This window comes from Rhodococcus sp. NBC_00294, assembly GCF_036163995.1.
Classification (GTDB): domain Bacteria; phylum Actinomycetota; class Actinomycetes; order Mycobacteriales; family Mycobacteriaceae; genus Rhodococcoides.
Window position 1 is genome coordinate 3,997,497 of record NZ_CP108043.1, and the last position, 57,269, is coordinate 4,054,765.

53 protein-coding genes, 1 tRNA gene and 1 riboswitch (1 of these 55 only partly in view) are annotated in these 57,269 nt (G+C 68.6%); of the genes, 23 read left to right on the forward strand and 31 right to left on the reverse strand.

The genetic code is table 11. From position 1 onward, the window contains the following. The 8 genes from OHB23_RS18645 to OHB23_RS18680 form a co-directional block, all read right to left on the reverse strand. Positions 1-100, reverse strand: partial view of a 4Fe-4S binding protein gene (locus OHB23_RS18645; RefSeq protein WP_328810129.1) — the 5' end (the start) only. Its footprint begins 1,385 nt before the window's first position; only the first 100 of its 1,485 coding nucleotides appear in the window; it begins with the start codon at positions 98-100; its stop codon lies beyond the left edge, outside the window. A gap of 7 nt (positions 101-107) precedes the next feature. Beyond that, positions 108-1,016, reverse strand: coding sequence for an AurF N-oxygenase family protein (locus OHB23_RS18650; protein ID WP_027503990.1), 909 nt, complete (start codon positions 1,014-1,016; stop codon positions 108-110). 109 nt (positions 1,017-1,125) lie between these two features. Beyond that, complete coding sequence (locus tag OHB23_RS18655; protein WP_056447278.1) at positions 1,126-1,758, reverse strand: TetR/AcrR family transcriptional regulator; 633 nt, start codon at positions 1,756-1,758, stop codon at positions 1,126-1,128. Between the two features lie 68 nt (positions 1,759-1,826). After that, positions 1,827-2,480 (reverse strand): TetR/AcrR family transcriptional regulator, encoded by a 654-nt coding sequence (locus OHB23_RS18660; RefSeq protein WP_328810130.1) that lies wholly within the window; start codon positions 2,478-2,480, stop codon positions 1,827-1,829. Then, a complete protein-coding gene (locus tag OHB23_RS18665) occupies positions 2,477-3,952 on the reverse strand; it encodes an MFS transporter (RefSeq protein ID WP_051612940.1) in 1,476 nt (491 codons plus the stop codon). Before OHB23_RS18665 ends, OHB23_RS18660 begins: the two co-directional genes overlap by 4 nt. Before the next feature lie 104 nt (positions 3,953-4,056). Further along, positions 4,057-5,784, reverse strand: coding sequence for a cholesterol oxidase substrate-binding domain-containing protein (locus OHB23_RS18670; RefSeq protein WP_328810131.1), 1,728 nt, complete (start codon positions 5,782-5,784; stop codon positions 4,057-4,059). Between the two features lie 152 nt (positions 5,785-5,936). Continuing rightward, positions 5,937-6,506 carry a TetR/AcrR family transcriptional regulator gene (locus OHB23_RS18675; RefSeq protein WP_056447269.1) on the reverse strand — a complete coding sequence of 190 codons (570 nt, stop codon included), beginning with the start codon at positions 6,504-6,506 and terminating at the stop codon, positions 5,937-5,939. Next, positions 6,485-7,861, reverse strand: a complete 1,377-nt coding sequence (locus tag OHB23_RS18680; protein WP_027503994.1) for an ABC1 kinase family protein — start codon at positions 7,859-7,861, stop codon at positions 6,485-6,487. Before OHB23_RS18680 ends, OHB23_RS18675 begins: the two co-directional genes overlap by 22 nt. A gap of 200 nt (positions 7,862-8,061) precedes the next feature. On the opposite strand from OHB23_RS18680, the gene car reads away from it, so the two are divergent. Further along, positions 8,062-11,613, forward strand: coding sequence for a carboxylic acid reductase (gene car / locus OHB23_RS18685; protein ID WP_328810132.1), 3,552 nt, complete (start codon positions 8,062-8,064; stop codon positions 11,611-11,613). A gap of 7 nt (positions 11,614-11,620) precedes the next feature. Here the strand turns inward: car and OHB23_RS18690 are convergent, their stop codons facing one another. Next, positions 11,621-12,976, reverse strand: coding sequence for an NADH:flavin oxidoreductase/NADH oxidase family protein (locus tag OHB23_RS18690; RefSeq protein WP_222638243.1), 1,356 nt, complete (start codon positions 12,974-12,976; stop codon positions 11,621-11,623). A 126-nt stretch (positions 12,977-13,102) separates the two neighbouring features. On the opposite strand from OHB23_RS18690, the gene OHB23_RS18695 reads away from it, so the two are divergent. The 5 genes from OHB23_RS18695 to OHB23_RS18715 all read left to right on the forward strand — a co-directional run bounded on the left by OHB23_RS18695 (position 13,103) and on the right by OHB23_RS18715 (position 17,629). Next, positions 13,103-14,587: a flavin-containing monooxygenase gene (locus OHB23_RS18695; protein WP_328810133.1), complete on the forward strand. Its 1,485-nt coding sequence runs from the start codon at positions 13,103-13,105 to the stop codon at positions 14,585-14,587. After that, the gene (locus OHB23_RS18700; protein ID WP_261782119.1) at positions 14,584-15,462 is read left to right on the forward strand and encodes an SDR family NAD(P)-dependent oxidoreductase; all 879 of its coding nucleotides are present in this window, start codon (positions 14,584-14,586) and stop codon (positions 15,460-15,462) included. Before OHB23_RS18695 ends, OHB23_RS18700 begins: the two co-directional genes overlap by 4 nt. Positions 15,463-15,543: 81 nt before the next feature. Beyond that, positions 15,544-16,695 (forward strand): GGDEF domain-containing protein, encoded by a 1,152-nt coding sequence (locus OHB23_RS18705; protein ID WP_222638245.1) that lies wholly within the window; start codon positions 15,544-15,546, stop codon positions 16,693-16,695. Between the two features lie 8 nt (positions 16,696-16,703). Beyond that, positions 16,704-17,342 carry a TetR/AcrR family transcriptional regulator gene (locus tag OHB23_RS18710; RefSeq protein ID WP_051612942.1) on the forward strand — a complete coding sequence of 213 codons (639 nt, stop codon included), beginning with the start codon at positions 16,704-16,706 and terminating at the stop codon, positions 17,340-17,342. A 68-nt stretch (positions 17,343-17,410) separates the two neighbouring features. Then, positions 17,411-17,629, forward strand: coding sequence for a hypothetical protein (locus tag OHB23_RS18715; RefSeq protein WP_027503999.1), 219 nt, complete (start codon positions 17,411-17,413; stop codon positions 17,627-17,629). A gap of 1 nt (position 17,630) precedes the next feature. Here OHB23_RS18715 and OHB23_RS18720 read toward each other — a convergent pair whose 3' ends face one another. Continuing rightward, positions 17,631-18,242 carry a TetR/AcrR family transcriptional regulator gene (locus OHB23_RS18720; protein WP_328810134.1) on the reverse strand — a complete coding sequence of 204 codons (612 nt, stop codon included), beginning with the start codon at positions 18,240-18,242 and terminating at the stop codon, positions 17,631-17,633. Positions 18,243-18,481: 239 nt separating this feature from the next. Here OHB23_RS18720 and OHB23_RS18725 point away from each other — a divergent pair, with 239 nt between their 5' ends. The 6 genes from OHB23_RS18725 (at position 18,482) to OHB23_RS18750 (ending at position 24,431) form a co-directional block, all read left to right on the forward strand. Continuing rightward, complete coding sequence (locus OHB23_RS18725) at positions 18,482-19,153, forward strand: HAD-IA family hydrolase (protein WP_027504000.1); 672 nt, start codon at positions 18,482-18,484, stop codon at positions 19,151-19,153. Positions 19,154-19,256: 103 nt separating this feature from the next. Then, a complete protein-coding gene (locus tag OHB23_RS18730; RefSeq protein ID WP_027504001.1) occupies positions 19,257-20,498 on the forward strand; it encodes a sedoheptulose 7-phosphate cyclase in 1,242 nt (413 codons plus the stop codon). After that, positions 20,491-21,285, forward strand: coding sequence for an O-methyltransferase (locus OHB23_RS18735; protein ID WP_328810135.1), 795 nt, complete (start codon positions 20,491-20,493; stop codon positions 21,283-21,285). Before OHB23_RS18730 ends, OHB23_RS18735 begins: the two co-directional genes overlap by 8 nt. Next, a complete protein-coding gene (locus OHB23_RS18740; RefSeq protein ID WP_328810136.1) occupies positions 21,282-22,574 on the forward strand; it encodes an ATP-grasp enzyme in 1,293 nt (430 codons plus the stop codon). Before OHB23_RS18735 ends, OHB23_RS18740 begins: the two co-directional genes overlap by 4 nt. Further along, complete coding sequence (locus tag OHB23_RS18745) at positions 22,567-23,652, forward strand: ATP-binding protein (protein WP_328810137.1); 1,086 nt, start codon at positions 22,567-22,569, stop codon at positions 23,650-23,652. The genes OHB23_RS18740 and OHB23_RS18745 overlap by 8 nt, the downstream gene beginning before the upstream one ends. Further along, positions 23,649-24,431, forward strand: a complete 783-nt coding sequence (locus OHB23_RS18750; RefSeq protein WP_261769685.1) for a TauD/TfdA dioxygenase family protein — start codon at positions 23,649-23,651, stop codon at positions 24,429-24,431. Before OHB23_RS18745 ends, OHB23_RS18750 begins: the two co-directional genes overlap by 4 nt. 9 nt (positions 24,432-24,440) lie before the next feature. On the opposite strand, the gene OHB23_RS18755 is transcribed toward OHB23_RS18750, so the two are convergent. Continuing rightward, on the reverse strand, positions 24,441-25,349 hold the full coding sequence (locus tag OHB23_RS18755; protein ID WP_222646114.1) for a LysR family transcriptional regulator: 909 nt from the start codon (positions 25,347-25,349) through the stop codon (positions 24,441-24,443). A gap of 85 nt (positions 25,350-25,434) precedes the next feature. Between OHB23_RS18755 and OHB23_RS18760 the strand changes: the two genes are divergently transcribed. After that, complete coding sequence (locus OHB23_RS18760; RefSeq protein WP_222638250.1) at positions 25,435-26,661, forward strand: MFS transporter; 1,227 nt, start codon at positions 25,435-25,437, stop codon at positions 26,659-26,661. Here the strand turns inward: OHB23_RS18760 and OHB23_RS18765 are convergent. Next, a complete protein-coding gene (locus OHB23_RS18765) occupies positions 26,649-27,269 on the reverse strand; it encodes an SDR family NAD(P)-dependent oxidoreductase (RefSeq protein WP_328810138.1) in 621 nt (206 codons plus the stop codon). The genes OHB23_RS18760 and OHB23_RS18765 overlap by 13 nt on opposite strands. Before the next feature lie 270 nt (positions 27,270-27,539). Here OHB23_RS18765 and OHB23_RS18770 point away from each other — a divergent pair, with 270 nt between their 5' ends. After that, positions 27,540-28,268, forward strand: coding sequence for a pirin family protein (locus OHB23_RS18770; protein WP_027504008.1), 729 nt, complete (start codon positions 27,540-27,542; stop codon positions 28,266-28,268). Between the two features lie 220 nt (positions 28,269-28,488). Then, positions 28,489-29,289 (forward strand): HugZ family pyridoxamine 5'-phosphate oxidase, encoded by an 801-nt coding sequence (locus OHB23_RS18775; protein ID WP_328810139.1) that lies wholly within the window; start codon positions 28,489-28,491, stop codon positions 29,287-29,289. Between the two features lie 30 nt (positions 29,290-29,319). Here the strand turns inward: OHB23_RS18775 and msrA are convergent, their stop codons facing one another. The 3 genes from msrA to OHB23_RS18790 form a co-directional block, all read right to left on the reverse strand. After that, a complete protein-coding gene (gene msrA, locus OHB23_RS18780) occupies positions 29,320-29,856 on the reverse strand; it encodes a peptide-methionine (S)-S-oxide reductase MsrA (RefSeq protein ID WP_328810140.1) in 537 nt (178 codons plus the stop codon). An 85-nt stretch (positions 29,857-29,941) separates the two neighbouring features. Further along, a complete protein-coding gene (locus OHB23_RS18785) occupies positions 29,942-30,742 on the reverse strand; it encodes a GAF and ANTAR domain-containing protein (RefSeq protein ID WP_261782120.1) in 801 nt (266 codons plus the stop codon). 109 nt (positions 30,743-30,851) lie between these two features. Next, positions 30,852-31,367, reverse strand: a complete 516-nt coding sequence (locus OHB23_RS18790) for a winged helix-turn-helix transcriptional regulator (RefSeq protein ID WP_056447228.1) — start codon at positions 31,365-31,367, stop codon at positions 30,852-30,854. Between the two features lie 80 nt (positions 31,368-31,447). Between OHB23_RS18790 and OHB23_RS18795 the strand changes: the two genes are divergently transcribed. After that, complete coding sequence (locus OHB23_RS18795) at positions 31,448-32,821, forward strand: MFS transporter (protein ID WP_328810141.1); 1,374 nt, start codon at positions 31,448-31,450, stop codon at positions 32,819-32,821. Positions 32,822-33,006: 185 nt separating this feature from the next. On the opposite strand, the gene OHB23_RS18800 is transcribed toward OHB23_RS18795, so the two are convergent. From OHB23_RS18800 to OHB23_RS18835, 8 genes are read right to left on the reverse strand one after another with little or no spacing between them, the layout of a single operon-like run. After that, positions 33,007-34,635 (reverse strand): ABC transporter ATP-binding protein, encoded by a 1,629-nt coding sequence (locus tag OHB23_RS18800; RefSeq protein WP_328810142.1) that lies wholly within the window; start codon positions 34,633-34,635, stop codon positions 33,007-33,009. Continuing rightward, positions 34,632-35,516, reverse strand: a complete 885-nt coding sequence (locus tag OHB23_RS18805; protein ID WP_027504014.1) for an ABC transporter permease — start codon at positions 35,514-35,516, stop codon at positions 34,632-34,634. The genes OHB23_RS18800 and OHB23_RS18805 overlap by 4 nt, the downstream gene beginning before the upstream one ends. Beyond that, complete coding sequence (locus OHB23_RS18810; RefSeq protein ID WP_222638255.1) at positions 35,509-36,480, reverse strand: ABC transporter permease; 972 nt, start codon at positions 36,478-36,480, stop codon at positions 35,509-35,511. The genes OHB23_RS18805 and OHB23_RS18810 overlap by 8 nt, the downstream gene beginning before the upstream one ends. Position 36,481: 1 nt before the next feature. Next, entirely contained in the window at positions 36,482-38,110 is a 1,629-nt protein-coding gene (locus tag OHB23_RS18815) for an ABC transporter substrate-binding protein (protein ID WP_328810143.1), read from the reverse strand. Between the two features lie 45 nt (positions 38,111-38,155). Beyond that, the gene (locus tag OHB23_RS18820; protein ID WP_328810144.1) at positions 38,156-38,659 is read right to left on the reverse strand and encodes a GNAT family N-acetyltransferase; all 504 of its coding nucleotides are present in this window, start codon (positions 38,657-38,659) and stop codon (positions 38,156-38,158) included. 23 nt (positions 38,660-38,682) lie between these two features. After that, on the reverse strand, positions 38,683-39,651 hold the full coding sequence (locus OHB23_RS18825) for an ABC transporter substrate-binding protein (RefSeq protein ID WP_027504017.1): 969 nt from the start codon (positions 39,649-39,651) through the stop codon (positions 38,683-38,685). 36 nt (positions 39,652-39,687) lie between these two features. Continuing rightward, positions 39,688-40,470: an amino acid ABC transporter ATP-binding protein gene (locus OHB23_RS18830; RefSeq protein WP_328810145.1), complete on the reverse strand. Its 783-nt coding sequence runs from the start codon at positions 40,468-40,470 to the stop codon at positions 39,688-39,690. Further along, complete coding sequence (locus OHB23_RS18835; protein ID WP_231476123.1) at positions 40,467-41,423, reverse strand: amino acid ABC transporter permease; 957 nt, start codon at positions 41,421-41,423, stop codon at positions 40,467-40,469. Before OHB23_RS18835 ends, OHB23_RS18830 begins: the two co-directional genes overlap by 4 nt. A 169-nt stretch (positions 41,424-41,592) precedes the next feature. Next, positions 41,593-41,689, reverse strand: a riboswitch (SAM riboswitch). Between the two features lie 254 nt (positions 41,690-41,943). Here OHB23_RS18835 and OHB23_RS18840 point away from each other — a divergent pair. Continuing rightward, entirely contained in the window at positions 41,944-43,497 is a 1,554-nt protein-coding gene (locus tag OHB23_RS18840) for a GGDEF domain-containing protein (RefSeq protein WP_328810146.1), read from the forward strand. 48 nt (positions 43,498-43,545) lie between these two features. Beyond that, positions 43,546-43,619 (forward strand) — tRNA-Cys (locus OHB23_RS18845). 8 nt (positions 43,620-43,627) lie between these two features. On the opposite strand, the gene OHB23_RS18850 is transcribed toward OHB23_RS18845, so the two are convergent. Then, positions 43,628-45,250 (reverse strand): GMC oxidoreductase, encoded by a 1,623-nt coding sequence (locus OHB23_RS18850; protein ID WP_328810147.1) that lies wholly within the window; start codon positions 45,248-45,250, stop codon positions 43,628-43,630. A gap of 350 nt (positions 45,251-45,600) precedes the next feature. On the opposite strand from OHB23_RS18850, the gene OHB23_RS18855 reads away from it, so the two are divergent. Continuing rightward, the gene (locus OHB23_RS18855; protein WP_328810148.1) at positions 45,601-46,680 is read left to right on the forward strand and encodes an SDR family oxidoreductase; all 1,080 of its coding nucleotides are present in this window, start codon (positions 45,601-45,603) and stop codon (positions 46,678-46,680) included. Between the two features lie 310 nt (positions 46,681-46,990). Here the strand turns inward: OHB23_RS18855 and OHB23_RS18860 are convergent, their stop codons facing one another. Further along, complete coding sequence (locus tag OHB23_RS18860) at positions 46,991-48,073, reverse strand: tartrate dehydrogenase (RefSeq protein WP_056447200.1); 1,083 nt, start codon at positions 48,071-48,073, stop codon at positions 46,991-46,993. Between the two features lie 142 nt (positions 48,074-48,215). Here OHB23_RS18860 and OHB23_RS18865 point away from each other — a divergent pair, with 142 nt between their 5' ends. After that, the gene (locus OHB23_RS18865) at positions 48,216-49,814 is read left to right on the forward strand and encodes a GMC oxidoreductase (protein WP_328810149.1); all 1,599 of its coding nucleotides are present in this window, start codon (positions 48,216-48,218) and stop codon (positions 49,812-49,814) included. A 7-nt stretch (positions 49,815-49,821) separates the two neighbouring features. On the opposite strand, the gene OHB23_RS18870 is transcribed toward OHB23_RS18865, so the two are convergent. Together OHB23_RS18870 and OHB23_RS18875 are read right to left on the reverse strand one after the other, a co-directional pair. Further along, positions 49,822-50,463: an ANTAR domain-containing protein gene (locus OHB23_RS18870; protein WP_328810150.1), complete on the reverse strand. Its 642-nt coding sequence runs from the start codon at positions 50,461-50,463 to the stop codon at positions 49,822-49,824. Between the two features lie 45 nt (positions 50,464-50,508). Next, positions 50,509-51,486, reverse strand: a complete 978-nt coding sequence (locus OHB23_RS18875) for a Gfo/Idh/MocA family oxidoreductase (protein WP_222638263.1) — start codon at positions 51,484-51,486, stop codon at positions 50,509-50,511. A 62-nt stretch (positions 51,487-51,548) separates the two neighbouring features. Here OHB23_RS18875 and OHB23_RS18880 point away from each other — a divergent pair, with 62 nt between their 5' ends. Next, positions 51,549-52,559, forward strand: a complete 1,011-nt coding sequence (locus OHB23_RS18880; RefSeq protein WP_328810151.1) for a Gfo/Idh/MocA family protein — start codon at positions 51,549-51,551, stop codon at positions 52,557-52,559. Here the strand turns inward: OHB23_RS18880 and OHB23_RS18885 are convergent. The 4 genes from OHB23_RS18885 to OHB23_RS18900 form a co-directional block, all read right to left on the reverse strand. Next, positions 52,552-53,181, reverse strand: coding sequence for a class F sortase (locus OHB23_RS18885; protein ID WP_222627558.1), 630 nt, complete (start codon positions 53,179-53,181; stop codon positions 52,552-52,554). The two genes, OHB23_RS18880 and OHB23_RS18885, sit on opposite strands and share 8 nt — an antisense overlap. Position 53,182: 1 nt before the next feature. After that, the gene (locus tag OHB23_RS18890) at positions 53,183-54,181 is read right to left on the reverse strand and encodes an ice-binding family protein (protein ID WP_328810152.1); all 999 of its coding nucleotides are present in this window, start codon (positions 54,179-54,181) and stop codon (positions 53,183-53,185) included. After that, on the reverse strand, positions 54,178-54,447 hold the full coding sequence (locus OHB23_RS18895; protein WP_328810153.1) for a hypothetical protein: 270 nt from the start codon (positions 54,445-54,447) through the stop codon (positions 54,178-54,180). Before OHB23_RS18895 ends, OHB23_RS18890 begins: the two co-directional genes overlap by 4 nt. Before the next feature lie 445 nt (positions 54,448-54,892). Continuing rightward, positions 54,893-55,645 (reverse strand): IclR family transcriptional regulator, encoded by a 753-nt coding sequence (locus OHB23_RS18900; protein WP_222650193.1) that lies wholly within the window; start codon positions 55,643-55,645, stop codon positions 54,893-54,895. A 193-nt stretch (positions 55,646-55,838) separates the two neighbouring features. On the opposite strand from OHB23_RS18900, the gene OHB23_RS18905 reads away from it, so the two are divergent. Next, a complete protein-coding gene (locus OHB23_RS18905; RefSeq protein WP_056447180.1) occupies positions 55,839-56,603 on the forward strand; it encodes a CoA transferase subunit A in 765 nt (254 codons plus the stop codon). After that, positions 56,600-57,265 (forward strand): 3-oxoacid CoA-transferase subunit B, encoded by a 666-nt coding sequence (locus tag OHB23_RS18910; protein ID WP_222646130.1) that lies wholly within the window; start codon positions 56,600-56,602, stop codon positions 57,263-57,265. The genes OHB23_RS18905 and OHB23_RS18910 overlap by 4 nt, the downstream gene beginning before the upstream one ends. Positions 57,266-57,269 lie beyond the last annotated feature (4 nt).

Sequence of the window (57,269 nt, forward strand, 5' to 3'; positions counted from 1 at the left end):
CGAAGTCCGGCTCGTCCGGCGTCGGGTGGATGCAGTTGACCGGACAGACCGACAGACACGATGCGTCGTTGCAACAGTTCTGGGTGATCGCGAAGGCCATGGGAGCGTCAGACCATGTGGATGGTGCGGTAGACGGCCGCAGCGGGCTTGGTCAGCAGTCCACAGTCGCTGAGGAACGCCATCAGGTGCTGGCTGCTCGTGCGCATCATGACGTGGTGGTGCGTGTTGTTCTTCGCCTCGCGCACGGCACGGTCCCGGTCGAGACCGGCCGCGGCGTAGACGTCCTTGTTCACCATGTTGGACACGATGACTCGGGCGGCGATGGCGATGAGCAGGGCCGCGGACTTACGGCGGGCGGCGGAGATTCCCGCCATGTTCTCGCGCATCTGCTGACGCGCGAACGTCATGTGCCGCGACTCCTCGACGACGTGGATCTTGCTGGTGGTGCGCACCAACGGGAGCACGTTCTCGCCGCGCATCCAGTCGCGCTGCATGACGTCGAGCACTTCCTCGGCGACGAGGATGCCGCCGTAGGCGGCCTCCGACACGGCGAGGGTCTTGAAGCCACGACCGAGCTCGATGCTGAGCCGGCGCGGGACATACGCCTTGATGCCCATGGTGCGGCACGCCTTGGCGAACATCAGGGAGTGGCGGCACTCGTCGGCGATCTCGGTGAGCGCGAACTGGAAGTCCGAGGACGACGAGTCGCTGCAGTACTGATCACGCAGGACCATCTGCTGCAGGATCATCTCGAACCAGATGCCGGTGCTCATGATCGAGCAGACCTCGTGGCGGGTGAGGGTGACGCGCTGTTCGGGCGTCATCTCCTTCCACAGATCAGTGCCGTAGAGGGTGCTCCACTCAGGATTGAGGCCGAACTGCTCCGGGTCGAGAGGAGCCTCCCAGTCGACCTCCTGCATGGGGTCGTACGAGAGCGCTGCGACGGAATCGAGCAGCCGAGCAGACACGTCCTCGGCGTCCGAGACGGTGAGTTCCGGGTCGAGTGTGCTGGTCATGGCGTCGTCCTTCCGTGGGCGGGTACATCTCCGTGACTAACTGTGACAGAGGTTATCAGGTACTCGCCGTCACGGGAAGACGTCGCAGGGTCGGGACGGTCCCGAATCGTCAGGAGATCTGTGGCATCTCCAGGTCCGTGTGCGCCACTGCCCGAGCGGTGTCGGGGTCCGTTCCTAGCATCACCAGCAGCCGCTCCGCTGCGTCGTCGATCCGGCGATCGTCGACGGAGCCCGGGTCCTCGAGCCACCGGTGCACCAGGGCGAACAGCACACCCGCCGTCATCGCCGTCGCGAGAGACAGGTCCTCGATCTCGAGTCGTCCGGCGTCCACCGCCGCCGCGAGATCCCGGCGGGCCCGCGGCCCGAGACCACCGGGCGCGTCGAGCAACGCGAACCCCGACCGGTCGACGATCTCCGCGGCCTGACGATGCGATACGGCGGCACGACCGGTCCGCCTGACGGCGTCGCAGAAGATCTGCACCGGATCGTCCGAGCGCGGCGAGACTCCGTCGAGCGTCTCCCCCATCTGCTCGAGAACCTGCTCCACGGCAGCGGCGAAGAGTGCGGGCTTGTCCTCGAAGTGATTGTAGAAGCTCCCGAACCCGACGTCGGCGGCGGCCGTGATGTCGGCGATGCTCGCGGTGGAGGAACGCCCGTCGGCGATCATCTCGCGCGCGGCGTCCACGAGAGCCTGGCGCGTGCGCGCCTTCCGTCGCTCGAGCCTGTTCCCGGCAGTCTGCATCCGGAAAGTCTAGGTCGACGGGTGCCCGGTCGTCGGCGCGGCGAGCCCGCTGACGACGCGTCGCGACGTCAGCGGGAGGCAGGAGCGGACCAGATCCCCACGATGGCGTCGACGAGGTCGATGCCGCACGCGGTCCAGTACGCCGTCGGATCGGCGCCCGACGCGGCGAACTCCGCCTCTCGTTCGGCCATCACGTGCGTCAGCAGAGTGCGCGCCATGGCCCCTCTGGCCGAGCGGACGTCGGCAGGAATCGGGGGCAGACACGAGATTACGCCGGCCACCGTCTCTCGCAGCGTCGCCGAGGACAGTGCCTCGTCCACCAGGATCGGCCGCAGCACCGGGTCCGTCATGACCTGGGAGGCGAAGCGCGCGTACCAGGTGGGGGCGCCGAGCTCGGCGAAGTACTGCGTCGACGGCAGGACCAGTGCCGACACCCACGCTCGCAGGTCGGCACCCTCTCCGATCGCCGCGACGTGGCCGGAGCGGATCCGTTCGACGTCGCCCGTCCGGCGGACGACGATCGCGCGGACGAGATCCTCCTTGCTGCCGAAGTGGTAACCGACCACGGCGCTGTTGCTCTGCCCCGCCGCGTCGCCGACCTGACGGTTCGACACCGACACGACACCGTTCTCCGCGTACAGCCGCTCAGCGGCACCCAGAATCGCCTCGCGCGTCACCTCGGAGCGCGCGGACGGGGCTCGCGTCGACCGGGCCTGGCTCATTCCACCGTCTCGGTGGCCCGGTCGGTGACGGCACCTCCGACGACCTCCGACGCCTCGCCCTCGCCGTCCTGGTGACGCGGAAGGAAGGAGGCGAGTACGACCGAGAGGATCGCCGCGCCGGCGGCGATGGCCATGGTGATCCGGAAGGCGGCCTCGGACGGCACCGCGGTGGATCCGAACGACACGGTCATCGACGCGAGAACGACCCCCGCGACCGCACTGGCGAACGACGTTCCGAGGGACCGCATCAGCGTGTTGAAGCTGTTGGCCGCCGCTGTCTCGGAGGCGGGCACCGCCGACATGATCAGGGCGGGCATCGCTCCGTACGCCAGTCCGATGCCCGCACCGATGACGAGCGAGACCACGATCAGCTGCCACACCGCGCCCATCATCACGATGCCCAGCAGGTAGCCGACGGCAACCGTCGCCGCGCCGGCCATGAGCGTGATCTTCGGTCCGCGCGTGGTAGTGATGCGCGAGGACACCGGCGCGACGGCCATCATGATCAGTCCGGACGGCGCCATCACCAGGCCCGCGACGAGGATCGACTGACCCAGGCCGACACCGGTCGCGGCGGGCAACTGAAGGATCTGCGGCAGAACGAGACTGAGTGCGAACATCGCGAAACCGAGCATGATCGACGCGGCGTTGGTGAACAGCACCTGCCGCCGCAGCGAGACCCGCAGGTCCACCAGTGGCTGGGGAGTGCGCAGTTCCCACACGATCCACGCCGCGAACGCGAGGACGGACACCAGCAGCAGGCCGAGGATCGACGCGCTGCTCCACCCCCAGTCGGAACCCTTCGAGATCCCGAGCAGCAGGGTCACCAGGGCGACCGACAGCGTGAGCGCTCCACCGATGTCGAACGTGCCGCCGGTGCGCACCGTCGACTCGGGAACGACGACGACCACGGCGACCGCCACCAGTGCGCCGAGCGCAGCCGCCGTCCAGAACAGGAAATGCCAGTCCGCGTACTCGGCGATGATCGCCGCGGCCGGAAGACCCAGGGCGCCGCCCACTCCGAGCGACGCACTCATCAGCGCGATCGAACCGGGAAGCTTGTGGCGAGGCAACACGTCCCGCATCACGCTGATGCCGAGGGGAATCACACCGGCGGCGAGACCCTGCAGTGCCCGCCCCACGACGAGGGGCACGAGGCTGTTCGCAAGGGCACCGACCACCGATCCGGCGACGAGCAGCGCCAGGCTGACCAGCAGCATGCGCCGCTTGCCCACCATGTCGCCGAGTCGGCCGGTCACGGGAACGGCGACCGCACCCGCCAGCAGGGTGGCCGTGATGGCCCACGCGGTGTTCGCGGCCGAGGCGTTCACCAGAGCGGGGAGCTGGGGAACCAGCGGGATGATCAGCGTCTGCATCAGGGCGACCGTGATGCCGGCGAAGGCCAGTACCGCGACGATGCGTCCGGTTCCGGTCTCCTCCGTCTCGGCCGTGGCAGCGATGGGTGAGGACATGGGTCGCGTCTCTTCTCAGCTAGTTTGAAACAGCTGTTTTAAACTAGGCACCGATCCTTACCCACGTCAACGTTCTCGCCGCTCCTGTGGCCCGCATCACCACGTCACCGGACGAATCGGTCGAGGAAGGCATTGCCGAACACGCGGTGCGGGTCCAGTCGGTCGACGGTGCCGACGACGGAGTCCCAGTCCCGCTCGCCCGAGTACCCGTCGCGGAACGAGTCGGGGATGGTGGCCGTGAGCGCCTGCACGTCTCGGTAGGGGCGGTCCTCGTCGAACGCCCACCCCTTGGACCACTCCGGCCGGAACACCGCATCGGCACCGTCGAAACGTTCTCGCATCCACTGCTCCATCTCGCGATAGAACGCGAACATCCCGGGCGTTCCCGGAATGCCCAGCACGTTGAGCCACACCGCCGTGTCCCACTCGGGACGATCGGGTACCGGACGCATGGCCGAGATCGTCGGCGGGCCGGCCGAGTCGACGAGGACGTCCGAGCCCTGGTCGAGACCACAGCACCGGATCTCGACTGGGCCGTTGATCGGGAACTGCCTCAGGGACGCGTAGTGCTCGGTGCGCTCTCGGAACCAGCGGGTGAAGTCGTGCAGGACCGCAGCCACGTTCGCGCGAGCCGTGATCACCGCACCGCCGCCCTCCGTCAGGAGCAGTGTGCTCGGACGGATGTAGAACTGCGTGTTCTTCGGCGCTCCCCAGATGTCCGACGACCCCGTGGCCGCGAGCCCCGCCACCGTCGTCGCGAGGAACACCTGACCCAACGCGGGCGTCAGTTCCGTCCGCCCGGACACGACAGCACCGATCGCGTCGGACACCGCTTCCGGGAGGGTGTCGGAGAACGTGTAGTTGTACGGTCCGTCGACCTCGCGGGAGGACGGCGGTCGCACGGGAGTCGGCGTCCACACCTTGAGCCACGGAGTGTCGGTGAACGGGTACCAGATCGCCTCCGCGCGGCCGGACCGGTCCAGGAAATCTACGTACGTACGCCCCGGTGCCCCCGGCGCTCCGAACAACTCCGCCCAGCCGATATCGGTGATGCTCTCACATCGCAGAGGAGTCGCCGGATGCGCCTGCATCGTCACCTCGGTGACGAACGCTCGGCCGAGATGGACCGCGAGATCCGGCGCGTCGGCCTCCGACCGGGCGACGGTCCGCAGTGCGTACCCGGTCCCGTTCCACGCGACCACCGTCATCGAGGTCACCAGATTGCTCAAGGATCCCGACGACGAACCGATCGGAACCTGTTCTCCCACTGCGCGTACCACGGCGCCGTGCGCCCCGACAGCCAGAGCGCCCGCGATGGACAGAACCCCCGGCGCGGGCACACTCGACCATCCGAGACCGTGGTCCTCCAGCGCCTGGAGGACGTCGGACAGAGTCGCGCCGGCACCGGCGGTGACGGTGGACGACGCGGTGTCCACGGTGACACCGGTCAGCGCGGTCATGGTGTCCACGAGCACGACCCGGTCCAGGTTCTCGCCGTTCTCGATGGTGAACGGGGTCCACCCGTGCATCGCGCCGCGCGGCCGCAGCCGGTGACCGGAGGCGTGAGCCCAGTTCGCGAGCGTCACCACGTCGTCGGCGGATCGCGGCGAACACGTCCACACCGCGTCGACCACGATCTCCTTCGACCAATTCTGGTACCGCTGCCGGAACAGCGGAATTCCCGGCGGGAAGTCGGGTGGAACCGGCCCGGAACCGTCGGTCCCCGCCGGAACGGCGTTCACGAGAGCAGGTCGAAGCACTCCCGCGAGCGTGGCGGCCACGGCCGAGGCGGCGGATGCGGACAGGAAGGATCGACGGTCGAACGATGGCATGAGTCCCCGATGCGCGAGATGCGGATGATGTGAGCCCCACGCCTCGTGAGCGCACTGCTGGGCAGTCCGGATCTGCTTGTCCCCCCGGAGGGTTTACACCTTTGACATACCCGTAAAGATTGTCAAGTCCGGGAGGGTCTCGGCCGGGTGGGTCACGCGCCGGGCAGGTCGAGGACCGGCACGAGGCGGCGGCGCAGATAGCCCCGGAGCGCGTCGTCGGAGCGGGTCGCCTCGCTGTCGAACTGCACCACGGACAGGAACATGCGGATGCAGAGGTCGGCGACTTCGTCGAGGTCGCCGCCGGCCTCGGCGGGCGCTCCCACCAGAGGCGTGAGGAAGGACCGCGTCAGGCTCAGCGCGTCGATCCCGAAGGCGGATCCGTCGTAGATCACCGTTCCACGGCCGGGATGCACCAGCGGCGCCAACGCCGGCGACGACCGGAACGCCGCACGCGCGGCGACCATGGCCTCGACGACGAACTCGGACACCGACTCCCGCTCGCCGACCGCGGACACGACGGACCCGATGACACGCGAACTCACGTCCTGCAACGCGTCCGACACCAGGGCGTCGCGGGTACCGAAGTGCGCGTACACCGTCGGGCGGGAGACACCGGCCTCGTCGGCCACGGAACTGATGGTCACGCCGTCGAAACCACCGAGCTCGAGGCGTCGCACCGCCGCCGCGAGGATGCGTTCCCTCACGCGGGCGGTGGCTGCCATGCGGCGATGTCCACACCCATGGCGGTGCTCGGCGGTTCGTCGTACAACCACTCGCGCGCGATCCGCCCCCAGTTCGCGGTGGCACGAAGTTGCCCGAGGATGCCGAACGTCAGGAAGTCCGCGCGACGGGAGAAGACGTGCTCGGGCGGCAACCACTGCTTGGTCATGGTGCCGAAACTGCCCGATCGCGGGTCGACGGCGAGGACGAAACACGCCCCCGCCATCTCTGGCGTCACGGTGACCGACCCGTCGTTCAGACTGAGTTCCGCTGCTGCGCAGACGTAGTCGAGACAATCGCTCGCCGTCACGGCGGCGCCGGGGTCGAGAATCCCCCGCGCGGACATGGCGATGAGCAGATCGTCTCCGCGCCCCTCGATCGCCGCTCGCAGGCACTCTCTCTCGAAACGGACGTCCGCCGGACTCATCCGCAGGTACAGACCGAAGTCGACGAAGGTGACGCGCCCGTCCCGAGCCAGCAGGACATTGCCCGGATGGGGGTCACCGCAGAACTCGCCGAGCGTGTGCAGAGACCCGATGTAGAAGCGGAACACCGTCTCACCCACCCGGTCTCGCACCTCCGCCGACATCGCACGGATCTCGTCGAACGGCACCGCGTCGACGAACTCGGTCGTCAGGACCGCCGCGCCGCACCGCTCCGGCACGGTGTCCGGGATGAAGAAGTGCGGGTGCTCCCGATACAGTGCCGCGACGCGGCGCTGCGTCCGCTCCTCCGCCGGGTAGTCGAGTTCCGCCTCGAGGTTTCGGCGCAACTCGTCGACGACGGCACGGGAAGACAGCATCGGGATCGACGCCGGCAACAGCTTGACGTAGAACGACAGATTCTTCAGGTCGGCCCGCACCGCGTCGTCGATACCGGGGTACTTCACCTTGACGGCCACCTCCCGGCCGTCGTGCAAGCGGGCACGATGCACCTGACCGATCGACGCGGCGGCGAACGGGCTCTCGTCGAACTCGGCGTAGAGCGACTCGATCGACTCGCCCAGATCCGCCTCGATCACAGTGCGCACGTCGTCGAACGAGACGGTGGGCGCGCGGCTCTGCAACTCGGCGAGCTTGCGGTGGAACTCGTCGCGGTGCTCGTCGGGGACGAACGACAGGTCCAGCATCGACAGCATCTGGCCCAGCTTCATCGCCGCTCCGCGGAGACCGCCCAGGACGGTCACCAGCCGTTCGGCCGAGCGGACCGCCTCCTTCGCCGTGAGGGCGGCACGCAGTTCCTCGGTGCGACCCGCCATGCGTACTCGCATGGTGGCGTTACGCGCCGTGCGACCCGCGACGAGGCGACCCACCTCGGCGCCCCGGGCCACCCTGGACGTCGGCATCTTCTCCGGCACTTCCCCAGTATCCCGCACCGCGCCTGCGCTCGATCGATCGCGGCACCGCGGACCCGGAAGTTTCTGGCGCACCGGACATCTCGGGCACGCTATGTCGCACATCACGTTTCCGGAGGTCCGCGAGGGCTTACTCTTACTTCGAGTAACGATATACCGCGCGACGGGGACCGCGCGACGTCGATCAGAGGGGGAAACACAGCATGACCAGCACCATCACATCAAGAGACACACGGACCGACGCTGTCGCCGCCCGCGCGGCACACCTGTTCGACACCGACGCCGAGGTGCGCGCCGCGGCCGCCGATCCCGCGGTGTCGGCACAGGTGGCGGACCTGACGCCCGATCTGCACGCCATGGTCGAGGTGGTCATGGACCGCTACGCAGACCGGCCCGCGCTGGGTCGCCGGGCGTACGACGTCGAGCCCGCGGACGACGGTCGCCGGGTGCGTCGGCTCCAGCAGCGCATGGACACCATCACCTATGGATCGCTGTGGTCCGATGCCCTCGATCTCGCGACCGCACTCGGCGACGTCGCCACTCCGGACACCTTCGTCGCGACCCTGGGATTCGCCGGTGCCGACTACGTCGTCGCCGAACTGGCGACGGTCCGGATCGGTGCCGTTGCCGTTCCCCTCCAGTCCGGCGCCGCTCCCGGACGCCTCGCCGACATCGCCGCCGAGGTCGAGCCTGTCGCACTCGTCGTCGACAACGAACAGTTGTCCACCGCCACGGCTGTGGCCGCCGAGTGCCCGAGCATCCGCCGCATCGTCGTCCTCGACCACGACGACCGTGTGAACGACGACGAGGACCGTCTCGCCGAGGCTCGACGATCCGCACCGGGCACGGTGCTCGCGATCGAGACACTGCGGGAGGCGATCGCACGCGGTCGCACTCTCCCCCGGCTCGCCGGCCCCGAGGCCGTCGATCCCGACCGGATCGCCACGTTGATCTACACCTCCGGCAGTACCGGGACCCCGAAGGGCGCCATCCACACCCAGCGCATCGTCTCGCGCCTGTGGTCGAAGTCCCACTGGTACGACCAGAGCGCGGAGTCCGACGAGGCCGGGCGACCCGGTGCGATCACGCTGGACTACCTGCCCATGAGCCATCTCGCCGGGCGCGCGGTGGTGTTCACGACCCTGGCAGCCGGCGGCATCGTGTACTTCGCGAGTTCGAGCGATCTGTCCACGCTTCTCGACGACTACGCACTCGCCCGGCCGACCGTGGCCATGCTGGTTCCCCGCGTGTGCGATCTACTGCGTCAGACAGCCCTCGGACGCATCGAGACCCGGGCGCACCGCACCGGCGAGAGCGCGGACGCCGTCCGCGCCGAGGTCCTCGAGGACATGCGATCCACCACTCTCGGTGGCCGCATCCTCTCCGCAGTGGTGGGTACCGCGCCGACCTCCCCCGAGGTCATCGACTTCGTCTCCGAACTCCTGGACACGACGGTGCAGAACAATTACGGCTCCACCGAGGCCGGCATGGTGTTGTTCGACGGCGTCGTCCAGCGGCCGCCGGTGCTCGAGTACCGCCTCGACGACGTTCCGGAGCTCGGGTACGCGGTGACCGACCGCCCCTACCCGCGCGGTGAGCTTCTCCTCAAGACCGATTCCCTCGTGCCCGGCTACTACAAGCGGCCGGACGTGACGGCCGAGATGTTCAGTGCGGACGGCTTCTACCGCACCGGGGACGTGGTCGCGGAGACGGAGCCGGACCATCTCGTGTACGTCGATCGCCGCAAGAACGTGCTGAAACTGGCGCAGGGCGAGTTCGTCGCCCTCTCGCGCCTGGAGTCGATCTACGCGTCCGCCGACGCCGTCGACCAGATCCATCTGCACGGCAGCGGCGAGCGGTCCTACCTCCTCGCCGTGGTCGTGCCCGCCGACGGAGCCGACACCGCCACCGTGCTCGACTCCCTGCAGGCCCTCGCGCGCGAGGAGCAGCTCGAGTCCTACGAGGTTCCGCGCGACATCGTCCTGGCCGCGGAGCCCTTCACGCAGGAGAACGGTCTGCTCTCGGGAGCGAACAAGCAGCTGCGTCCCGCTCTGACGGCGCGCTACGGCGAGGCGCTCGAGGACAGGTACCGCGAGATCGACGAGGGCCAGACGGCGAAGATGAGCGAACTACGCCGCCGCGGCGCCGACGCACCCGTCCTGGAGACCGTCGGCGAGGCCGCCGCGGCGTTGCTGGGATGCGCCGGCACGGAGGTCTCACCCGATGCGCACTTCACCGACCTCGGCGGTGACTCGTTGTCCGCGTTGACGTTCGCCACCCTGCTGCAGGACATCTTCGAGGTGGACGTCCCCGTCACGGTCGTCATCGCGCCGTCGTCCGACCTCGCGGCGATCGCGACCCACATCGAGCGGCGACGCGGCGACGCGGATGCCACGGGAGCCGCGACCTTCGCCTCGGTGCACGGAGCGCACGCGACGCAGGCCCGTGCCGATCAGCTGACGCTGAGCGCCGTCCTCGGCGACGAGTTCCTCTCGTCCGCGGCTGACGTGGGACCGGTGCACACCGACACCCGGACCGTGTTGCTCACGGGCGCCAACGGATACCTCGGGCGCTTCCTGTGCCTGGAGTGGCTCGAACGCCAGGCCGCGGTCGGCGGCACCGTCGTGTGCCTCGTGCGCGGACGCACCGCGGCGGACGCTCGTGCCCGTCTCGACACCGCGTTCGACACCGGCGACCCGGCCCTGTGGTCGCGGTGGACGACGCTGGCCGACACCGCGCTCGAGGTCGTCGTCGGCGACGTGGGCGAGGCGAACCTGGGCGTGAGCGACGAGGAGTACGCGTCGCTGGCCGAGCGGGTCGACCGCATCGTGCATCCCGCGGCGCTCGTCAATCACGCGCTGCCGTACGAGCAGTTGTTCGGCCCCAACGTGATCGGCACCGCCGAGATCGCCCGGCTCGCCCTGACGCATCACCTCAAGCCGGTGACCTACCTGTCCACCGTGGCCGTCGCGGCGGGCGTCGAGGCCTTCTCCGAGGACGGCGACATCCGCGAGATCAGTCCGGTCCGCGCCCTCGACGAGTCGTACGCCAACGGATACGGCACCTCCAAGTGGGCGGGTGAAGTGGTGCTGCGCAACGCCTCCGACGCCTTCGGACTCCCCGTGACCGTCTTCCGTTCGGACATGATCCTGGCGCATCCCCGGTGGACCGGTCAGCTCAACGTCCCGGACATCTTCACCCGCACGGTGCTGTCGCTGATCGCCACCGGAATCGCCCCGGAGACGTTCTACCGGCAGGACACGGGCGCACCCGTCGACGATGCAGGGCGGCCGCGCGCACACTACGACGGACTCCCCGCCGATTTCACCGCAGCGGCGATCACCGAGCTCGGTGGCAGCGCGACGTCGGGACACCGGACTTTCGACGTGCTCAATCCGCACGACGACGGCATCTCTCTCGACACCGTCGTCGACTGGATCATCCAGTCCGGCAGAACGATTCGGCGCATCGCCGACTACGACACGTGGTTCGCCGAGTTCTCCGACGCGCTCGAGTCCCTGCCGTCGGCGCAGCGGTCCGCCTCGGTGCTGCCGCTGCGGCACGCCTACGCGCGGCCGGACCTGCCGACCGCCGGGTCACCCCTGCCGGCCGAGGTGTTCCGTGCCGCGGTCCGCGACACGTCGACACCGGGGTCGGCACTGGCGGACATCGACGACATCCCGCACCTGTCGCGCGATCTCGTCGCGAAGTACGTGCGTGATCTCGAGGCGCTGGGGTTGATCCCGACGGTTTGACAGCCGATCAGCGTCCGGTGCGTGACCGAACGAGCCGGACGGCGGGATCGAGGATCCGATGGCGTGCGAGCGCGAACACTGTCCCCACGGGGGAGCTCGCACCGCCACCGGATCCTCGCCGCGCCGCGGTGAAAGCGTCGATCCCGTTGCGCTGCAACGACGACAGCATCGTCTTCGCCACGGGCCGAGCCGGATCCGGATCCTTGCCGGCACCCATCAGATGCAACTGATCGGTGTGCCACTGCAGATCGAGCAGTCCCCCCAGCGACCGGACCGAGCGGTGGGTCGCGAAGCGGGCCGGCACCGGAACGGAGATGGACGGGCTGGGCAGTGTGCTGACGGTGCCGTCGAGAACGTCCCGTGCCGCTCCGGGCAGGACGGCGGTCGGGCGGCCGAGTCCCACCATCTGACACGCACCGGACCGCACCGCGTCCGACATTCCGTCGCGCGTGCGGAACCCACCGGTCACGGCGAGCGGGATGTGGGGAGCGAGGTCGCGCACCGTGACGGCGTAGTCGAGGAAGTACGCCTCGCGCGACGCCGTACTGGCCGACACCGCGGTGCCCATCATCGCGGGCGACTCGTAGCTGCCGCCGCTGATCTCGATGAGATCGACCGGCAGATCACCGATCATCGAGACCACCTCACGGGACTCGTCCTCGCTGAAACCGCCGCGCTGGAAGTCGGCCGAGTTGAGTTTAATGCCGACGGCGAAGCCCGGGGAGACGGCGGCCCGTACTCGTCGCACCACCTCGAGCAGGAAACGCGCGCGGCCCTCGATGTCGCCGCCCCACTCGTCGGTCCGCAGGTTCGTCAGGGGCGAGAGGAACTGGCTGACGAGATAACCGTGGGCGGCGTGGATCTGCACTCCGTCGAACCCCGCCTCCTCGGCCACCGCGGCCGTCGTCGCGAACCGCGACAGGATGTCCTCGATCTCCGCGCCGCTGGCCGCGCGGGGCGCCGGGATCCCGGGGATGTCCAGGCCCACCGCGGACGGCGCCAGGGTGCCGCCGACCGTCGTCACCGGGTTGCCCTGACGGCCGGGGTGGTTGATCTGCATCCAGATCGGACTGCCACCGTCCTGCGCCGTCTTCGCCCAGCGGGAGAGGGCGTCCAGGTCGCGTCCGTCCGCGACCGCGACGTTGCCGGGCTCGCCCAGATGCCGGTGGTCGACCATGACGTTCCCGGTGACGAGGAGCCCGTAACCACCGTCGCCCCAGCGGCGGTAGAGACGCGACAGTCTCTCGTCCGGGGCGTTGTCACGGGTACCCAGCGCTTCGCTGAGCGCGGACTTCATGATCCGGTTCGGCAGGACCTGTCCGTTGGGCAACGTCAGCGGTGCGGACAGCGACACGTCAGGCATGGAACCCCTCGTCGGGTGAATGGGTGGGTGGATCCGTTCCCCGGAGTACACCAGATGTGGTGTGATGATAGCTGTCATCACTTGCCGCGGTGTCCGTGAACGGGCGCCCCACCACTCGGGAGCGCGATGCGCAGCGTCACGGTCGTCATCATCGGCAGCGGGTTCGGTGGGCAGTGCGCCGCCATCGAACTGCTGCGTCGCGGCATCGACGACATCGTCGTCCTGGAACGACGCGAGTTCGCCGGCGGAACCTGGCGGCAGAACTCCTACCCCGGAGCGGCCGTCGACGTGCAGAGCCCGCTCTACTCGATCGCGTCCGAGCCGTACGACTGGTCGCAGATGTTCGCGGTGCAGAGCGAGCTCGAGGACTACACCCGCCACGTCGTGGACAAGCACGGTCTCGACGATCTCACCGTGCTCGGCGCCGAGGTGCAGCGCATCGAGTGGGTCGACGACTCCTGGCACGTCACGACCACAGCGGGTGACTATCGTGCGCAGTTCGTGGTCAACGCGACCGGGCCGCTCAGCACGCCTGTCGTTCCGCCCTTCCCGGGTCGCGAGAGTTTCGCGGGCGCCCAGTTCCACACCAACGCGTGGGACCACGACGTCCCCCTCGCCGGCGCGCGTGTCGCCATCGTCGGCAGTGGTGCGAGCGCGGCGCAGATCATCCCGGCCGTTCAGCCCGAGGTGGGTGAGCTCCACGTCTTCCAGCGGTCCCCGCACTGGGTGATGCCCCGACCCGATCGGAAGTTTCGACCCTGGGAACGCCGTGCCCTGCGGGTGGGCTTCGTGCGTCGAGCACTGCGCGCGGCCATCTACTGGAAGCTCGAGGCCCGGATCATCGGCTTCAAGTACTCGAAGGTCGGCCTCTGGCTGTTCGCCGAGCGTCACGCACGGAATCTGCTCCGCGACCAGGTGGCGGACCCCGATCTCCGGGCCAGGCTGACACCGGACTACACGATCGGGTGCAAGCGGATCATCCTGTCCAACACGCTGTATCCCGCCATCAGCTCCGCGAACACGACGCTCCACGACCGTGACGACGGCGTCGCCGAAGTCACCCCCACCGGCATCACCACCGCGACGGGGCGCGAGATCCCCCTCGACGTGATCGTGTGGTCCACCGGATACGACGCCACCGACGGCGTTATCTCCTACCCGGTCATCGGCCGGAACGGCACCGCGCTCCGCGACGTGTGGTCCGACTACCCGAGGGCCTATCTGGGCACGACCGTCCCCGACTTCCCCAACTTGTTCATCGTCACCGGACCGAACACCGGGATCGGCCACACGAGCGCCATCTTCGTCATCGAGGCCCAGATGCGGTACATCATGTCGGCCATCGAGCACGCTCGGCGGACGTCGTCGCGCACGGTGGAGGTCACCCGCGCCGCCGAGGAGCGCTACACCGCGATGATCCACGACGAGATGACACGCACGGTGTGGCAGAACGGTGGCTGCACGAGCTGGTACAAGTCCGCGTCCGGACGCGTGATCGCCATGTTCCCCGGCTTCAGCTTCACCTACCGCAGACTGGCCGGCTCGTTCCGGGACGACGACCACGTCCTGCGGCCCGCGTCGACCGACACCGAGAGAGCGGCAGCGTCATGATCTCCGGCACCCCGGGCATGTTCCGGAGATCCCCGCGGCTCCGCCTCGACGGGCGCGTGGCCGTCGTGACGGGGGCCGGCGGCGGCATCGGATCCGCCGTCGCGCGCGAACTCGTCTCCCGCGGCGCCGCGGTCGCGCTGCTCGACGTCGCTCCGTCCGTCGACGACGTCGCTCGTGCCCTGGGCGACCGGGCGATCGCCCTCCGCGTGGACGTGACGTCTCCCGACGAACTTCGTGCGGCCGTCGCCACCGTCCACGACCGGTTCGGCGGGATCGACGTGGTGCACGCCAACGCGGGCATCTCGAGCGGCGACACCGCGTACACCGTGGCGACCGTTCCCGACGGGGTCTTCGAGCGTGTCGTCTCGGTCAACCTGAACGGCGTGTGGAACACGATCCGGGCGACACTGCCGGACATCGTCGCCGCCCGCGGCCACGTGCTGATCACGTCGTCGACCTACGCCTATCTCAACGGCCTGGCGAACGCTCCGTACGCCGCGACCAAGGCCGCGGTGGAGCAGATCGGTCGCGCCCTGCGTGCAGAGCTCGCTCACACGGGCGCGACCGCGGGGATCCTGTACCCGGGGTGGGTCGCGACCCCCATCGCTGACGTGGCTTTCGGCGCCGACGACATCGCGACCGCTCTGGTGGCGCGAGCCTTCCCCGCACCCCTTCTCACGCCCATCTCCCCCGAGGCTCTCGCGGCGGGAGCGGTGGACGGTATCGAGCGACGAGCAGCACGGATCCAGCTTCCGGGACGGTGGCGGGCCTATTCGGCGATGCGCGGGACAGCGAACCCGCTGTCCGATCTCGTGCTGGAGAAGGACCGGACGATCCGGACGCTCGTCGCGCGGCTCGAACGTCGAGAGCCCTGATTCGGCTATTTCCCCGTTTGTGACCCCCACACTGGTCATCAGCACCACCAGTGTCCGTTGTCACGGGTATCGTTCCGACGCATGACGCTCGCCGCGCTGCTCCGGGAATGCTGGACCGCCCAGCGTGACACGCAGCAGTTGCGGCTGTTCGTGGAGTCGCGCGGTCTCGCGCGATGGATGCGCGGTCTGATCTCCTGCCTCACCCTCGTCGTCACGGCCATCGCGATCCTGTCGCTCGGATCGCCGTCCGGGGCGCAGGGTCTCGTCGACCGCGCGGTCGTCGTCGTGACCATCGTGGGCGGAATCGGCTGGGCCGTGCGCTGGAACGTCGCGCACTGGCCGTCCTTCCGCGAGTCCGTCGTCTTCTTCGCCTACGCCGACATCGCCATCGCCGTGGTCTGCTTCCTCGACTCGAGTTCGCTCGCGGGTCTGAGCGGCGCCGGACTCCTGGTGCTCCTCGGGACCTACGCGACCTTCCTGCTGGGGCCACGAGTGTTACTCGTGCACGTCCTGTGGTGCGCGTTCTCCATCACGGTCCTCGCCGTGAAGGTCGCGCTCGATCCCGAGTACGACCTCACCATCGCCGTCGCGAAGGCGATCATGCTGACCGTCGTCGGCGTGGTGGTCCCCCTCGTGATCGAGCTGGGTGTCCATCTCATCCGCGTCGACGCGGACAAGTCGTTGACCGATCCGCTCACAGGCCTCAGCAACCGCCGGGGGCTCGAGTCCCGACTGATGCTCCTCGCCGACGACATGCGTTCCACGACCACCCGCGCCGCCGCTGCCCACCCGGTGGCTGCCGTGATCGTGCTCGACCTCGACAAGTTCAAGGCGATCAACGACGAACTCGGGCACAACGTCGGCGACGAGGTGCTGGTGCGCGTCGGACACAGCCTGGTGCGCGCAGCGGGACCCACCGCCGTGGTCACACGCCACGGCGGCGAGGAGTTCCTCGTCTTCGATCTGTACGACGACGCGCTCGCGGCGTTGCGGGCCGCCCGCGCCGTCCGCGACGCGGTGGCGGAGAGGATCCCGGGGCCGGCGGTCACCGCCAGTGTCGGGCTCGCGATGGCGAGCACGACCGCCCTGCTGCACGATCGCCGGCGCCTGTCGGCCACTCTCACCGAACTCGTCGATCGGGGCGACACCGCGATGTACCGGGCGAAGCGATCGGGTGGGCACTGCGTCGCCGTGGACGGGGGAACGGCGCGCGGTCTCGCGTCGACCGGTTGAATGGTGGCGTGACCGATCCATCGCCCGCACGTACCTACGGCGGGGAGAGCGCCGAGGAGCGCACGGCTCGTCGCCGGCGCCAACTGCTCGACGCGGGGCGCGCGTCCTTCGGATCGGTGGGTTTCCGAGCGTCGACGGTGCGCGGCATCTGTCGTGACGCGCATGTCGCCGATCGCTACTTCTACGAGCTGTTCCCCACTCTCGAGGACCTCCTGGTCGAGGTGTACCGCGAGTGCATCGCCACACTGACCCGATCCACCACGGCGGCGGTCGACGACCTGCCTGCCGGGACGGACCCGCTGACGCTCTCACGTCACGGCCTCGACGGCTTCTTCCGCGCCGTGGAGGACCGTGAGCTCGCACGGATCGTGTGGCTCGAGGTGCTCGGGGTGAGCCCACGGGTGGACCGCACGTATCTCGACACGATGCACGGATTCGGTGAGCTGATGGTGGGGCTCCTCGGCCGCCACACGCCGGACATTGCCGTCGGTAGTTCCCTCGACAGGTTGGCCACCGCCGCTGTCGGCGGCATCAGCCACACCGCCATGACCTGGCTCATGGACGGATACCGAGCGGACAGAACCGATCTCGTTCACGGGACCGCCCGGTTCCTCGCGGCGGTGGTCGGTGCGGCCGAGCCCGAGTAATTCGGTCGACGCGGTCCCCCCTCGGGTGTTTCAGTGGTGCGAACCGACCACGACTCGAGGACGCACGCATGTACCCCACCGATCCCGACGTGTTCCTGCTCGTCCGACGGCAGGAACACGCGACCTTCACCCGCGACGCCGAGCACCGGCGCGTGGCTCGCGCCCGCGCACGCCTCGCCCACGACGAACTCCGCGTCCAGCGCGCATGGGAGGAACTGACGGCGGCACTGGCCGAGTCCGCGCAGTCGCGGCAGTCCCTGGCCGACCTGGTGCACAGCAGCCGCTGAGTCAGCGTTCGTTGCCCCGAAGATCGATGCCCCGAAGGAGGATATCGACGGCGGCCTCGATGGTGGCATCGTCGGGCAGCGTCCCGTACATCAGCGTCGGGCAGACCACGGAGCCGGACAGCATGGACACCGCCGCCTCGAGTTCCGGGCCCTGGATCACCGCACCGAGCATCTGCCGAGTGTGCTTCTCGCCGTCGTCGACGATGCGGCGGCGCACCCGGCCGATCTCGGCGACGGTGGCCCCCCACTGCGCCATGGCCATGAGCACGCGATCGAGGCGCTGCGTGGCGATGGCGTCGCGGAGCATCCGCAGCTCACCGATCAGGTCCGTGCGGACGTCGCCGACCAGGTCGTGATGCGGCATGTCGCCGATCGCCTCGAGAGCCATGGTGAGCAGGTCGGAACGGGACGGCCAGTGCGTGTACAGCGTGGTCTTGGAGTAACCGGCCACCCGTGCGACGTGCGCGTGGGTCACCGCCTCCCACCCCTCGCCTGTCAGCACCTCGAGCGCGGCGCGCGAGACGTCCGCGCGTGTGCGAGCGACGCGGGCGTCCTCTGCCACGGCGTCGGGCTCTGTTCCGATTCCGTTCTCGTCCGACGGGGTATCACTCATCGCGTCACTCACCTCCTCGGTCGCTGTGCTTCGAAATTCGGGCATCGAAGTTCGAGGGTTGAAGTTACGCGAATTTCGGGTGCAGACCTATTGAACTAAATGTTCATTACTGTACTGTTGGACCAGCTTCGTGCACGGCATTTCGACCGCGAACTCCCCCACCATCATTCGCGACGGGTCATCCGTCGCCTCGGGCCTCGGCGCAGCACAGCGTCGGGCCGGTCCACGGAAGGACACCGATGTCTGCCATCCTCTTCGGCTCCATCAGCACTCTCGCCGACACGTCCGAGCTCCAGCGACGCGCCTTCAACGAGGCGTTCTCCTCGCACGGGCTCGACTGGAACTGGTCACGCGACGACTACCGGTCCATGCTCGGTTCCAACGGCGGCGCGAACCGGATCGAGGACTTCGCGGCGTCCGAGGGCGTCGAGGTCGACGCCTCCGCGGTGCACGCGACCAAGTCGGAGATCTTCCGGTCCCTCCTCTCCTCGGCCGGTGTGAGCCCGCGACCCGGCGTCGTGGACACCATCGCCGCGGCGAAGAAGTCGGGCGCCAAGCTCGGCTTCGTCACGACCACGTCGAAGGAGAACGTCGACGCCGTGCTCGAGGCGCTGTCCCCCGAGGTCACTCGCGACTCCTTCGACGTCCTCGTCGACGCGGACGACGTCGAGCAGGGCAAGCCCGACCCCGCGTCCTACGCCTTCGCCCTCGACAAGCTGGGCGAACAGCCGTCCGCCTGTGTCGCGATCGAGGACAACGCCGGTGGTGTGGCCGCCGCAGCCGCAGCCGACATCACCTGCGTCGCGTTCCCGAACGAGAACACGGCCGGCAGCGACTTCTCCTCGGCATCGGAGACGGTCGAATCCCTCGACCCCGCTCGCATCGAATCTCTGGTGACGGCTCGACAGTGACCTTCACCGGTCGACTCCACACCCTGTCGAGTCACATCCACGCCAACCCCGGTTCACCCGTCGAGCGCGATGCTCGCGAACCGTTTTCCTCGGGAGAGAAGTAGTGAGCAACCTCCAGGCACGTGTCACCGCAGACGATCGCACCTTCCACGTCGAGGGATACGAGAAGATCGAGTACGACCTCGTGTACGTCGACGGCGTCTTCGACACCGCGAACACCGAGCTCGCGGACAGCTACCGGCCGTACGGCCGCTGCCTGATGGTGGTGGACGACAGCGTCCTCGCGCTGTACGGCGACGCGATCCACACCTATTTCCGCCATCACGACATCGCGCTGACCATCGTCCCGGTGCAGATCCGCGAGACGGCGAAGTCGATCGAGACCTTCGAGCGGATCGTGGGCGAGTTCGATCGCTTCGGCCTGGTGCGCACCGAGCCCGTCCTGGTCGTCGGCGGCGGACTCACGACGGACGTCGCCGGCTTCGCGTGCGCCAGCTACCGCCGGAACACGCCGTACATCCGCATCCCGACGACGCTGATCGGTCTCATCGACGCCAGCGTCAGCATCAAGGTCGCCGTCAACTACGGCAAGCACAAGAACCGTCTGGGCGCGTACCACGCCTCGCAGAAGGTGTTGCTGGACTTCAGTTTCCTGGGCACCCTGCCGGAGGACCAGGTCCGCAACGGCATGGCGGAACTCATCAAGATCTCCGTCGTGGGCAATCTCGAGATCTTCGAGATGCTCGAGAAGCACGGCCCGGAGCTGCTCGCGACGCGTTTCGGTCACCTCGACGGCACCGCGGAACTGCGCGAGATCGCCGACCGCCTCACCTACAAGGCCATCGCGACCATGCTGGACCTGGAAGCGCCCAACCTCCACGAGATCGACCTCGATCGCGTGATCGCTTTCGGCCACACCTGGAGTCCGACGCTCGAGCTCACCCCGCCCGCGCCGTTCTTCCACGGACACGCCATCAACATCGACATGGCGCTGTCCACCACCCTCGCGGAGCAGCGCGGCCACATCACGGCCGACGACCGCGACCGCGTGCTCGGCGTCATGAGCGGGATCGGGCTCGCGCTCGACAGCTCGTACCTGACGGCCGACCTGCTCGCCGAGGCCACGTCGTCCATCCTCAAGACCCGAGACGGGATTCTCCGCGCGGCGGTGCCGGCGCCCATCGGGTCCTGCGAATTCCTGAACGACGTGACCGTCGACGAGCTGTCGGACACGCTCACCCTGCACAAGAAGATCTGCCTCGAGCACGACCGCGACGGCGACGGCGTGGACATGTTCACCGCGCCGCAACCGGAGGTCGCGGTCGGTTCGTCCCACGATGAGTGATGCACGGCCGGTCACACCGACCACCATCGCCGCGGTCGAGCTGACGGAGCTGTGCCGGGACCTCGACGACCTCGGGGTCCCGGCAGCCGTTCTCGGCCGCGCTCGGCGTGCGCGTGACGTGATCGCGGGCCTCGACCCGTACCTGGACGAGTGCACCACCCCGGAATCACCCGCTCTCGCGGATCTGGCCGCACGCACCCGATCCGCGGAATGGTCCGGCAGCGCGCTCGAGCAGGAGATGCTGTCCGGCCACGTCGAGGGACGTTTCCTCGACTTCCTCGTGCGGATGACCCGCGCCACGTCGGTCCTCGAGATCGGCATGTTCACGGGGTACTCCGCTCTCGCCATGGCCGAGGCACTTCCACCCGGCGGAAGCATCGTCGCCTGTGAACTGAACGAACCCGTCGCGGCGTTCGCCCGACAGTGCTTCGACGCGTCGTCGGCAGGCGACGCGATCGAGATTCTCGTCGGTCCTGCGGCGGAGTCCCTCACCCGTCTCGCCGACGAGGGACGCCGGTTCGACCTGGTGTTCATCGATGCCGACAAGGCCGGGTACCTCGGATACCTGACGGCGCTTCTCGACTCCGAGCTGCTGACGCCGGACGCCGTGGTCGCCGTCGACAACACACTCCTGCAGGCCGAGCCGTACCTCGGTACGGCCATGTCGGACAACGGTTCCGCCATCGCGGAGTTCAATCGCGCCGTGGCGGCGGACTCCCGCGTCGAGCAGGTCCTGGTCCCGCTGCGGGACGGACTGACGCTCATCCGTCGATCGAGCGCGTCGTGACGAGCGTCGGCCGGTCCGTGGCGGTCCTCGCCGGCTCGCTCGTCACCGCCCCGCTCGACCTCGTGCCCGTCCTGGCGGCGCTCGCCCGACCGCGCACGGCACCCGGTTCGCCTGCCGCACAGCGTAGGACGGTCGTGATCAACGGCGGCAAGATGACCAAGGCGCTGCAACTCGCGAGATCGTTCCACGGCGCCGGCCACCGGGTGGTACTGGTCGAATCGGCCAAGTACCGGTACACCGCGCATCGGTTCTCCCGAGCGGTGGACGTGTTCCACACCGTCCCCGAGGCGTCGGAACCCGGATATGCGCGCGCGATCGCCGACATCGTGCTGAGCGAGAGAGCGGACGTGTTCGTGCCGGTGTCGAGTCCGGCGTCCAGCGTGCCGGACGCCGAGGTCGGTCGTCTGCTCGACGGGCGGTGCGACGTCGTCCACGTCGACTCGGCCACCGTGCGCATGCTCGACGACAAGGTGCAGTTCTCGAAGGTCGCGGAGTCGCTCGGTCTGCGCGTGCCGGAATCACACCTCGTCACCGACCGTCGGCAGGTCGAGGACTTCGACTTCCCCGACGGCCGTACCTACATCCTCAAGCGCATCGCGTACAACCCGGTGGGTCGTATGGACCTCAGGCCGTTGACGGGACGGGACCGCGCGGCGAATGCCGCGTTCGTCTCCGGGCTCGACATCTCGGACGAGGATCCGTGGATCATGCAGGAGTTCGTCACCGGTCAGGAGTACTGCACCCACTCGACTGTCCGCAACGGGCGCGTGCAGGTGTACGGGTGCTGCGAGTCGTCGGCGTTCCAGATCAACTACGCCATGGTGGACAAGCCCGAGATCCGGTCGTGGGTGGAGCATTTCGTCGGCGAGCTCGGGCTCACGGGCCAGGTGTCCTTCGACTTCATCGAGGCGGCGGACGGCCACGCCTACGCCATCGAGTGCAATCCGCGAACGCATTCGGCCATCACCATGTTCCACGATCACCCGGACGTGGCGGCTGCGTACCTCGACGACGGGCACCCCGTCATCACGCCGCTCCCGTCCGCCCGGCCGACCTACTGGATCTACCACGAGATCTGGCGGCTGCTCACCCAGCCTGGCCGCCTCGCCCGCGCACGCACCATCGCCACCGGGAAGGACGCGGTGTTCACACGGTGGGATCCGTTGCCCTACTTCATGCTTCACCACCTCCACATGCCGTCGCTGATCTGGGCGAACCTTCGCGCCGGTCGCTCGTGGAGCCGCATCGACTTCAACATCGGCAAACTCGTGGAGGCCGGCGGTGACTGACGACACGGCTATCGTCCACCCGACCGCACGGGTGACCGTGCTGCACCTCGCGGGGTCCGCCGAGGACGAGTTCCACTCGGACCTGTCGCGGGTGTACGCCTCGGACGCGCTGTCCGCGCTCGCCGATCCCGCACGGTACGAATTCCACGTCGCACTGGTCTCGCCCGACCGCACGTGGCGCTTCCCGGTCGATCTCACCGACGACGCGGTGGCGGGGGCTCCGCCTCTGTCGCTCGCGGACGCGCTGCGTCACATCGAGGCTCTGGGTGTCGACGTCGTCGTGCCGCAGATGTTCTGCCTGCCCGGCATGACGTCCTACCGGGCGCTGGTCGACGTCGTGGGTCTCGCTCTGCTGGGCAACACCGCCGACGTGATGGCACTCGCGGCGGACAAGGCGCTGACCCGAGCGGTGGTCGCTGCGGCGGGCGTTCCGGTGCCGGAGGGCCACGTCGTCGTCGTGCCCCCGGACGCACCACGGTCAGGCACGCGGTCGCCCGTCCCGTTACCGGTGGTCGTCAAGCCGGTGGACTCCGACAACTCGGTGGGGGTGTCGCTCGCGCGCACTCCTGACGAGTACACCGACGCGCTCGCGGACGCTGCGCGGTTCTCCCGCCGGGTGCTGGTGGAGCGCTACGTCGAGTTGGGACGTGAGGTGCGCTGCGGCATCGTCGTGGTGGACGGTGAACCGGTGTGCCTGCCGCTCGAGGAGTACGCCGTGGACGCGGACGATCGTCCGATCCGCACACGCGAGGACAAGTTGTCCCGCGACGAGGACGGGGCGCTGTACCTGGTGGCCAAGAACGCCACGAAGGCGTGGATCGTCCCCGAGGACGATCCGATCACCGAGCGGATCCACGCGGTGGCCCTCGAGTGCCACCGAGCGCTGGGGTGTCGGCACTACAGCCTCTTCGACTTCCGGGTGGACCCCGACGGTCGACCGTGGTTTCTCGAGGCAGGCCTGTACTGCTCCTACGCGCGGGGCAGCGTGGTCGCGGTGATGGCTGCGGCCGCGGGAATCAGTCTCGAGGACCTGTTCGCCGCAGGACTGCGCGAACTCTCGATCGAAGGAGCACGATGATGCGACACACCACCCTCGAACCCGTCGGCGCACACGTCGAGGACGTCCGGGTGGAGGACCTCGACGCGGCGGGAATCGACGAGACACGCCGCCTCGCAGCAGATCACGGCGTCGTCGTCTTCCGGGGGCAGTCGCTCGACGACGACCGTTTCACCGAGTTCCTCCGTGCGTTCGGCGACCTCGTGTTCACCGAGGGCGAGACACCGGTCCCCGGACACCCGGATCTCAACGTCATCAGCAATGTCGGCCGGACGACGACGCCGCGCTCCACCTTCCACGTGGACACGAGCTATGTGGCACACCCACCGGCGTACACCTCGCTCCGTGCGGTCACCGTGCCGTCGGAGGGAGGACAGACCGTCTTCAGCAACCAGTACCGCGCGTGGGACACACTGCCCGACGACCTTCGCGACGAACTCGTCGACCGCACGCTCACGCACGTCGTGACCGGTCTCGATCTCGCCGACGATGCCGAGTCGTCCGCAGTGCATCCGCTCGTGGCGACCCATCCGATCAGTGGACGGCGCTCGCTCTACCTGTCGACTCCCGCGCGATGCGCGTCGATCAGCGGGATGTCGCCCGACGAGACCGCCGAGACCGTCCGGTTCCTCTACGACCACTCCACTGCGGAGGACAACGTGCACCGGCACACGTGGCAGCCGGGCGACGTCGTCTTGTGGGACAACCGGTGCGTCATGCACCGGGCCGACCACAGCGGAGTGGTGGGCGACCGGGTGATGCACCGCGGGATGGCAACCGACGGTCGCGCTCGCTCCTGAGGCCGATCGTCAGCGCGCCAGGACAGCGGCCCCTCGCCGCACCACCATGTCGCGGAAGGCGAGGGCCTGCGCCGGCAGGGTGCGTGCGGGCCACACCACGCCGATGCGCCGCCGCGCCGCGGGGTCGTTCACAGCGATGTCGACCGTGGGCAGCGGGCCGGCGGGAGCGGTCGTGCGAGGGAGGACGCTGACGCCGAGGCCCGCCCCGACCAGCCCGCGCACGGTGTGGATGTCCTGCCCCTCGAAGGCGATCGTCGGGGCCATTCCCGCAGCGGCCCACAGTGTCTCGCAGAGAGAACGCATGCCGTACCCGTGTTCCATCGCCACGTACGGGTCGTCCGCCGTTTCCACGAGGTCCACCGATCGGCGGCCCGCCAGTCGGTGATCGGACGGGACGACCAACACGAGCCTCTCGTCGTACAGCCCGAAGGACGTGTCGGTGCCGTGTTCGGTGCCGAGCGCCACGAATGCGAGGTCCGCGCTCCCGTCCTCCAGTCTGTCGAGGCACCGGGCCCGCGCGCCCTGGTCGAGGGTGAACGTGACGGCGGGATGATCGGCGAGGAAGCGCTTGATGAGCAGCGGGAGCACGCCCTCGCCCACCGTGTTCTGGAAGCTGACCGAGATGCGGCCACGAGTGCGGGCGTCCTGCTCGGTCATGGCGTCGAGCCCGGCCTCGAGTTCGCGGACCGCCCGGTCGAGGAAGGGCATCAGTGCACGTCCCGCAGGCGTGAGGGCGATGCCCCGACCACGACGCTCGACGACCGCCACTCCCAACGCGGCCGAGGCGCGGGCGAGTTGCCGGCTCACCGTCGGCTGCGGGAGGCCGAGGACGTGCGCCGCCTCGGTGATGTGTTCGGTCTCCGCCACGGCGAGCAGTGTCGGGATCAGAGGCAGGAGTGCCTCGGCTTCCTCACGCATGAATCGAACGATACGTCACGATCATGATTGTGCGAGATGCAATGCATTGGACGAATAGGTCGCGTCCGGCCTACCGTCGGATCCCGTGACCATCGACGAGGCGACCGACACCGACTGGGACGGACACACCCGTGGGTCCCGCGAGTACCGCAGGCTCGTCGCCGGGCTGCTTCTCGCCGGTGTCGCCACTTTCGCCCAGCTGTACTCCGTCCAGGGCATCCTCCCGCTCATCGCCTCGAACCTCTCGATCACGCCGTCGCAGTCCTCGCTCGCGGTGGGCTGCGCCACGGTCGGCGTCGCGGTCGCCGTACTGCCGTGGTCCGTGGTGGCCGACCGCGTCGGCCGGGTGCGTGCCATGAGCATCTCGATCGTCACGGCCACCGTCCTGGGCCTCGTCGTCCCGCTCTCCACGTCGTTGCCGATGCTGCTGACGGTGCGGTTCGTGGAGGGCGCCGCCCTCGGCGGGCTGCCGGCCATCGCGATCGCCTACCTCAGCGAGGAGGTGCACCGCCGGAACACCGCGGTGGCCGCGGCCACCTACGTCTCGGGCACCACGCTGGGCGGGCTGCTCGGCCGCATCGTCGCCGGACCCGTCGCCGAGTACACGAACTGGCGCATCGGAACACTGACGGTCTCGATCATCGCCGCCGTGGCCGCGATCGCCTTCCTGCGCCTCGCCCCCGCACCGCGGCGCGCGCTCCCTGCGCGGGATGGCGGCCCGGGGCTGGGGAAACGCGTCACCACACACCTCCGGGACCCCGGCATGCGCGCGCTGTTCGGGCAGGCGTTCCTGCTCATGGGCGGCTTCGTCACCGTCTACAACTATCTGGGCTTCCGCCTCGAGGCAGCCCCGTTCGGACTCCCCCAGTCGCTGATCAGCCTCATCTTCATCGCCTATCTCAGCGGAACCGTCTCGTCTCGCGTCGCCGGACAGCTGGCCGGCCGGTTCGGACGCTCCGCGGTGCTCGCCGGGTCGACGGGCGTCATGATCGCCGGGGTCGCCCTGACGATCGCGCACTCGCTGATCGTCGTACTCCTCGGCCTGGTGGTGTTCACGATGGGATTCTTCGCCGCGCACGCCATCGCGTCCGGATGGACCGGGCATCGCGCGACGGACGGTCGCGCTCAGGCGGCGTCGCTCTACAACCTCTTCTACTACGGCGGTTCGAGCATCGTCGGCTGGACGGGCGGCGTCGTGTATCAGGCCTACGGCTGGTCGGCCATGGCCGCGTTCGTCATCGCACTGGCCGTCGTCGCCGCTCTGTGGGCACTGGTCCTGCGGTCGCCCGGCGCCGAGGCTCAGTCGGCGTAGTCGCCGGGGTCCAGGATGTCGTTCATGTCGCGACGGACGAGCCGGACCATGAGCGGGAGCGGCAGGAACCGGGCCCCGAAGGCGACCTGGCGCGACCGGTGTCCGGTGACGATGCGCATCCGTCCGGACTCGACGTCCCGCACCACGCGCTCGGCCACCGCCTCGGGCGAGGTGGCGTAGTACTTCGCTGCGAACTGCTGGGATCCCTCGGCCCGCGAGATGTTGGTCGCCACGCCGCCCGGATGGACCAGGTGGACCGAGACGGTGGACCCGGCGAGTTCGGTCGCGAGGGCCTCGGTGAATCCCCGCACCGCGAACTTGCTGGCGCAGTAGTCGGTGTGGTTCGGCGTCCCCTGCAGTCCGAAGATGGAGGACACGTTCACCAGCGCAGCCGCCGGCCGCGACATCAGCTGCGGCAGGAAGGCGCGCGTCCCGTGCACCACCCCACCGAGATTGACCGCCATCACCCGGTCGTAGGACGCGTCGTCGAGATGCCAGGCGGGCCGGAAACCGCCCTCGATGCCGGCGTTGTTGACGACGACGGTCGCCGGGCCCACCTCCCGGGCGACGCGGGCGGCGAAGGCCGCGACGGCGTCGCGATCGGCCACGTCGTACACCTCGTGAACACCGTGCCGCCAGAGGGCAGGCTCGTCACCGTCTCCGCGAGGGCGTTGCCGTCGATGTCGCCGAGCGCGAGGACCGCCCCGCGTGCGGCGTAGGCCGCCGCGTACGCGCGGCCCATGCCGGACCCGGCTCCGGTGATCACCACCACCTTGCCTGCGAGGTCCGCCAACGGTCTCCGTCGTCCCACCATCATCTGATGATAGCTGTCATCACATCGCGTCGGAGTGTCGATATGCCCGGGTACTGTGCGTGTCATGCCCGACGTCGTCGTACCCGCTGCCGATCGAATCCACTGGCGCAACGAGTGGCTGGACTCCTGGCAGTCCTTCCCCGTGGCGGGCAACTTCGATCTCGCCGCGAATGCGCACGGGTTGCTGCTCGTCCACAACGACGACACCGTCGACGCGGGCGAGGGATTCGACAGCCACCAGCACGCCGACGTCGAGATCGTGACCTGGGTGCTGGACGGATCACTGGTGCACCGTGACTCGCTCGGGAACGAGGGGACCATCACGCCCGGGTTGGCGCAGCGGATGAGTGCGGGCTCCGGCGTCGTCCACTCCGAGCGGAACGGGGCCGGATATTCCGCCGGGACACCGCTGCGGGTCGTCCAGATGTGGCTTCCGCCGGACGAGAACGGGCGGCCGCCCGGGTACGAGGAGTACGCGGCGGCAGGCGAACTGGCCTCCGGCCGCCTGGTCACGGTCGCGTCGGGACTCGACCGTGACCGCGGTGGCACGGCCGTCGGACTGGGCCAGAGCAAGGCGGCGCTCCACGTGGCGCGGCTGCGGCCGGGCACGCCCGTCACCCTCCCCACCGCGCCGTTCCTCCACCTCTTCGTCGCGCGCGGCACCGTCGAGATCGACGGCATCGGAACACTCGGTCCCGGTGACGCGCTCCGCGGTACCGACACCGGCGGACATGTCGTCCACACGACGTCGTCGGCCGAGATCCTGGTGTGGGAGATGCACGCTCATGCGTGAGTGTTTGCGGTCACACGGCCGGGGGTAGAGATCTGTCCACACGGGTCGCGATGTGGACGTACCCGCCCGGAAGACGGAGAACGAGATGGCCAACGTCGTCATGCTGCTGATGTTCATGGTGGTCGGTGTCGGTTCGGGCGCTGCCCTCCTGCTGCGACCGCCCGTCCGCTAGGGCATTCCGGCGCCACCGGTCGGCGCCGGGCGCCGGTAGTGTTCGCCCATGGCCACTCTCGATCACGGCGACCCCGGCGACGCGCCGTCGATGCCGACGCCCACCGCTCCCGTCACCCACCCTCGCCGGCCGTCCGCGGCGGAGGAGGCGCGCACGGTGGCCGCGTCGACCAACACGGCCACGCTCGCGAGCCTCTCGGCCGACGGACATCCGTGGGCGTCGTACGTGACGTACGGCCTCCTGGGCGGGAACCCCGTGCTCTGCGTCTCCCACATGGCGGAGCACGGTCGCAATCTCGCGGCGGATCCACGGGTGAGTCTGTCCGTCGTCGCTCCGGGCGAGAACAGTGATCCGCTCGCGAGCGGATGTATCACGCTGGCGGGCACCGTACTTCGGCCGTCGGGCTCGGACGTCGAGGCTGCGCGGGAGGCGCACCTGGCGGCCGTCCCGGCGGCACGGTACTACATCGACTACAGCGACTTCACCGTCTGGATCCTGTCGGTGAACCGAGTCAGATGGGTGGGCGGCTACGGCCGCATGGACTCGGCCACGGCGGCGGACTACGCAGCCGCCGTACCGGATCCGGTACGGCCGGTGAGCGGGCCTGCGGTGGAGCACCTGAACGCCGACCACGCGGACGCACTCACCGCGATGACCGCGGCATTCGGCGGATTCCCCGATGCGACGTCCGCTGTGTGCACCGGCGCCGACCGCTACGGACTCGACATCACGGTCACCACACCGAGAGGCGTGTCCTACACGCGAGTCGGCTACACGTCGCCGTTGGCGTCACTCGACGATCTCCGTGCCGCGACGATCGAGCTGACGAGAAACGCCCGCCGCCCCTGAGGGGACGACGGGCGTCGATGGTCGAACGGCTCAGCTGACCGCAGCGTTCCGACGCGGCAACTTCCAGTCGGGGCGGACCCAGTGGCAGGTGTATCCGTTGGGGATCCGCTGCAGGTAGTCCTGGTGCTCGGGCTCGGCCTCCCAGAACTCGCTCGCCGCGGTGACCTCGGTGACCACCTTTCCGGGCCAGATACCGGACGCGTCGACGTCGGCGATCGTGTCCAGCGCGACGCGCTTCTGCTCGTCGGAGGTGTAGAAGACCGCCGATCGGTAGCTCACTCCGCGGTCGTTGCCCTGACGGTTCTTCGTCGACGGGTCGTGAATCTGGAAGAAGAACTCCAGGATGTCGCGGTAGGTCGTCCGGGTCGGGTCGAACACGATCTCGACCGCCTCGGCGTGCGTGCCGTGGTTCCGGTACGTCGCGTTCGGCACGTCTCCGCCCGAGTACCCGACGCGCGTGGAGAGCACGCCCGGCTGCTTGCGGATCAGTTCCTCGACACCCCAGAAGCATCCACCCGCCAGGATGGCCGTCTCGGTCGTGGAACCTACCTGTGTGCTGTCCGCCATGGTGTCTCCTCTTGTCGCAGTAACACTCTGTTCCGACAACGTCCGCGCGCACCGCGTTGTTCCGACGGACAGTTCCGGCGGGCCGTCACGCGACGGGCGGAACCTCGACGGACCTCGTGGGATGCGACTCCTCGATCAGAGACAGCGCGACCTCCCGCAGCGGGCGGTTCTCGGACTGGGAGATGTGGGCGAGCATCGTGAAGGCCTGCACGGCATCGACGTCGAATCGCTCCATGAGGATGCCCTTGGCCTGGCCGATGATGTCGCGACTCGCGAGGCCGTCCCGGAAGTTCTGGTCGTCGCGGGCACTGAGCAGCGCCACCGCGCCGTGGGCGGCGAGCGCGGATCCGACCATCTGAGCATCGGCGTCGAAGGTGTCGGCAGTCCTGCTGAACAGCAGCAACACGCCGAGATCACGTGCCGACGGATCGGTGTAGAGGCGGAAGGCCGCCATCGACTCGATTCCCTTGTCGCGCGCGGCCGCGGCGAAGGAGGGCCACCGCCGCTCGCTGCCGAGATTCTCGGCCACGACGGTGTCGATCTGCCAGATCTCGTTCTCGGTGGGCCCCTCACCCAGTTCGAACTGCACGCGGCAGAGATCGGCGGCGACGTCGTCGGTGCGGGCGTGGATGGTGCGCCGCGCACCGGTCATCACGGTGACGCACGCATGGTCGACGCCGGGCATGAGCTGCGTGGCCGACCGCACCAGGGCTGTCAGCGTGTCGTCCACCGATCGACGGGTTCCGCGGAGAGTGCGGGCCATCTCGGCGATGCTGCCGAGCGCCGACGCCTGCTGATCGACGGAGGTGTCCTCGTCGATGGTGCGGACGAGATCGCCGCGATCGCCGTACGGCACCGTCATGTGTTCCCCACTCTCGACGCCCATGACAACCGACCGTGTCGCGGACCTGTGTTTCCGACCCGGTCCAGAATAGAGCGAGGCCCCGGGGGCCGTCGCGCGACCGCCCCCCTTCACCTCGCGCCGGGTGTCGCCGTCACCTGATCGGCTCGAGCAACCGACGAGGTGCGCGGAGCGCACGGGACACGGTGTTCGGCCGCGGGGTCGCGGTCACACCCGGCCCCGGCGACATGACGACCCGACCGGCAGCGGGCACGGTCCCGCACTGCGGGCAGCTGCCGTGATCGTCGAGCTCACCGCCGCACGGTTCGTGTCGGAACACCCGACGGGGGCCGTCCTGCGCGGGCACTGCTCGTTCACCCCACACCGTCAGCGCGTGCAGCGCGGGCCACAGGTCGACGAGGATCTCGGTGGGACGATATTCCTCACGCCCACCGACACGTTCCCTGCTCAGCAACCCGTGGTCCACCAGGGCCGACAGGCGCTGCGACAGCACTGCCTTCGACATGCCGAGGTGGTGCTGGAAGTCGGAGAACCGGCGTACACCGAACAGGGAGTCCCGCACGACGAGCAGTGTCCACCGCTCCCCCACGATCTCCAGGGCGCGAGCGAGCGAGCAGTCCTGCGCGGCGTAATCCGTTCCCATCGCCATGGCCCGAGCCTACCTCGAACGGTCTGTTGACCGAACCATATCGGCGGGTTACGGTTCGCTCACCGAACCGAAGGACGGGCATGACTCAGCAGCGATCCGCACCACCTCTCGCCCGTCCCCTGCCCGTCGCAGCGTTCGGGACCCTCCTCGCCCTGGCTGCGTTCACGTTTCCCCTGGCGACCATCGGCAGCACCGCCGCGACGCTCGGGAGCGACGCGTCGGGCAGAACCTGGATCCTGAGCTCGATGAGCATCGGCCTCAGTGCCGCGTTGCTGGTGTCCGGCGCACTCGCCGACGACATCGGCCGTCGCCGCACCTTCGTTCTCGGTCTCGTCGTCCTCGCCCTCGCGTCCGCTGTGTGCGCGGCCGCGCCGTCCACGCTCGTGTTCGTCCTCGCCCGCGTGGTCCAGGGCGTCGGGGCGGGCGCGGTGCTGGCGTCGAGTCTCGGCGTCATCGCGCACGCCTTCGAACCCGGCCCGCTGCGCGCCCGTGCCAGCGGCATCTGGGGCGCGGCCGTCGGCGCGGGCATCACCCTCGGGCCCCTGCTGTCCGCGACCTCGGATCGTCTCGCCACGTGGCGCGAGGGGTACTGGCTGCTCACCGCGCTGACACTCGTCGCCGTGGTCGTCGCAGGGCGCCTCCTCGCCGAATCCCGCACGGAGACACCGCGCGGGCTGGACCTGATCGGCGCCGTCGCCCTGTCCGGGGGTCTGTCGGCCCTCCTCGCCGCGCTCGTCGAGGGCCGTGCCGGGTGGACGCGACCCCTACCCCTGGTCCTGCTCGCCGTGGCCGCGCTGTTGCTCGCGGGTTTCGTTCTGCACGAACGCCGGACCGCGTCGCCCATGCTCGATCTCACGCTGCTGCGCCAACCCGCCTTCCTCGCCGCCACCGTCGCCGCACTCGCCACCGGAGCCGGGGTGATCGCGCTGATGTCGTACATGGCCGGATTCGTCGGCGCCGCATTCGGTCTGGACGCACTCCACAGCGCCTTCCTGCTCTTCGGCTGGTCGGCGACGAGCGTTATCACCGCCCTGCTCGCGCGGCGCATACCCGCGTCCGTCTCCGGCCGAACGCAACTGGCCCTGGGCCTCGTCGGTGTCGCCGTCGGGACGGGGCTGTTACTCGGACTGTCCGAGACGTCGTCGCCCCTGCGCCTCGTGCCGGGTCTCGTCCTGGCCGGCGCCGCGACAGGAATAGTCAACGCCGCCCTCGGCCGCGAGGCCGTCGCGAGCGTCCCAGCCGGGCGCGCCGCCATGGGAAGCGGGGCGAACAACACCGCGCGCTACCTCGGCTCGGCGATCGGCGTGACCGTGGTGTCGGTGGTGGTCCTGTCGGCCGGCACCGCGCCGTCCGCGGTGTTCGACGGCTGGAACCACGCCGTGATCGTCGTCATCGCGATCACCGCGCTGGGGGCCGCGGTCGTCGCGGCGACCCGGCCGAGAGCCGCACGCTGACAGCGTCGTCGCGCGCCCTCAGAACGAGGTGCGCACCGCGGCCTCGACGCAGCCGGCGGCAGACTCGTCGCTCCAGTCGGACACCCAGTGACGGATCGAATCGATGATCGAGTTCCAGGTCATGGCCCGACGCTAGAGCCGCGCGGCGCGCGGAGACACAGTTCTGCTCGGCGTGATCGGAAAGGTCACGACGGTCGTGCGTCGACTCCCGTTCCCGGAACGGCATTGCGCAGTTCCCTGGTGTACTCGTGCTGCGGTCGATCGAACACGTCCTCCGCCGACCCGGACTCGACCACTCGCCCGTTGCGCATCACCAGCACCGTGTCGCTGATCTGCCGCACGACCGCGAGATCGTGGGAGATGAACAGATAGCTCAGATCCAGCTCTTCCTGCAGCCGAGTGAGGAGTTCGAGAATCTGCGCCTGCACCGAGACGTCCAGTGCGGACACCGGTTCGTCGAGCACGAGCAGCTCCGGGTGGAGAGCCAGCGCGCGGGCGATGGCGACCCGCTGGCGCTGCCCACCGGACAGCTCGGCGGGGCGCCTGTCGAGGTACTCCGGCGCCAGGGCGACCTGCTCGAGCAGTTCGGCCGCCCGGGCGGGACGCGTGGAGCGTGATCCGAGCCCGAACGCGACGAGCGGTTCCGCCACGATGTCCCGCACGCGCAGTGCGGGATTCAGCGATGCGTACGGGTTCTGATACACGATCTGGAAGCGTCGCCTGAGGGTGCGCAACTCCCTGCCGCGTGCGGACGTGATGTCGTCGCCGTCGAAGACGACCGACCCCGCCGACGGGTTCTCGAGCCGTAGGGCGATGCGAGCGGTGGTGGACTTTCCCGAGCCGCTCTCCCCGACGATCGACACCGTCCGTCCGCGCTCGACGTCGAGCGACACCCCGTCCACCGCCGTCAGGTTCTGCCCACGACCGATGCGGAACGTCTTGGACACGTGTCTCAGCGACAACAGGACCGGCTGCGCCTCGCGCGTCGCACGCGGCAGCCGTACCGACGTCAGAGACGGCGCGGACGCGATCAGGCTTCTCGTGTAGTCGGCGGTCGGGTTCTCCAACACCTCTCGCGCCGGCCCGATCTCGACGATCTCACCGTCACGCATGACGCCGATCCGATCGGCGCGGTCGGCCGCGACCCCGAGGTCGTGCGTGATCAGCAGTACCGAGGTGTTGTGCTCGGCGATCCGATCCGCGAGGTGGTCGAGAATGCGGCGCTGCACGGTCACGTCCAGAGCGCTGGTCGGCTCGTCGGCGATCACCAGCTCCGGCTCGCACGCCAGCGCGACACCGATGAGCACGCGCTGACGCTGCCCGCCGGACAGGTCTTGCGGATACTGCCGAGCACGGAGCTCCGGATTGTCGATCCCCGCCTCGTCGAGTATCTGCACGGCCGCCGCCGCGGCGCTGCGCCGGTCGGCCCGGCCGTGGATGCGGAGCACCTCTGCGACCTGCTCCCCCACTCGCTTCACGGGATTGAGCGACGTGGTCGGGTCCTGCGGCACCAGACCGATGTGCGCACCGCGAAGCTTCTCCCACCGACGGTGTCCCGCGTCGTCGACACGGTCACCGTCGAACGTGACGGTGCCCCCGGTGACGGTGCCCGATCCGGCGAGGAGACCGATGATCGCCTGGGCCGTGGTCGTCTTGCCGCTGCCGGACTCGCCGACCAGGGCGAGCACCTCACCCCGCGCGATCTCGAAGTCGACACCCCGCACTGCCTCTGTCGCCCCGTACGACACGCGCAGACCGTCGACCCTGAGCAGGCTCGTCCGGGTCGTTCCGCCGGCTCCACTCCTGCTGCTCATGCTCGATCACCCCGATCCAGCGCGTGGCCCACTCTGTGCGCCGACAGCACGACCGCCACGATGACGAGACCGGGCAGCGTGGTGAGCCACCAGGAGGTGGCGAGGAAGTTGCGCCCCTCCGACACGAGCGAACCCCACTCCGGTGTGGGCGGTACCGCTCCGAAACCGAGGAAACTGAGCGACGACACCGCGAGCACTGCCATGCCGAACTGCACTGCCGCCAGGGCGATCACGGGTGGATACGCGTTCCGGAGAATGTGGGTCCACAGCACGGTGTGCCACCGCGAACCCGACGCGAAGGCGGCCTCCACGTACAGCGACCGCCTTACGCGCAGCACCTCGGACCGCATCACGCGCGCGAAGCTCGCGACGAGGGTGACACCGACCGCGATCGCGACGTTCACGGTTCCGAAACCGAGAGCGGTGACCAGGGCCAGGGCCAGCAGCAGAGTCGGGATGGACAACAGCACGTCGACGAGACGCATGAGCACCGCGTCGACGATTCCGCCGACAGCGCCTCCGATCAGGCCGAGAATCGATCCCGCCACGAGCGCGATGGCCACGGCCATCAGCGTCGCGCTGAGCGACAACCCGGCACCGTGCACGACCCGGGTCCAGACGTCGCGGCCGATGTTGTCGGTGCCGAACCAGTGAGCGGCGCTGGGTCCCTGCAACTTCTCCGCCGGGACGCCGCGCAAGGGATCCCCACTGGCGAAAAGAGACGGGACGACGGCGAACCCGATGGCGACGATCAGGACGGCCACCGACACCGCCACGCCGATCCTGCCGCCGACGGCCCGCGGGGTCACTCGCCGTCGACGGGACGTCGGCTCGGGCGAGACGCTCGCGTGGACCGTCTCTCGTACCAGGACGTCAGACATGGGCCGGCTCCTTCGTGGGTCGGGTGGTGCGCTGGACGATCCGGGGATCGATCAGGGGGTACACGATGTCCACGGCCAGCGTGACGACCACGAACACCAGCGACGTGAGGACCACGATTCCCTGCACCACCGGGATGTCCTGCGCGAGAACCGATGTCTGCGTCAGTCGGCCCACGCCGGCCCGGGAGAACACGGTCTCGACGACCACCGAACCGGCCAACAGTTCGCCGACGAGGACGCCGGCGATGGTGAACGCCGGCACGCTGGCCAGGCGCAGCACGTGGCGAGTCTGGATCCGCCACCGGGACGCACCCTTCGCCTCGGCCGCGGTGGTGAACGGTTGCCGCCACGTCGTGGTCAGGCTGGTCGCGAGCACCTGCGCGATGACGGCCCCGGTCGGTACCGCCAGCGTGATCGCCGGCAGCACCAGCGATCCGAACCCGCGGTCGCCGAACGCCGGGAAGATCGGCAGCCCGAACGAGAACACCTGCAGGAGCAGGAGTCCCACCCAGAACGTCGGCACCGCGACGCCCAGCGGAGGGAGGGAGAGCAGCGCGGTACGCAACCATCGTGCGCGGGTGTAGGTAGCGAGAAAGGCGAGCCCCCCACCGACACCGACGGCGAGCATCAGCGCGAGACCGGCCAGGGCGAGGGTGCTCGGAACGGCGCCCAGGATCGCGGTGGTCACCGGCTGACCCGTGGAGATGGACGTGCCGAAGTCACCACGGATCGCGCTGGTGAGCGATGTCCAATACTGCTCGAGGACAGGCTTGTCCAGTCCGTACCGGGCCTGCAGCTCGGCGACCGCGGCCGCGTCCACCGGGGTGCCACTGCCGCCGCCGGAATCGACCGCGATGCTCACCGGATCAGAGGGCAGCAGGAACAGCACCACGAAGGAGATGGTGAACGCGGCCCACAGGACACCGATCGCCTGCAGGACGCGCAGGCCGAGGTAGCGAAGCATGTCAGCTCCTGCTCAACCAGGTGTCGAAGAACTGCAGCCGAGCAGACGCGTCGAACCTCTGGTCCTGCACCGACGAGCTCGCGCCGACCGCCTGCGACAGTTCGACGGTCGGGATCCACAGTCCGTTGTCGAGCACCTGCTGCTGTGCGTTCGCCAGGTACTCGCCGCGCTGCGTCGTGTCCGTCGTGCGCAGCTGATCGGTCAACGAGGCATCCAGATCGGCGATCGGGCCACGCTGGTTGAGATTTCGGCCGTCCGCCGCGAACGACGTCCGCAGGATGTCGCCGTCGGCACGCGTGCTGTTGTAGTACGTCGCGTCGAAGTCACCGGCGTTCTGTCGTGCGATCGACTCGGGCACGGACGTCAGCTCGAGCCGGGCATCGACACCGACGTCCCGCAACTGCTGCTGCAGCAACTCGAGAATCGCCTGGTTGCCCGCGAACACGGCGCTGAACAGGATCGAGAAGCTGAGCCGCTGACCGTCCTTCTCGCGGATCCCGTCCGCGGCCGGTACCCAACCCGCACGGTCGAGCACGGTCCGCGCCGCGTCGGCGTCGAAGGTCACGTCGGGCAGCGACACGTAGCCGGGCGTCCTGCTCGCGAGAGTGCTGGTCGCCGGCAGGAAGTTCGGGCCGAGGACGGTGTCGACCAACTGCTGACGGTCGATCGCGGGGACGAGTGCGCGGCGCACGTCCGGGTCGGCCAGTACGCCTCGCGAGACATTGGGCGCGATACCGAAGGGTGTTCCGGGATTCGACGTCGTCAGCACTCGACCGCCGGTCGCCTCGATGGTCGGTGCGTCCTGCGGGAGCGCGTCGCTGACGGCGTCGAGCTGACCCGACGACAGGCTTCCGGTCCGGACGCCCGATTCCGGCACCACCGTGAACTCGATGCCGTCCAGGTAAGCCTCACCGGAGTGACCGAACGCCGGCGAACCCCAGGAGTAGCCGGCTCGCCTGGCCACACTCACTGATCGATCCTGCTGGTAGTCGGTGTACGTGAACGGGCCACTGCCGATGTTTCCGCCCTGGCAGCGCTCCTCGGCGGACAGCGACGTGGTGGCATCGGCCTGCAGTCCCAGCTGTGAGGTCGCCGATGCCTGCAGGAACTGCGCATTGGGCGACGAGAACGTCACCCGCGCGGTCCGCGGGTCGACCACGGTCGTCCCGACGTACCCCGCGAGATAGCTGGCGGCGAGCGGCGCCTTCGCCGCCCCGAGCGTGCCCACGATGGCGTCGAAGTTGTTCTTGACCGACTGCGCGGTGACCGGTGTGCCGTCGCTGAACGACACCCCGTCCTTCAGTGTGAACGTGAACGACGTCGCATCCGCATCGGTCTCCCACTTCTCGGCGAGCCACGGCACGATCTCGCCAGTGTCGGGATCCTGATCGGTGAGTGAGTCGACCACGGCGCGCGTGACGTAGATCGTCTGGTTGGTCCCTGCCTGCGCGGGATCCGAGCACGTCGGCGCTGTGGAGAGTCCGTAGTTCAGGGTGCCTCCCGGCTGAGCGGGGCCGGCGTCGGCGCCCGCCGAACCAGCAGCGCCGCCGCAGGCGGTGAGGGCCGTGGTCAGGGCGACGAGGCCGATCGCGGCACTGACGGCGGGTGTCCGTTGATGGCGGTCGATCACTGGGTCAACTCCAAGAGGTGTGTGTGCAGGAACGAAGAACGGGGGTCAGTTGGTGGGTCGAGTCGTCTTCCGGAACGCACGGGGCACGCCCTCGGCCGGCGGGGCCACCGGGTCGAACAGCGGTGTGTACCCCGCCGCCAGATACAGGCCGACAGCCTCCGGTTGGCGCCACCCGGTGGTGAGGTGGATGCTCTTGTAGTTTCGGACAGCGATCTCCGATTCGAGTTCGGTGAGAACGCGCCGAGCGAGTCCTCGTCGGCGGTGCGATGCGGACGTCCAGATGCGCTTCAGTTCGGCGGTCTGCTCGTCGTGACGCCGAAACGCCCCGCCGGCAACAGGTTCACCGTTCTCGAGGAGCACGATCAGCCCGCCGTGCGGCGGCGCGAAGTCCTCTGCCGGATGGGTGGACAGAGCCGAGTACATCTGGTCGGCGGTCCCGCCGTAGCGGGTGCTGTACTCGATCGCCAGCGCCGCAAGCAGGGGTCGTGCCAGCGGATCGCCCTGGTCGACTCGCGCGACCTCGAGCTGCGGGCGATCGCTGCCGGCCACGGGTGCTCCTTGTCGGACCGAGGTCACTTCTTCGGGAGCCCGGGTGGATTGATCTCCGAGGCCGACACGGCCTCGCCGCCGAGCCCCCACTTGTCCAGCACCTGCTGGTAGGTCCCGTTCTCGATGGTGTGATCGATGGCGTCCGCGAACGCCTCGGCGAGCCCGCTGTCCTTCTTCACCAGGACGGCGATCTCACCCTGGAGCGCCTCGCCCGCACCGGAGAAGGTGCCGATGATCTTCGACTCCCCTGTGCTCGACGAGTGGTACTGCGCGGACGGATTGGGTCCGAGGTACCCGTCGATGCGCTTCGAGGACAGGGCGAGGTAGTAGTCGGCGGCGTTCTGGTAGTAGACGATCTCGGCGGGCGCGATGCCCTCCGCCCCGTTCTGCGTGTTCCAGTCGACGAGCAGTTGTTCCTGGTTGGTACCGGACGAGACACCGATCTTCTTGCCGGCGATGTCCTTGCGGTCGGTGAACGTCCAGTCGGAGTCCGTCGGAACCTCGAGGGCGACGTTGTCGAGGCGGTAGGTGGCGAAGTCGTACTTCTCCTTGCGCTCCTCCGTGACCGTCACGTTCGAGATGAAGGCGTCGTTCTCGCCCGAATCGATCTTCACGAAGTTCTGGGCCCAGTCCGCGGTGCGGCGGTCGACCGAGAGACCGAGGACGTCGGCGAAGAGGCTCGCGAGATCGATCTCGGATCCGACGACGGTGGTGTCGTCGGTGGCATAGAAGCCGAGAGGCGGAGTCGCACCCGCTGTTCCGGTGACGACGAGGGTTCCGCGATCACGGATTGCCTGCGGCACCTTCGCCGCGATGTCGTCCACCTTCTCAGTGTGGATGCGCCCGGACTGCTCGGGCGAGAGATCATAGGAGACACCGGCTTCGGACACCACGGTGTTCTCGGCTGCGGGTTCGCCGCACGCGGACGCGACGAGCGCGAGGACGGCGACGGAGGACAGGACCGACGCGAGGCGACGGGACGATCGAGACATGGGAGAGGTCACTTTCGGGAGAGGTGTGCGTGGGAATCAGAGAACCCGGGAGAGGAACTCTCGAGTGCGACTGTGGGTCGGGGTGTCGAACACCTCTACAGGAGAACCCTGTTCGAGGACGACGCCGCCGTCCATGAACACCACGGTGTCGGCGACCTCGCGTGCGAAGCCGACCTCGTGCGTGACGATGACGAGCGTCGCGCCGTCTGCGGCGAGACCGCGGATGACATCGAGCACCTCGCCCACCAGCTCGGGATCGAGTGCCGAGGTGGGTTCGTCGAACAGGATCACCTTCGGGCGCAGCGCCAGCGCCCGGGCGATCGCGACGCGTTGCTGTTGTCCGCCGGACAACCGCCGCGGGTAGTCGTGCGCCTTGTCACCGACACCGACCCGCGACAGGAGTGCGAGAGCCTCGGGTTCCACCTCCGACCGCGGACGTCGCTGTGCGGACACGGGTGCCTCGACCACGTTCTCGAGCACCGTGAGATGCGGGAACAGGGTGAAGTTCTGGAAGACGAAGCCGATCTGCGAGCGCTGGCGCCGAATCTCCTTCGGCGTCAGTTCGTGCAGTTTCCGCCCTCTGCGGCGGTATCCCACGAGAGCACCGTCCACTCGGACGGATCCGGCGTCGACCTTCTCGAGGTGGTTCACCGTGCGCAGCAGAGTGGACTTGCCCGACCCGGAGGGTCCGAGAACGGCCGTGACCTCCCCCGGCCGCACGGTCAGGTCCACGCCTTTCAGGACCTCGAGAGCACCGTAGGACTTGTGCACTCCCCGTACCTCGACCGCATACCGCACAGTCTCGATCTCGGCGGTCATCGAGTTGCTCCCCTCGGTGACAGCGGCAGCGCAGCGATGCGCGAACGCAACTTCTGGATCGGCGTGAGCGGCACCGTGCGCAGTGCACCCTTGGAGTAGTGCCGCTCGACGTAGAACTGCACCACGGACAGGACGGACGTCAGAATTACGTACCAGACCGTCGCGACCATGAGCATCGGGACGACACGGCCGGTCCGTCCGTAGATCACCTGGACCTGATAGAACAGCTCGGCGATGGCCATGACCGAGACGATCGAGGTGCCCTTGAAGAGACTGATCACCTCGTTGGCCGCGTTGGGGAGGATTCCCCTCATGGCCTGCGGCAGCACGATCGCGAAGAATTCGCGTCGCTTCGGGATCCCCAGCGCCGCAGCGGCTTCGAGCTGCCCCTGATCGACCGAGATGATGCCGGCGCGCACGATCTCCGCCGAGTACGCCGCCTGATGCAGGGCCAGACCGATGATCGCCGCAGTGGACCCGCTGATGACACTGTTGACGTCGAACTCGACGAAGCTCGGTCCGAACGGAATGCCCAGGGACAAACGCTGATACAGGTAGGCGATGTTGAACCAGAACAGCAGTTGCACGATCAGCGGGATCGACCGGAACGCCCAGATGTAGAACCAGGAGATGATCTGCAGGACCGGGTTCTGCGACAACCGCGCCGCCGCGAGAGCGATGCCGAGTGCGAACCCGATGAGGGTGCCCCAGAAGGTCAGCTGGATCGTGAGCCACAGAGCAGTGACGACGGACCGCGCCGTGAAGTACTGAGCGAAGGTGCCCCAGTCCCAGCCGGCGTTGGTCACCAGCCCGTGGACGAACTGTGCGAGAAGGACCAGGGTCGCGACGGCGATGATCCACCGCCACGGGTGCACCGTGCGTGCGACGACGAGGTCGTGATCCGAGACGTCACCGGCGTCGGTGGCGACCGGTCGATCGTGGAGTTGAGTCACCGGCTGCACCGGTGCGTGAGGGCAGCGAACATCGCTGTGCCTTTCGAGAGGACGAAGTGAGGGACCTGGTCAGCGCCGCGTACAGGCGCAGCAGCACTCTCGACACGACTCGAGGTGCAGGCGCAGGACGTGCGGGCGTTGGCTCGTCACAGTGTTCATCGGCGGATCTCCTCCATCGGTCCTGGCGGTAGCACCCACACACTCGAACTCGAGGCGGGTTGCTGCGACGTCGACGAGCCAGGTCTCTCGGTCGCTCTGGATGGTGAGGAAAATGTAGCGCCGACGTCTCGAGACGTCAAATCGCACAACACTTTTCGGCTCAGTCGAGTTCGAATCACGATGACCGGAAAGGGTGACAACCGCACCGACCACGAGTTCGCGGTGGTCACGCGCCCGAGGTCTCACGGCCAGACGTGCGCCGGATCGCCGCGACGGAACCGTCCCGGTCGGTACATTCACGGGGTACACGGTGGAGGTCAGCCGACGACGGATCACCGGTGACGGGGACCGGGGTGCTCGCGTGACGCCACACATCGACAGAGCGCACCGCGGCGCGCGGACGTCGCTCACCGAGTCGCCTCTCGAGACACCCGCACGGCAGGTGCTCGACATCCGGTCGATCGCGATGGGAACGGCGATCACCGGTTCCGCCCTGTCACTGGGAGCGGGCTGGGTGGTGCCCGGGCTGTTCTTCCCCGGCATCGCCCCGATGCTCGCCACCGCTCTCGCCGTCGCTGCGGCCGTGGTGGGAGCCGGCATCATCTGGCGCTCGGGGCGGCTGACCGAACGCCAGTTCGTCGCCATGGGCATGGTGATGCTGTGCGGTACGACGTTCTCCGCGGTGGCGGTGACCGATCCGGCGGGTTCCCTCGCGATCGCCGCGCTGCTCACCATCGTCCCGGTGCTCTCCGCGGCCGCGTCGCCGCCCGCGATCGCGTGGTCGTTCACCGTGGCTGCCGGTGGAGCCGCCGTCGTCGTGTCGTTCGCCTCGGCAGGGTCTGCGGCCATCGCGTTCATCAGTGCCGGCGCGTCCCTGACCATCGTCGTCGTCCCCGTCGTGTTGGTGTGGGGCCTGCGGCGGTCGATGGTGCGGGTGAGTCACCGATTCGACGTGCTCGCGCGCACGGACGTCCTGACCGGCCTGTTGAACCGCCGGGGCGTACTCCCCCGTCTGACGGAACTGCTGGGTGCCGCGGCGTCGCGGCACGAATCGGTCACCACCCTCGTCATCGACATCGACAACTTCAAGGCCGTCAACGACACCCACGGACACACCCACGGTGATCGGACGCTGCAGTCCGTCGCGCGAGCGGTGGTGCTGGCGACTCCGGCGGGCGCCGTCGTCTCTCGTCTCGGCGGCGAGGAGTTCCTGGTCGTCGCCCGCGGTGCACGTACGGCCGATCTCGCGGACCGTGTCCTGCGATCGGTGCGCACACGGTGCTCGGTGACGGTGAGCATTGGCACCACGACGGCCGTGGCCACGGCTCCCGACGGCGCCGCGCTCGCCCTCGGCGACGTGGAGTCGACGCTCGACTCCTTCATCTCCTGCGCGGACGATGCGATGTACCGGGCGAAGCGTCTCGGTCGTGACCGCGTCGAGCACGGCGACACGACTCGGTTCCACCCGCCGTCACTGCTGCGAGCACGGTCGTCCGAGCACCTCCGGTCCCGTCGACGGCAGGCTGTGCAGAGACGCGCGCGCACCGAGGCCGCCGCGGCGGTCGCTGCCACCCTCGTCGCGCTCCAGACCCGCGGACACGGGCCGGAACACACGGCCGTCCGACTCGCGATGCTGTCTCGGCGCCTCGAGAAGGAGATCGACGTGGCGACGACGTCCCGTTCGGATCGATACTCCGCGGCACTGCGCTCCGCGGCCGCGCTCGATCAGAGCATCGGCATGGCGATGGAACACCTCGCGGTGGACCGGGACACCGCGGCGGCACTCCTGCAGTCGGCCGCGCACGCCGAGGGAACTTCACTCGGCGCACTGTGTCGAGCGCTGGCGTCTCTGGCGGACGAGAACCCGGCGGAGGCCGCGAGGTATCTCACCGCGACAGCCCGAGAATCACCGTGAGCGCAACTCTGTCCCGACAGGTCCGGGTTTCCCGACGTGGGACTCACTGCGGATGTGGCCGAGTGGTGAGGCAACGGCCTGCACAGCCGTGCACACGGGTTCGATTCCCGTCATTCGCTCCACGGGGCGCTCAGCGATCGGCGATCACCGTCGCGATGTTGCGTTCGGCGAGCGCCGCGATGGTGAGCGACGGATTGACTCTGCCGGTGCTGCCCGGGATCAGCGCTCCGTCGACGACGTGCAACCGGTCGTGGCCGAGGACGCGGCCGTGCGCGTCGGTGGCTCGGCCCAGCACCACCCCTCCCAACGGGTGCGCCGTGAACGAGGTGTTCACGTCCGGAACCCGCAGGGGCGGATACCCCACACCGATTCCGGAGCGCTCCGCGATGCGGTCGTGCACCGGTCGCAGGGCGTCCGAGACGGCGATGTTGCCGGCCTCCGGCCAGTCGAGCCGCACCGACCGCGTCGACTCGTCCCACACGAACCGCCCTCTCGTCGGGTCCATGACCATGCCCAACGAGCCGATCAGCGTCAGATCGACGGGCGATCCGGGGACGAACCAGTTCTCGAGGGTGAGCGGGGCGCCCGAGTCGTCGGAGATCCTCGACGCCGAGGGCGACGCCTGCACGATGCCGTTGCCCTCCGGGCTCATGCCGCGGACGAGTGCCGCGTCACCATTGGTGCCCCATCCCTCACCGACGTGTTCGTTCAGGTCGGGGAGCAGTCCGGTGTCGCGGGCATGCACGAGAAGCCGCGACGTTCCCATCGACCCGGCTCCCAGGAACAGGTCGTCGCAGGTCACCGTGCGGGTGGAGAGGACCTCGGCGGACGGGTCGAGCAGATCCACGGTCAGCGAATAGCGACCGTCCGCCTCCCTGGTCACGGCGGTGACCTCGTGACGCGCATGGATCGTGCACCGGCCAGTGGCGCGAGCAGCGGCCAGATAGTTGCGGTTGAGGTCGAACTTGGCGCCGTTGGAGTTGCCGAGATTCGACTCCCCGATGATCGCGGACGGACGGGACCGACCGGCCATCTCTCCGCGCACCACGTCCCAGTCCCAGATACCGTCGATGCGCTGTGGTGTGTACCCGGCGCGGCGGACCTGGTGATCCCACACCCGTGAATGCGTGAACGGCAGCGACTGATAGACGTCCTCCGGCATCGGTGCGAGCCGCAGCTCGGAACGGACGAGCGGGTAGTGCAGCGCCTGCATCTCGTCGTACGAGACGAGCCCGGTGAAGAGCTGGTCGAAGAACCGTCGTTCGGGGGCGATCATCACGCCGGTGAACACCAACGAACCACCGCCGACCGCGGCTCCGGACCACACGTCGATGGTGCCGTGTTCACTCACGTCGAAGATGCCGCCGAAGCGGTCGGTGGGAACCGTGGGCAGTCCGGTCAGCGGAGCAGTGCCACCGCGACGCCAGAACGCGCGCCCGTCCGGCAGGAAGTCGTTGGCGAAGATCTGTCGACGCGGATCCGTGGGCCACTGCGACCCGCGCTCCAGGACGGTGACGCGAACGCCGGCCTCGGCGAGGCGCCGCGCGGTGACCGCGGCACCGAAGCCCGATCCGACCACCACGGCCTCCGAATGCGCCGGCGCCGGATCGATCGGTGCGTAGAGCTCGGGCACCGCCGACCGGTACAGACCGTCGAGTATCGGAGCCGCGCGGGACACCGCTCCCGGTCCCGTCGACCCGATCAGGCCCGCGACGCCCATCGCGCCCAGAAACTGTCTTCTCGACCACCGCATGTCGACGCTTCTCTCCACCCGGTGCAGGTGATCGCGGGTGTCGCGGACGGGCAGCGGATGCGCTGAAGCTTCCTTACTCCCCGGTAAGTTGTCCACTTCGCCCGGCTCGATGAGAGGCGATCGGCCGTGACGTCGACGAGTGCGCCGCACCACTCGAGCTGTTCCGGCGCCCGCGCGCTGCGCACGGCGTTCCGCGCACGGTGCAGCGCGCGCTCGGCACCGGGCGGTGCGCGCGGCGCCTCGTAGCGGACCAGTGCGCCGCGCCACTCGGCCCCACTGGTTGCTCCGTTGCCCCCACGGGTAGCCCATGCAGGATCGAGACACGATCACCGATCGGAGGCATCACACACATGGCAGCACGAAGTCCGGGCACGGCGCTCGTCGTCGGAGCCACCGGCATCTCGGGGCAGACCATCTGTCGACGACTCGTCGACGCGGGGTGGCGCACCTACGGGTTGTCGCGCAAGACCGAGTTGCCGGTCGACGGCGTGACACCCGTGACGGCCGACCTTCTCGACGCCGATGCGCTGCGTGAGGCACTGCGCGGAACGGCGCCCGACCTCGTGTTCTTCACGGCGTGGATGATGCAGGACGCGGAGGCGGAGAACATCGAGGTGAACACCGCCACCCTCCGGAACACGTTCGACGCGCTGGCACCGGAGAACTCGGTGGAGCACGTCGCTCTCATGACGGGTCTGAAGCACTACCTCGGCCCGTTCGACGCCTACGGCGCCGCGGTGACGGCGGAGACCCCGTTCCACGAGAGCGAGGAGCGCCTCGACACACCGAACTTCTACTACGCCCAGGAGGACGAGTTGTTCTCGGGCGCAGAGCGACTGGGCTTCACCTGGAGCGTGCACCGGGCACACACCATCTTCGGGTTCGCCGTGGGCAACGCCATGAACATGGCACTCACCCTGTCGGTGTACGCCACTCTCTGCAAGGAGACCGGCGAGCCGTTCGTCTTCCCCGGTTCGGAGACCCAGTGGAACGGTCTGACCGATGTCACCGATGCCGATCTGCTCGCCGAGCAGATGATCTGGGCCGCAACGAACGAGAACGGCGCCGACGAGCCATTCAATGTCGCGAACGGCGACGTGTTCCGTTGGCGATGGCTGTGGCCGCGCATCGCCGACCATTTCGGTGTCGAACCCGTCGGTTTCGACACCGAACCGCGACCGTTGGCGACGCGAATGGACGATGCACCCGACGCGTGGCGGCGCATCGCCGAGAAGTACGACCTCGTCGAGTCGGACGTGACTCGACTCGCATCGTGGTGGCACACCGACGGCGACCTCGGCCGCGACATGGAGTGCCTGACCGACATGACGAAGAGCCGCAAGGCGGGGTTCCTCGGATTCCGCTCGACCAGTGAGAGTTTCGCGGAGAACCTCGCTCGGTACCGGGACGCGCGGATCATTCCTCGCTGACGTCGGACGCAACGGCCGGGCGGGTGGACCCGCCCGGCCGTCGGCGTCAGGACGCGATCGAGAGGCTCTTCAGAATGTTCAGGAAATCGGTCAGAGGCAGCAGATCTCCGAACGAGAAATTGAGGAAGCTGAGGCCGTTGAGAATGCTGAGCATGATGTCTCCCGAGTGAGTGATGTCGCGATTGTTTCGCGCACACAGATCATGAAGGACCCGTCGTCACGGACGACGATGAACGGTGTGGTGACCTGTCACTGACTTGGTCGTGCTCACAGACAACGCCCCGAAACGGTGTCAATTTCGAGAACATCATCAGCGAGCGAGAGCGGTCACCTCGTCCGCGATGATGCGCCCCAACTCGTCGGTCCCCGACGTTCCGCCCATGTCCGCGGTGAGCGCGGCGCCGCCCCGTGCCAACACGTTCTCGACCGCGGTCAGGACCGTGCGCGCGGCATCGGGTTCGCCGAGGTGATCGAGCATCATGCTGCCGCTCCAGATCTGTCCGATCGGATTGGCGACGTTCTTGCCCGCGATACCCGGTGCCGATCCGTGCACCGGCTCGAACAGACTGGGAAAGAGCCCCTCCGGGTTGATGTTTCCACTCGGGGCGATGCCGATGGTGCCCGCGATCGCCGGTCCGAGATCGGACAGGATGTCCCCGAACAGATTGCTCGCGACGACCACGTCGAACCAGTCCGGGTGCAGCACGAAGTTCGCCGTGAGGATGTCGATGTGATAGCTGTCGACGTCCACCGTGGGGTGATGCGACGCCATGGCGGCGACCCGCTCGTCCCAGTACGGCATCGAGATGGAGATGCCGTTGCTCTTGGTCGCGGACGTCAGGTGGCGTTTCGGCCTGGTCTCGGCGAGTTCGAAGGCGTACTTCAGGATTCGGTCGACGCCGATGCGCGACATGACCGTCTCCTGGATCACCGTCTCACGCTCAGTTCCCGCGAACATCCGGCCGCCGAGATCGGTGTACTCCCCCTCGGTGTTCTCCCGCACCACGTAGAAGTCGATGTCGCCGACCTCGCGTCCCGCAAGCGGGCTGGTGACGCCCGGCATGAGCCGGATGGGCCGCAGATTCACGTACTGGTCGAAGTGACGTCGGAACTGGAGCAGACTGCCCCACAACGAGATGTGGTCCGGCACCACCTCCGGCCAGCCCACCGCTCCGAAGAAGATCGCGTCGAACGGTCGGAGCTCCTCGAACCAGCCGTCGGGAAGCATCTTTCCGTGCTCGACGTAGTAGTCGGCGCTGGCGTAGTCGAAGTACTCGTACTCGAGGTCGAGGTCGAACGCCGCCGCCGCGGCGTCCAGTACTTCGATACCGGCGGGAACCACCTCCTTGCCGATGCCGTCACCCGGGATCACTGCGATGCGTCTGGTAGCCATCGTTCGAGCCTAGTCGGGGCGAAACCTTGACACTCGCGGACAGAACTGTCTAGGTTCTGAGCACCCGGCATCGAGATCGGGTGTTCGCCGGGGGGTGCCCACAGGTATCGGCGGACTCCACGAACGATCCGGGGGAAGCCGCATGTCACCGTTCACTCGCCGCACGTTCCTCTCCGGCGCCGCCGCGGCCGGCGGTGCGCTGATCGCCGGCAACCATGCCGCCCGCGCCTCTGCTCACGGCATCGCCGCACGCACACAACGGGTTCCGCTCTCCCGCGAGGATCACCGCGTGGTGATCGTCGGCTCCGGGTTCGGCGGCGGCGTCGCCGCACTGCGCCTCGCACAGGCAGGCGTTCCGGTGACCGTGCTCGAGCGCGGTCTGCGATGGCCGACCGGTCCGAACGCCGAGACCTTTCCGCACGCTCGCTCACCCGACGGTCGTTTCCTCTGGTACGGATCCGCGAAGAACGTGTTCGGACGTCCGATCGACGTCCCGGCGTACACCGGCCTCGTAGAGGCGGTTCCCGGCGAGAACATGACCGCGCTGTGTGCGGCCGGGGTCGGCGGCGGGTCCCTCGTCTATCAGGGGATGACGCTGCAGCCGGCCGAGGCGGTGTTCGCGTCGCAGTTCCCCGGCGCACTGGACTGGGGCCTGCTCGATCGCGTCCATTACCCGCGGGTCGCCCGGATGCTGCACCTCGCGGTCGCGCCCGACGAGTTGGTCGACAGCCCCAATTACGCTGCACCACGAGCATTCCGGGACAGTGCACGACGACTCGGACTCCCCGTGTCGAAGATCCCGATGCCCATCGACTGGAACTTCGCGCTCGACGAACTTCGTGGCGAGATGGCCCCGTCCTACACCAACGGCGACGGCGCCATCGGCGTCAACAACGGCGGCAAGTTCTCCGTGGACGTCACGTACATCGCCGAGGCGGAGGCGACCGGGCTGGCGACGGTACAGACCCTGCACCAGGTCACCGACGTCGAACGGGCGTCAGACGGCCGGTGGACGGTGTACGTCGACCGCATCGACACCTCGGGGGCGGTCGTGGAGAACAAGATCCTCACCACGCCGACCCTGATCATGGCTGCGGGCAGCATGAACACCACGCGACTGCTGATGCGGGCGGCAGCGTCCGGCCGGATCCCGGACATGCCGGACGCGCTCGGCGACGGCTGGGGCACCAACGCGGACAGGATCTACTCGTGGACGACGTTCGACCAGGACTTCGGACCCGCACAGGGCGGCCCGGTGGTCTTCGGCAGTCTCGACTGGGCGGACCCGTCCCGCGCGATGACGGTCATCCAGGCGTCGTTCCCCCCTCTCGGGGTGGATGCCCGAACCACCGTTCTGGTCGGCTACGGCGTCAGCGACGCCCGTGGGCGTTTCGTCTACGACGGTGCGCGGGACGATGCGATCCTGCGGTGGCCGCACGAGGGGGATGCGGCCATCCAGAGTCACATCGACCCGCGCGTGCGCGCGATCGCCGGACCGAACAGCCTCGTCGTGGACACCAACGCGGTGTTCCCGTCCACCTGGCACCCGCTCGGCGGGGCCAACATGGGAACGGTCTGTGATCTGGAGGGTCGAGTCCAGGGACAGCGCGGCCTCTACGTTCTCGACGGCGCCCTGATCCCGGGCAACTGCGCCGCCTGCAATCCGTCGATGACCATCGCCGCAGTCGCGGAGCACGCTCTCGACAGCATCGTGGCCACCGACGTCGGCACCGTCATCTGAGCCGGCGTCAGTCCAGCATGGCATCGGTCAGCTCGACCCGCCGCGCGACGATGTCGTCCGCGAGCTGGGTGACGCGGACCCCGTCTGCGTAGGCGAGGGACCGGAGCCGAACCACGGCCTCGTCGGCGGTGATCCGGAACCGTGCTGCCATCATGCCGGCAGCCACGTGCACGGATGCGCGGGGCAACGGATCGTCCGCGGCGTCGTCCCCCACTCCGGCGACGTCGCGGCGCACCGCGGACGCGAGTTCCCCGGCGCACCGCGCGGCACGCGCCGCGGTCACCGGCGACCACGGATGCGCGTCGCGGCGGTAGAGCTCGAGCACGCCCACCGTCGGCTCCGTGCCCACCGGAAGCGCGAACACGGCACCCACGTCGAGAGCTCGAACGGCGTCGTCGAACAGCGGCCACGGCGAGCCCTCGTCGGTACCGACCATGCTGATCATCGTCTGTTCACTCCGGAAGGCATCGAGGCAGGGCCCGGTTCCCAGCGTGAACTGCAGTTCGTCGATGCGGGTCGCGACGTCGTCGCTGCTGTAGACGAGGTCGCGGATCGCCGCGGTCACGATGACTGCCACCGCGATCCCGTCCGCACCCAGCGACGGCGCGTACCGCTCCACCACGGCGCGGGTGGCGTCGAAGGAATCCATGGATTCTGGTGCCCGAGTCGGACATGGATAAACGTACCGCCGAGATCACTCCACGACGACGGTTCGGCCGCCCTCGTTCATCGAGGCGACGAGAGCGTCGGCGACGAGACCTGCACGCAGCCCCGCGTCCGCGTCGGCGAGCTCCGAGACCCGGCCGGCCTCGAGGGAATCGACCCACTCCTGGAGTTGCAGGCGATACGCGTCCGCATAGCGGGGAACCCAGTCGGCCGGGTAGGCCACGGACCGCCGGCGGTCGCGGTCGGTGACCACGTGAGTGGGCAGCACGAGCGCAGACGCTCCGATATCGCCCACCACCTCGCACCTCGTGTCGTATCCGTAGCGGGCGTTGAGGAAGATCTCGACCGTCACCAGAACGTCGGACTCGGTCCGCAACAGCATGATCTGCGGATCCTGGCGCGTTCCGGAGTGCGCGGACGTACGACCCGCGTGCCAACTCACCTCCGTGATCGGCGACGACAGCAACCACGGCACGATGTCGAGTTCGTGGATCGCGGAGTTGGTGATGGTCGACGCGGACGTGCCGCCGGGGTAGGCCTCGACGGTGCGACTCACGCAGTGGGCGACGAGGGGTTCACCCAGTTCACCGGAGGACACCACGCGCTTCAGTTCCACGTAGGCCGGATCGAACCGACGCATGAAGCCGACCGTGATCAAGGTGCGTTCGCCCTGCGCGGCGATGATCTCGCGGCACTCCGCCGCCGTGGGCGCGAGCGGCTTCTCGCACAGCACCGGCTTGCCCGCGGCCAGCGCCAGGTGCACCAGTTCGGCGTGGGTCGAATCGTGCGAGGCGATGACGACGGCGTCGACGTCGTCGCGCTCGATCAGCGCCGGGCCGTCCGCCGCGACGGTGGCGCTGCGCAGGGTGGAGGCGACTGCACTCGCCCGTGCTGCGTCGAAGTCGGCGACAGCGGTCACCGCCGCGCCCGACACCCGCCGATCGAGGGACAGGGCATGGTCCGCTCCCATGACGCCGACACCGATGATTCCAACCCGCACAGTCATGATCGAAAGTATTACATCTTAATGTCCTGACAAATGTGCTTTCGTCTGATTGGCTCTGCCGCATGACGCAGAGCGCCTCCCTCCCCCTGTCACGAGTTCCCGATCCCCGTGACGCGCCCGTGCTCCGGTGGGCAGTCCTCGGGCCGGGCTGGATCGCGCGCCGGTTCGTCGAGTCACTGCACCGGCACACGACCCAGACCGTCGTCGCGGTGGGATCGCGCTCACCGGAGCGCGCACGCGCCTTCGCCGACGAGCACGGCGTCGACCGCGCGCACGGCACCTACGAGGCCGTCTTCGCCGACGACGACGTCGACATCGTGTACATCGCCACGCCGCACACCGAGCACCTCGCGAACGCCCTCGACGCCATCGCCGCGGGCAAGCACGTGCTCGTCGAGAAGCCGCTCGCCGTCGACGCGGTCGGCGCGGCCCGTATCGCGGAGGCCGCACGGTCGGCAGGAGTGTTCGCGGGAGAAGCGATGTGGACGAGATTCCTGCCGAAGTTCGACGTGATAGAGCAGGTGCTCCGCAGCGGCGTCCTCGGACCGATCCACACGGTGCTCGCGGATCACGGCGAGTTCTTCACCACCGATCACCGCATCTACGATCCGGCGCTGGCCGGTGGCCCGCTCCTGGATCTGGGAACGTACGTCGCGTCCTTCGCCTACTCGGTTCTCGGTGCACCGGAGACGGTGGATGCTCGGAGTCGACCTGCCAATGACGAGATCGACGGTCAGATCTCGGCCCTTCTCACCGGCGAGTCCGGACATGCGGTGCTCAACACCACGATCCTGACGAACACGCCGACGACGGCGGTCGTGTGCGGCCGGGACGGCACGCTCACCATCGCCGGGCCCTTCTTCATGCCGGGGCCGTTCACCGTCGCACTCCGCGACGGCATCACCCTTGCCTACGACGAGACCCCCGGCCTCCAGGTCGACGGACTGCATCTCGCCGCGGTGGAGGCTGCGAGAAGGATTTCCGTCGGCGAGGTCGAGTCCGCCGTCCATCCCCTCGCCGACGCGGTCGCGACCCTGGAGATCATCGACCGGATCCGCGAACGGATCAGCTGATCAGATCAGCGTAGACCACGATGTTGTCGTCGTAACTGGCTGCGTCGCTGTCGAATCGACCGCCACACGTGATCAGCCGGAGTCCCGGGTGGTCGATGTCGCCGTACACCGTGTTCGTCGGGAACTCGGCCTTCGGGTACTGATCGACCTCCATGACCCGGAAGCGCGACGTGGTGCCGTCCTGCAGAGTGACGATCACGTCGTCGTCCGGGACGAGGTCACCGAGCCGGGAGAACACGCCCGGCGCACCGTCCCAGTCCACGTGACCGGCGATCACGGACGGCCCCATCGCGCCGGGAATCGGTGAACCCGTGTACCACCCGGCCGGAAACGCGCCGGGTGGTACCTCCATCGTCCCGTCCTGCTGCAGACCCAGGCCCATGAGGTCGGAACTCACGGAGATCGCGGGAACGTCGATGCGGACCGGCGGCGACGAGACGGCCACGGCATCAGGGACACCGGTGGTGCCCTCGTCGACCACGCCGACGTCCGCCGACTCGGTCGCGGCCGGCACCGGCGACTCGGTGCCGGCAGCAGTGGAGCATCCGGAGATCAGCGCCAGCGTGAGCAGCACCGCAGCGCACAGTGAGCGCGCCGCGGTAATGGCGGAACGTGATGCCATGTCAGCTCTTTCGACGACGCAGCACCAGTGCCGACCCGATGATCGCCGCGGCCGCGAGGCCGATCGACACGGGCTGCCGATGGTCGGCCGACCGGACGGTGCTGCCGTCACCCGTGTCGACGCCACCACCCGGGACCTGAGTGATCTGGCTGCCCGGCGAGTACCGGCCCGGCGCGTCCGGACCCGTGGGGACACCGGGGGTTCCGGGAGTGTTCGGGGTTCCGGGAGTGTTCGGGGTTCCGGGAGTGTTCGGGGTTCCGGGAGTGTTCGGGGTTCCGGGAGTGTTCGGATTTCCGGGCGTGTTCGGGGTTCCCGGCGTACCGGGAGTGTCCGAGGTGGGCGGGACCGCCGGTGCGGTGGGCACCGACGAGGTGGGCGGTGTACCCGGCAACCCCGGAAGACCCGGGATGGTGATCACGGGCGGGACACCGGGGATCGACGGCAGTCCCGGGATCGACGGGATCGGAATCACGATGGGAGGCACCACGACTCCCCCGTCGCCGACCGGGGTGGTGGTCGTCCGCGGGGAGCAGTCGTTCGCCGTGATCACGTTGTCGTCCAGGGTGACCGCGCCGTTGCGCGCCAACACACGTCCGGAGACGGTCGCACCGTTCTGGACGCTGATCGAGGTGAGCGCCAGTACCGTTCCGACGAACGTCGTGGAGGTACCGATGGTCGCCGAGCTGCCCACCTGCCAGAAGACGTTGCAGGGATTCACGTTGATCAGTGCCACTCTGCTGCCGGACCCCGTGATCAATGTGGACGGTGCCTGAAAGACGAAGACGGCGTCGGGATCCGATCCACCGTCCAACGTGACGGTGCCGTTCAGGGCCAGTGCGCTGGAAGCCTTGTAGACCCCCGGGGCGAGGGTGCTGCCGGTGATGTCGGCAGCGACGTTCGCCGAGATCGGCTCCGCACTCGCCTGGTCGCATGCCGTGGTGAGGTCCGACTGCGCCTGCAGCGCAACCGCATTGGCGGCATGGATCGTGCCGTTGTTCACGAGACCGGGCGGAAACCCCGTGACGGCCGCGGTCGGACTGGTTCCGAGTCACCCGAGATGACCGACGGGCCGGTGTTGGTCACGCCCGCACCGGCCAGGACCGCGTAACTGGCAGCGGTGCCGAGTCCCACCGGAGTGGCGGCGTCGGCGGTGCTCGCGCCGACGATCATCAGAGCCGCCGTGGCGACGGCGACGGTACCCAGTGCGGGGAGGCGGCCTCGCTTCGCGGCGTCGAAGGGAGAGCGGTCGAGGTGTGTCCTGATCATGCGGTTCCTTGCGCGATGTGGTGAATGTGCCGCATCCCTGATGCAGCACATGTGGTGCGCAGACTCTGTCCCCGACGACGCAGAGCGGTGCGATGACGCCCCGGCGACGTCGGCGCGTCGATGACCGTCCGAGAAGACGACCACGGCGCCGAGATGTGGCGGGGGCAGGTGTGAGATCGAGCCGACTCCGTCGAATGCGACGTAGATTTACGGCATAAATGAGAGTGAACAGGACGATAACGGTAATGTCAATGCATGCCGGAATTGCGACATTCTGTCGAGTCCGGACAATCACGTGATGGACGACTGACACCTCTGTGCGACAACGATTCTCGGACTCTGATGTCGACATCGATACGATATCGGGCATGCATTCACGATATAACGGATGAATAACTTGGATGTACCGCCTCAGTTCTGTCCGACCGGCCGCATCGACCTCCGATCACCGCAGACGCGAGGTCAACGCGTGTGCGGCCCGCAGCAGCTGTTCGCCGAGAACAGGGCGCCGGACATCGTCGAAACGGCCGGCGACGCCCGTCAGACTCAGCGCCCACGCCGGGGCGTCGCGGCGATCGAACACCGCGGCCCCGAGACCCCAGCTACCTTCCACCAACAACCCGGGATTCACCGAGTATCCCTGCACCAGAACTTGTTCCACCCGTTCGGCGATCTCGCGCGGCGCGTGACGTTCTCCCCAGCCGCCGAGCTCTGCACGGTCGAGGTACTCCACCCGCTCACGTTCGGGCAGGTGCGCGAGGATCACCAACCCGGCGGACGCGACTCCGAGGGGCATGCGCAGGCCGACGTGCAGGACGTGCGAGCGCAGCGGGAAACTGCCCTCCTCGCTCGCGATGCAGACCGTCTCGTCGCCCCGACGTGCCGACAGGAAGGCGCTCTCCCCCGTCGTTCGGGCCAGATCGCGCAGGATGTCTCCCGCGCTCGACGTGATGTCGTACCGCTCCGCTGCCATCGATCCGAGAAGGAAGGTCTCGGGCCCCAGCGCCCACCGGCCCGACTCGTGCCGATCGACGAAGCCCTCCGCCGCCAACGCGGTGACCATCCGGTGCACGGTGGGCCGCGCCAACCCGGCGGTCCTGGCGATGTCGGTGGTCGACGCGCCGTCCGGCTCGTGATCACCGACGGCACGCATCACGGCCGCGACTCGCGCGATGACCGACCTCGCTGCCTCCGCCATCACCACAGTCTAGGGCTCGCGGGGTGTCCACTCAGTGAACACCGAGCCGCCGATCGTTCCACGAGTCGAGCAGTTCGCCGTCCGGACCCCGTATCGCCTGCGAAGACGCCGTGGTCCTGATCGAATGCAGAGAGTGCGCACGTCCACTCACCGGACCGTACATCTGATCAGTACTCGATCTCAGGAGGAACTCGTGGCCACCGAAGTCCTGTCCACCCCCGCCGACGCGATACGCGGCGTCACGGACGGCGCCACCCTGGCCGTCGGCGGCTTCGGGCTCTGCGGCATCCCGGACGCACTGATCGACGCCCTCGCCGCCACCGACGTCACCGATCTGGAGGTCTTCTCCAACAACTGCGGAGTGGACGACCATGGCCTCGGCATCCTGCTCGCAGCGCACCGAATCCGTCGCGTCACCGCGTCCTACGTCGGCGAGAACAAGGAATTCGCCCGGCAGTACCTGTCCGGCGAGCTCGAGGTCGAGCTCACTCCCCAGGGCACTCTCGCCGAACGACTACGCGCCGGGGGCGCGGGCATCCCGGCGTTCTTCACCCCGGCCGGTGTCGGCAGCCCCATCGCCGACGGCGGGCTCCCGTGGCGCTACGCCGCCGACGGATCCGTCGCACTCGCGTCCCCTCCGAAGGAGACCCGCGTCTTCGGCGACAAGCGGTACGTCCTCGAGGAGGGCATCCGCGCCGACTTCGCGCTCGTGCACGCGCACCTGGGTGACACCGACGGAAACCTCGTCTTCGACAAGGCAGCCATGAACTTCAACCCGCTCGCCGCCATGGCCGGCCGCATCACCGTCGCTCAGGTCGAGCATCTCGTGCAGCCGGGCGAGATCGACCCGGCGCACGTGCACCTGCCCGGCGTGTTCGTCCAGCGCATCGTGGAGACCGGCCCACAGACACCCCGCATCGAGAAGCGCACCACCCGACCCGCAGGAGACGCACGATGAGCACCGACACCGGATGGACCCGCGAGAACATGGCTCGGCGCGCGGCGGCCGAACTGCGCGACGGTGATTACGTGAACCTCGGCATCGGGCTGCCCACACTGATTCCCGGCTTCCTCGATCCCGCGATCCGCGTCACGCTGCACTCCGAAAACGGCATCCTCGGTACCGGCCCCTACCCCACCGAGGACGAGGTCGACGCGAATCTCATCAACGCCGGCAAGGAAACCGTCACCACCCTGCCCGGCGCGGCGTTCTTCGACTCCGCGCTGTCCTTCGGCATGATCCGCGGCAGCCACATCGACACCGCCGTCCTCGGCGGCATGCAGGTCTCGGCGACCGGCGACCTCGCCAACTGGATGGTCCCGGGAAAGATGGTCAAGGGCATGGGCGGCGCCATGGACCTCGTCCACGGCGCCGCGCGCGTCATCGTCGTCATGGAGCACACCGATCGGGACGGCAACCCCAAGATCGTCGACGCGTGCACGCTCCCCCTCACCGGTCAGGCCGTCGTCGACCGTGTCATCACCGACTACGCCGTCATCGACGTCGTCGGCGACGGCACCCTGGTCCTGCGGGAGACCGCGCCCGGTGTCACGGCGGCGCAGGTACACGACGCCACCGGCGCCACCCTCACCGACGCCGACGACCTCGTCACGCACTGACCGG

Bases quoted from the DNA above. Each gene is read 5' to 3' on its own strand.
- OHB23_RS18855 (WP_328810148.1), top strand. From the start codon at position 45,601: ATGGCAGCACGAAGTCCGGGCACGGCGCTCGTCGTCGGAGCCACCGGC.
- OHB23_RS18895 (WP_328810153.1), bottom strand. From the start codon at position 54,447: ATGATCAGGACACACCTCGACCGCTCTCCCTTCGACGCCGCGAAGCGA.
- car (WP_328810132.1), top strand. From the start codon at position 8,062: ATGACCAGCACCATCACATCAAGAGACACACGGACCGACGCTGTCGCC.
- OHB23_RS18910 (WP_222646130.1), top strand. From the start codon at position 56,600: ATGAGCACCGACACCGGATGGACCCGCGAGAACATGGCTCGGCGCGCG.
- OHB23_RS18735 (WP_328810135.1), top strand. From the start codon at position 20,491: ATGAGTGATGCACGGCCGGTCACACCGACCACCATCGCCGCGGTCGAG.
- OHB23_RS18875 (WP_222638263.1), bottom strand. From the start codon at position 51,486: ATGACTGTGCGGGTTGGAATCATCGGTGTCGGCGTCATGGGAGCGGAC.
- OHB23_RS18825 (WP_027504017.1), bottom strand. From the start codon at position 39,651: ATGTCTCGATCGTCCCGTCGCCTCGCGTCGGTCCTGTCCTCCGTCGCC.
- OHB23_RS18675 (WP_056447269.1), bottom strand. From the start codon at position 6,506: ATGGCAGCCACCGCCCGCGTGAGGGAACGCATCCTCGCGGCGGCGGTG.
- OHB23_RS18850 (WP_328810147.1), bottom strand. From the start codon at position 45,250: ATGCGGTGGTCGAGAAGACAGTTTCTGGGCGCGATGGGCGTCGCGGGC.
- OHB23_RS18690 (WP_222638243.1), bottom strand. From the start codon at position 12,976: ATGCCTGACGTGTCGCTGTCCGCACCGCTGACGTTGCCCAACGGACAG.
- OHB23_RS18805 (WP_027504014.1), bottom strand. From the start codon at position 35,516: ATGTCTGACGTCCTGGTACGAGAGACGGTCCACGCGAGCGTCTCGCCC.
- OHB23_RS18720 (WP_328810134.1), bottom strand. From the start codon at position 18,242: ATGAGTGATACCCCGTCGGACGAGAACGGAATCGGAACAGAGCCCGAC.
- OHB23_RS18775 (WP_328810139.1), top strand. From the start codon at position 28,489: ATGGCCACTCTCGATCACGGCGACCCCGGCGACGCGCCGTCGATGCCG.
- OHB23_RS18650 (WP_027503990.1), bottom strand. From the start codon at position 1,016: ATGACCAGCACACTCGACCCGGAACTCACCGTCTCGGACGCCGAGGAC.
- msrA (WP_328810140.1), bottom strand. From the start codon at position 29,856: ATGGCGGACAGCACACAGGTAGGTTCCACGACCGAGACGGCCATCCTG.
- OHB23_RS18830 (WP_328810145.1), bottom strand. From the start codon at position 40,470: ATGACCGCCGAGATCGAGACTGTGCGGTATGCGGTCGAGGTACGGGGA.
- OHB23_RS18900 (WP_222650193.1), bottom strand. From the start codon at position 55,645: ATGGCGGAGGCAGCGAGGTCGGTCATCGCGCGAGTCGCGGCCGTGATG.
- OHB23_RS18705 (WP_222638245.1), top strand. From the start codon at position 15,544: ATGACGCTCGCCGCGCTGCTCCGGGAATGCTGGACCGCCCAGCGTGAC.
- OHB23_RS18860 (WP_056447200.1), bottom strand. From the start codon at position 48,073: ATGGCTACCAGACGCATCGCAGTGATCCCGGGTGACGGCATCGGCAAG.
- OHB23_RS18665 (WP_051612940.1), bottom strand. From the start codon at position 3,952: ATGTCCTCACCCATCGCTGCCACGGCCGAGACGGAGGAGACCGGAACC.
- OHB23_RS18790 (WP_056447228.1), bottom strand. From the start codon at position 31,367: ATGGCGATGGGAACGGATTACGCCGCGCAGGACTGCTCGCTCGCTCGC.
- OHB23_RS18750 (WP_261769685.1), top strand. From the start codon at position 23,649: ATGATGCGACACACCACCCTCGAACCCGTCGGCGCACACGTCGAGGAC.
- OHB23_RS18670 (WP_328810131.1), bottom strand. From the start codon at position 5,784: ATGCCATCGTTCGACCGTCGATCCTTCCTGTCCGCATCCGCCGCCTCG.
- OHB23_RS18695 (WP_328810133.1), top strand. From the start codon at position 13,103: ATGCGCAGCGTCACGGTCGTCATCATCGGCAGCGGGTTCGGTGGGCAG.
- OHB23_RS18795 (WP_328810141.1), top strand. From the start codon at position 31,448: ATGACTCAGCAGCGATCCGCACCACCTCTCGCCCGTCCCCTGCCCGTC.
- OHB23_RS18885 (WP_222627558.1), bottom strand. From the start codon at position 53,181: ATGGCATCACGTTCCGCCATTACCGCGGCGCGCTCACTGTGCGCTGCG.
- OHB23_RS18865 (WP_328810149.1), top strand. From the start codon at position 48,216: ATGTCACCGTTCACTCGCCGCACGTTCCTCTCCGGCGCCGCCGCGGCC.
- OHB23_RS18880 (WP_328810151.1), top strand. From the start codon at position 51,549: ATGACGCAGAGCGCCTCCCTCCCCCTGTCACGAGTTCCCGATCCCCGT.
- OHB23_RS18800 (WP_328810142.1), bottom strand. From the start codon at position 34,635: ATGAGCAGCAGGAGTGGAGCCGGCGGAACGACCCGGACGAGCCTGCTC.
- OHB23_RS18755 (WP_222646114.1), bottom strand. From the start codon at position 25,349: ATGCGTGAGGAAGCCGAGGCACTCCTGCCTCTGATCCCGACACTGCTC.
- OHB23_RS18810 (WP_222638255.1), bottom strand. From the start codon at position 36,480: ATGCTTCGCTACCTCGGCCTGCGCGTCCTGCAGGCGATCGGTGTCCTG.
- OHB23_RS18725 (WP_027504000.1), top strand. From the start codon at position 18,482: ATGTCTGCCATCCTCTTCGGCTCCATCAGCACTCTCGCCGACACGTCC.
- OHB23_RS18700 (WP_261782119.1), top strand. From the start codon at position 14,584: ATGATCTCCGGCACCCCGGGCATGTTCCGGAGATCCCCGCGGCTCCGC.
- OHB23_RS18655 (WP_056447278.1), bottom strand. From the start codon at position 1,758: ATGCAGACTGCCGGGAACAGGCTCGAGCGACGGAAGGCGCGCACGCGC.
- OHB23_RS18660 (WP_328810130.1), bottom strand. From the start codon at position 2,480: ATGAGCCAGGCCCGGTCGACGCGAGCCCCGTCCGCGCGCTCCGAGGTG.
- OHB23_RS18715 (WP_027503999.1), top strand. From the start codon at position 17,411: ATGTACCCCACCGATCCCGACGTGTTCCTGCTCGTCCGACGGCAGGAA.
- OHB23_RS18770 (WP_027504008.1), top strand. From the start codon at position 27,540: ATGCCCGACGTCGTCGTACCCGCTGCCGATCGAATCCACTGGCGCAAC.
- OHB23_RS18870 (WP_328810150.1), bottom strand. From the start codon at position 50,463: ATGGATTCCTTCGACGCCACCCGCGCCGTGGTGGAGCGGTACGCGCCG.
- OHB23_RS18785 (WP_261782120.1), bottom strand. From the start codon at position 30,742: ATGGGCGTCGAGAGTGGGGAACACATGACGGTGCCGTACGGCGATCGC.